Below are 55,591 nucleotides of genomic sequence, written 5' to 3'. Positions count from 1 at the left end.
TCCCTGGGACATCTCCTCTGAGCTGGAACTCAACTGCTGACTGCCTGCGGCTACGTTGTCTGCCGAGGATTTCACATCCCCCACAATGCCCTTCAATTTCTCCACCATCGCCTTCATCGCTGCAAGCAACTGACCCGTCTCGTCTTTACTCTTAACGTCAATGTCCACCCGTAAATCACCGGCGGCAAGGCTCTCCATAACTCCCACGCCCTCACTGAGCGGCCTTGTGATACCGCGGGTAAGGAATAATGCAGTAAAAATACCGAGCAGTATTGCTCCTGCACCAATTCCAAACATAGTATTTCTTGACATCTTATACGTAGCAACAGCTTCTTCATAGCGGATGTTGTTGCGCTCGTAATTATGTTTCAGTAATTCCTCTATCTCACTCAATACGTTACGCTCGGCAGGGCCTCCCTCTTTAGAGAGCAGTTGCGCAGCTTCCGTATCCTTATTTGCGATACCAAACTCGATGATCTTGTTGTTTATTTCCCGATAGCGCGTAATAGACTCTTTAAGCTTATTAATTAACTCCACAGCTTTCGTGTCCGTTTTGGTTGTCATCTCCTCAATTTTTTTGAAGGCATTGGTATATTCCTCCCGGAACTTGGTGACACGCCCACTGTATTCCTGCTTCTTTTCAGCGTTGTCACTAACAATAATATTCCTGACATTGATGCCAATATTCATGATATCTTTCTGCATATCACCAATCGCATCAATTCTGACCACGTTAACCTTCACAATCCGTTCCATATCATCTTCAATCGAAGACATACCCCTGATCCCGATCACAATCAGCACTAACATCAGAACTAACAGTAATCCAAACCCACCACCCAGCCGCATTCCGATCTTCATGTTTTTTAGCATCTTCATTTCTCCTTGAAAATATAGTATTGCGTTCTCCAGCCTAATCGGTTTTCTCTATAGCGTCATAACAGCTCTTCCGCCTCAGCCTTGTGAAAGAGCTTTGCAACATCGATGATTAATGCCACGGTTCCGTCACCCAGGATCGTTGCCCCGGATATCCCCTCTATGCCCTTATAGAATTTACCTAGCGATTTAAGGACAGTCTGGTGCTCACCGATAACCTGGTCCACCACAAACCCGACCCTGCCGGAGTCGGTTCCGGTTATCACGATCTGCTCGATATCAGGCCTCTTGCCCTTAATGCCGAACTCCTCTCTGAGCCGTATATACGGCACGATCTTGCCGCGGACATTGGCAATATGCCTGCCATGTGCAGCTTCCAGATCTTTTTGTGTAAGTTCAACGCATTCTTCGACAGATGAAAGGGTGATAACGTAAAACCCCTCGCCGATCCTCACAAGCAGTCCATCGATGATCGCAAGCGTAAGTGGCAGCTTAAGCGTAATGGTCGAGCCCTGACCCTGCCAGCTGGTAATATCTATCGTTCCCCTCAGTTCATCGATAGCACGCTTCACCACATCCATGCCGACTCCTCTTCCCGAGACATTTGTGACGGTCTTGGCTGTCGAAAAGCCGGGGGCAAGGATCAGCGCATAAAGCTCTTTTTCGGTCAGTTCAGCATCCGGAGATATCAATCCCTTCTCAATTGCCTTGGCCCGGATTGCCTCTGCATCGAGTCCTTTGCCGTCATCGGCGATTTCGATCAGAACCTGGGCACCGGAATGCATTGCCGACAGATGCACATTGCCGGCCCGCGGTTTGCCATTTTTTTCGCGATCAGCCGGCAGCTCTATGCCGTGGTCAATGCAATTTCTGATAAGATGCACCAGCGGATCGTTCAGTTTTTCGATGACCGTCTTGTCCAGTTCGGTCTCTGCGCCGGTCGTGGTCAACTCGATCTCCTTGCCAAGGTCTTTTGAGAGGTCCCTGACCAGCCGCTTGAATTTACTGAAGGTCGTGCCGATCGGCAGCATCCTGATGTTCATGGTCTGGTCGCGAAGCTCCCAGGTAAGCCGCTCCACTTCTTCGGATATGGCAAGCAGTTCAGCCTCATTCTTGCCCGAGGCGGTTTGGCTCAATCGTGCCTGGACCGTGACCAGTTCTCCCACCAGGTTTACAAGACTGTCGAGCTTATCTGAGGCAACACGAATGCTCGAGGTCTGCTCTGTCTTTTCACGCTTTTCGCGCATCTCCTTGATATGCTGCTGTTCGATGAGCGCAGCTTCGATCTGGGCATGGCCCACAACACCGGAATCCACCAGCATCTCGCCGATGCGCTTCTGCGTACCAAGCGCCTTTTTCAGGTCCTCGGCAGTAAGGTCACCTTTTTCTATCAATATTTCGCCAAGCTTCTTGTACCCGCCCTCCTCATCGAACTGGCCGCCGTCGTCAATCACATCGATCCTGATCTCAGCGTCATCCTCAACAAAGATAAAGACATCCTTGATCGCATCTCTCCCGCGGTCAGTGCTCAGGATGATATCCCAGGAGGTGTAACAGGCTTCAGGATCAAGCTCGTCCAGAGAGGGGATATCCGTGGTATGCGCCACAACCTTATGCTCGCCAAACTGCCTCAGTTCCTCAATGAGCGCTACGGGATCAGCACCTGTCCTGAAGATATTTGCGGACGGTTTAAAGCAGATACGATAGGTGATCATTGGGGAGCCATTTTCTGTTGCCTCCGCTATTGAGACCCTGGCCTCCTCCTTCTGAACCGGGGATGCACCCGGCATCATTGCTTTGAGTGAGGCAATAATCTGGCCTGATTTTATGACATCAGCAGGAGCTCCTCCACATGAGGCTTCAAGCATTGTACGGATCTGGTCCCGTGCAGCAAGGGTAAGATCAATCAGCTCCTTGGTCACGCTGATCTTGCTGTTTCTGACCTGATCGTAAACCGTCTCGACCTCGTGGGTAAACCTGGCTATTTCGTCAAATCCGAACATCGCGCCAGACCCTTTGATGGTATGCATGGCCCTGAAGATCCTGCCGATGAGGTCCATGTCATTGGGCGACTCCTCCAGGTCAAGCAGGGCGGTCTCGAGCTCTGAGAGGAGTTCGCTTGCCTCCTCGCGATAGGTCTCTTTGGCCTGATCGATGCTCATTACTGCACGCTCCGATTTTTTTCGACCCAAAGACAGGTGTCTGTCTTCCCCAGTTTGCAGCCCGTGTGTCTTACATAACCGGCAGCTTTAACCGATTTCATAAAGGCAGCAGAGCGGTTTTCATTAATACTCAGTTCCTTGTCAACACCTCCGGCAGTGCGGTGTGCTGAGCAGAGCGTCTGGAGGCAGGCAAGATCGACATCGTCTGCCTGAGAAAAATCAACCCTGACCTGCTGGGCATCATGTAACGCATCGGCAAGGACTTTTTTCATTTCAGGCATCTGTTCTATCGTAACGGCTCCGGAGAACGCTATGTCTGCCATGCCATTGTTTTGTTCAACCCTGTATTCCATATCTGCATCCCTCCTGATCTGTCAGTTATTTCACGAGCTTCTTAACAACACCGACAAGCTGCTCCGGCGTGAAGGGCTTTACGATCCAGCCGGTGGCCCCTGCAGCCTTGCCTTCCTGCTTCTTTGAGTCCTGAGACTCTGTGGTGAGCATGATCACCGGCGTAAACTTGTAGCCCGGCTTCATGCGAAGCTGCTTTATGAGTTCAATGCCGTCCATTTCCGGCATGTTGAGGTCCGTGATGACCATCTCATATTTCGTCTCGTTGTTTGTCTTATCAATCGCGTCCTTGCCGTGCACTGCCGCCGTGACTTCGTACCCGGCAGTCTTCAGTGCAAACGAGACCAACTGCCGCATCGAAGCAGAGTCATCTACAATCAGAATATTCTTCGCCATCTTCTCCCTCCATTGCCTGTCCCTCTATACATGACCCGTTTCTTCATTGCACCGGATCTTTTACGCTCATATCCCCTATATCAGAAAAGGGTTATATTATCGTCCTCTTCAGCACCTGAGGATTCCCCGCCATTGTTGCTGATATCCTGGGGAGTTCGTCCTGCAGCCATAATCGCATTATGCACTTCGCGTTCACTCTCCATGGTATATTGACGCTCAAGTTCCAGCAGTTCCGGCGGCAGCTCTGCTGATTCTTCCCTGATCGTTCCACCCGCCTCGCGGTCCAGGGCCTCTGCAATATCATTGAGTCCTGTTATAAAGCGGCCGATATCAGATCTCATTCTTTCGTTAAACTGTATTCCCTCAACAAGACTCTTTACATCGTCCTTAAGCGTATTGGTTACCGCCGAAATCTCAGCCATCGACGCGAGGAGCTCCTTATCTGCTTCCATGAGTTCACTGCCTGCCTTCAAGGACTCTTCGGTAATGGCCTGTGCAGCAGCAAGCTGATTATTCAGGACTCCCGACAGATTTGCCCTAAATTCAGAAGCCTTTCCGAGAATCGATTCGATTATGCCTGCGCCCCGTTCAATTTCATCTTTTGCATCCCTGGCAAGCAGCTGGATCCTGTCGGCGAGGACTTCAAGGGCACGCCCCTTTTCCCCAGTCCTGGCGACTTTTATGATGGCATTGATCGCAAGAAGACTGATATTTTCGCTGATCGTCTTAATATTCGTAATATGACCGGTCATAAGAGCGATGCGGTCGCTGGCATCAGTTACTGCATCGAGCATTTCCTGAGTCATTTTTTTACATCTGCCGGTAATAAAGGCAAGCTCTTCAAGTTCGTTCCTGATTTTTTCAATAACATCAGAGCCTGATGCTTCTTCATCCAAAATGCTGGAGCTGTCTTCTGCCTGTGCCTCTGCCAGGTCCGAAATTCGTGTCAGATGCACAGCAATACCGGTAGCTGCTGAACCTGCCTGGGATACGACATTATCGAGCTGTGACATCTGAATCCGGATCACATCCCAGAGCCATTTCCTCGCAGACTTCCTGATTGCGCTGTCAGGGCTCTGAGAGGCTTCTGCTGACCGTGCGGCTATCTCCCGCAGCGCATTGCAGACATGCTCCATCTGCTGTCTGCAGATATCATGATACTGCAGGGCCGCAATCACCTTTCCGATCTCCGGTATCATCTGGGCAGAGCGTCCTTCTATTCGTCTGCAGGCCCATGAAGCCCTGTTTTTCATCGACTCCATCTCATCAAGGATAGAATGCATCCTTGCTGTAGCCAGTTCGATATCCCGGGCAAATGCGGTACTGCAGAGCGTCATATCCCCGACAATGAGGGATATGCTCTTTTTTACGTCAGAGCCTGATATCGCAACCTCGGTAGTGCTCTTTGCGATCTGAAGCGCCAGGTCGTCAACAACAGCGGTCATGCTGCTGAAATCAGACCCTTCGAGGCGTGAGGTCTCTATTCTGCTCAGAATCCCTATCACATTGATCGATTTGGAAAGCCCCTCAAGAAACTCACTCAGACCATGAATTTCACCCAGCCGTTCGCCAAGATAACGCATGTCATCGATGCCGGTTGTGATCGCCCCACTGCATGACCCTGTATTTTCAAAGGCCTTGTTAAACAGTGCCTGCATAGCCCCTATTTTAAAACCTTCGCCTCCTTCGACCATCTGAATGATAGATGTGGCAAATCCCGAGTTTCTGGAACAGCCTTCCGAAAGATCATTCAATTTGCCGCCGATCAGAAGAAAGTCACTTTCCGTTGAGCGTGAAAGCAGCTCAAGTTCATCAGCAACTGCGATAAGTTTATCCTTACTTAAAAGGACTTCGGCGCACGACACGATTTCGGCCTCTGCCCCAATCTCCTCAGAGACAGAAGCGATTGCAGGCGCAAGCACTTCATCGCCTTTGGCAAATAAGAGTGATCTGAGGCTGCCGATCAGGGTCATTGGGTCAGATCTCGCCTGCCTTCACTTTTGTATAAAAATTGCATTCCTTGCAGCTGGCAATCTTTTGTGCATGGTCACCCTGTACAACACCGCCGCAGAGGGTGCCTGCAACAAGCCAGCATGACCTTCCGGCAGACTGGACAACGGCAGGGCAGGATTTGTCCCTGTCACGTCCGCATTTCATAAAATCCCAACATTGTGCCCTGGCCATAGAAGCCTCCTTCAGCATGCCTGCTTTATTGTTATTGCATCCCTGTAAAAGCGCTGACACGTATACGTTTTCAATCGTGCAGCACCTTATGAATCATCTTTACCATCTCTGTCGGCTCAAACGGCTTATGCAGCAGCGCGCTGTATCCCTTCTTCTCAAGATCAGAGACGATCGGCTCATCGGCATATCCTGATATGACAATAACCGGTGGCATATCGATTCCATGGGCCTTCACCTCGTCAATCAGTTCCAACCCGGTCATTTTCGGCATCTGGATATCGAGCAGAACGGCATCGAAGGGAGCAACACAACTCTCTTTGATACAGATCATCGAGAGTGCTTCACGCCCGTTCTGAGCTTCACTGGTAATATACCCGGCCTGACGCAATGCTATGCCGGCAGAAAATCGAAAAGCCGGCTCATCGTCTACAATCAAAATGTGTTTTGACATACATCTAATTGTTGCATGACTTATGCCAGATACCATATTTGCTTTTTTACTATATATATCAAACAGTTAATGCAAAAATAGAGAATCAACATAACAGAGCAATTTATTATGTTTCCTAAAGCTCTGGATTCACTATATGAGGCAACTTATTGCGATATAAGGGTTTCAGTGCACTGCAACATTTTTTGCGCTTGCAAAAAATGTCTTAGGGGATCAGGAAAGAGACAGGATTACGAAATGCGGTCTATGGCGAGACTGATGAATGCCGGGAACTGCCTGTTTTACTGCTTTTTTCTAATAAGCCTTTTGTTCAGGGCCTGGCGCGTAAGGCCGAGCATGGAGGCGGCAATACCCTGATTACCATCTGCACGTTTCATCGCCTCAGAAAGCAGATACTCATCAGCCTCCTGGAGTGTCGGGAGTCTGCCCTGAACCTCATACGGAAAGGTTCCCCAATCTCCTGCGCCATCTGACCTCTGAGGCGAAGAAAGGTTCTCCTGCCTGATGATCTCTCTGAAACTTGCAAGGGACAACTGACCATGGTCATGCTGCGACAAGGCGTCATGGACCATTGACTGGAGTTCCCGGATATTTCCGGGGAAATGATAGGAGGACAACAGCGGGATAAGTTCATCAGGAATGACCGGCTCTTTTTTTCCAAGACTCGCAGAGCACTCCTTCACAAAATGATACAGCAGCAGCGGGATATCCTCTGTTCTCTCCCTTAGAGGCGGTAAGGCAACATGATGCGAGCGCAGACGGTAATACAGGTCTTTTCTGAACAACTCTTTTGAGACCATATCATCAAGGTTCCGGTTTGTAGCAACAACAATCCGCGCATCGCTCTGCACAGAGACATCTGAACCCAGAGGAAAGTACGTATGCTCCTGCAGCAGCCTGAGCAGCTTGATCTGCAGGCTCTCTTTCAGATCACCGATCTCATCCAGAAACAGGGTGCCGCCTGCCGCCCTGGCAATAAGACCATCCCGGGCCGAATCAGCACCGGTATAGGCGCCCTTCCGGTGGCCAAAAAGCACATCCGAAAATACCGTTTCATCGATGCCTGCAACATTTAAACCGATAAACTGTCCATTCCTGCTGCTCAGATCATGAACCGCCCGCGCGACAAGCTCTTTGCCGACCCCTGTTTCACCGCTTATCAGCACTGGCTGAGACGATGGAGCAACAACCTCGATATATTGAAAAATAGCATGCATGGCCCTGCTCCTCGTTACGATGGAAGCAAATACCAGTTCATGATCCAACCGCCCCTCAAGAAGATGTCTCTTCAAGGCGGTCACTTCGGATTTCAGCGCAGACAGCTCAAGCGCTTTATGTACCGAAGCCATGAAACGCACCTTCTCTACCGGTTTTACCAGATAATCAAAGGCACCATGCCTCATGCAGTCAACCGCGGTATCAACTTCGTTCAGGCCGGTCATAATAATGACAGGGATATCTGGGTAATCACGGTTCATGCCCGACAGCAATTGCGATCCCGAAACATAAGGCATCGTAAGATCAATAACTGCACAGGAGAACGTCTGTTTTTTGAGAAGATCCACCACTTCCCGACTGTCCTTTATCATGATGACATCTTTGATCCCTGATGAGCGAAGCATAAGACTTGCGGCAAAAAGTGTCTCCTCTTCGTCATCAACCAGCAGAACAGGGGAAAGGGGAAAGGGGACGGGAGACAAACTCCGCTTCACGGTTTTGGTTCCGCCGGCAGCCTGACAATGGCAGTGGCACCGCCATTGGGCTCAGAGATAAACTCCAGAGTACCCCTGTGATCATCGATAATCGATTTGGAGATCGAAAGCCCGAGGCCCGTGCCGCCGGAATCAAGCCTCGTCGTAAAAAACGGTTCGGTAATCTTTTCCAGAACCTCCCGTGAGATACCACACCCTTCATCGCGAACTCTGACTTCTATCATATCGCCGATCACATCGGGATGTATCGCTATTTCAACCCGAGCGCTCCGGTCTCTCAGCGACTGCAGGGCATTCATGATAAGATTGATCATCACCTGCTCAAGCTGCTGATGGTTGCCCCTGACCGCCGGTATCCCTTCTCCAACCGTAATGTCGAAATAATCAGTATGCTTCTTTATCTGATTTTCGAGAATCATGACCGCATCCTGCACAACCTTGCTCATATCTACCGCGGCGTCCAGGGAACCTCTGTCGTTCCGTGCAAAATCCCTCAGTTTCTCCACGATCCCCTTTATACGCTGTGCTCCATCAGAAATGCCTGCAAAAAGCCTCGGAATCGCATCACTCATCTCGGCGTAGGGTAGCCCTGCAAGCCTGTAATCGCCGTGTTTTTGACGGTAATCATCAAGGATTACCTGAATATCTTTCCAGGCATCGGCAAGGATCGAACTGTTGAACATGATGAAATTATTGGGGTTGTTCACCTCATGCGCAACGCTCGAAACCAGCATGCCAAGGGAGTTCATCTTATCCGCATGAATAAGTCTGGACTGCATGATCTTTGCCTCCTGCTCTGCCCGCCTGCGGTCCGTTATGTCACGATGAAATCCGACAACAAGTTTTTCGTCGCCGACCGTAATAAGGCATGTCGCCACATCCAGCAGCACCGTATGGCCTCTTTTATGGTAGTGCTCGACTTCAAACTGCAGCACTTCACCGGCCGTAATGCGCTCCAGCCTTTCAGGGGCAAGCCGGGACGTCTCCGGAGTATCCAGATCCCTGAGGTTCATCTTCAGCATTTCATCACGCGTATAGCCATGCATCTTTGCAAACGAATTGTTCACTGCAGCAATAGAGCCATCAGAAGAGAGATAGAGTATTCCCTCGCTCGCATTTTCAAACAGCGTGCGGTAAAGATATTCACTTTCGCGCACTGCTGCTTCTACCTTCTTGCGATCTGAAATATCTCTGAAAACATGGACTGTCCCCCTTACCTTTCCGTCTGTACCGGGAAGCGGCGAGATCGTGAGCAGGAAGTGTCCTTTCAGGCGCTCGTCATAGATCTCCCCTTCGAAAGACTTGCCTTCATGCATAATGCGGTTATGGGGACAGAAAACGGGCGGATTCAGAGAACTATGCATATATTCGTAGCAATGCTTGCCGATTATGTTTTCAGGCTTCAGGTCCAGGCGCAGAAGCAGTGCCCTGTTTACATGCTGAATACGGTGGTTCTGGTCTACAATCATGATAAGGTCCGGCACTGCGTTAAAGGTCAGCTCCCATTCTTCTTTGGCAGTCTTTAACGCCTCAAAAGCCCGCTTCCGATCGGTAATATTACGCGCAGAGCCTTCAAAATAGAGCAGCGTTCCTTCATCGTTTCTTACCGACCGCATATTGAGAAGAACCGTGATTACGGCGCCTTCCTTCCTGATAAGCCTGCATTCAAAATTGTTGACTGCACCTTCCTTATCCATAAGCCTGACCAACTCGTCACGCCGGGCCGGTTCTGCATAGAGCTGTTTCCTGATACTGGTTATACTGGTGATCATCTCGACGGGTGAAGAAAAGCCCAGCATATGGGCCAGGGCAGGATTTGCCATAAGCACCTGTCCGTCACGAGTGGTCTGATAGATACCCTCTGAGACATTTTCGACTATCGAGCGATACCGTTTTTCAGCAAGCCAAAGAGCGCTTTCAGTATCCCTCCGCTTCCTTTCCTGCTCACGCGCATCGAGCGCGAAAGACAGATTTCTCGCGAGGGATTCAAGGATGCTGACCTCATCGCAGCCAAAGTATGCATGCTCACGGCTGAACAGCCAGATTGCACCAATCGTAAAATTATGGAGCACAATCGGAAAGGCAGCACAGGAATGGTAATGCGGGCGGACAGATCCGCTGCTGAGGGGAAAGGAGCAGGCTTTTGTTGCGCCTTCATTGCAGACAAAAGTTTTGCCTGCTGATAGGGCAGAATTGACGGGACAGCACAAATCATCCGTCCTGTCCTCAGCATGCGGCAGAGAACCCATAAGAATAGTATTAAACCCCTGATACGCCATGGGCGTCATGCGGCCTGATCCTGGCTCTTCCCTGCAGACACAGGCCATCGAAAGCTTTGCGTCTTCGATGGCAAACTGACAAAGCCGGGCATAGATCTTCTCAGGATCATCACTTCGGATAATCGACTCATTCACTTTATTGATAAAGGCATGGAGACGATTGGAGCGTTCGAGTTTAATTTCGCGCTCTTTGATTGTTGTTATCCCGGACCTGTCAGTGTCCATCGATGAAATTGTCTCCCTCATGGCTATAACCTATCGGCAACTATGCGCTATTTCTGTAATTTTAGCAGATAACAAAAGAAAAAAACGGGGCCTTTCGGCGCCTTTTTAAAAAGGGGGTTTGGGGAGGCAGAAACTTCTTCTTTGCTGTGCCATTGATTTCGGCCCGTACTGCTTCAGACCGGACGAGAAGAACCCAAAAGGTGAGCAGCGCAGCGCATACAGCTGCAGAGAGATCCAGAGGTCTGATTACGCCCGGTCCGATCCGTTCAATTAAGGGGTTGAATCTAACGCCTCCCTGATACTCGAAAGAAGCGTATGCGGATGAATCGGTTTTATTAACATTTTCGAGTCTATCTCTGATGTCCCTGCCTTTTCAAAAACATCAGCAGTATGGCCAGACATGAAGAGCACCTTTGAATCCGGGTTAATCTTCTTAACCTCATTGTGTACATACAGCCCGTTTCTATTTGGCATAATTACATCAGTGAGCACCAAACCGATCCGATGGTGCTGGTTTTTAAATATATCCACCGCTTCTCTGCCATCAGCCGCCTCTATCACCGTGTATCCATGGAGACTGAGACATTCCCGCAGGTAATTACGGACCATGGCATCGTCTTCTACCAGAAGAATCGTCTCTGTCCCGCATATTATCGAGGCTGCGGCCATTGCATCAGTCACGCAGACAGCAGATTCGGAATGCAGCAGAGGAATGGCAATCCGGAAGGTAGTCCCCTTCCCTGGCTCACTAACAATACTAATATGTCCCTGGTGCTGCATAACAATCCCGTGAACAAGCGAAAGACCAAGACCAGTTCCCTTTCCGGGTTCCTTGGTAGTAAAGAAAGGCTCGAATATCTTGTCCCGGATCTGCGGCTCAATCCCCGCACCTGTATCCGATACCGTAATGACCGCGTAAGGGGTCTCACTATTATGCCGACCATTACCTCCTGCAATTTTGTCTAATTTCTCGACACTTGTCATTATGGTAATATGTCCTCCCGTTGGCATGGCATCCCGGGCATTCGTAACCAGATTAATCAGCACCTGGCCAATCTGTCCGGAATCTGCCATAACAATAATATCGTGCTCGCTCTGCATCAGGAAAAGGCATATATCTTCGCTGATCAGCCGAGCCAGAAGCTTATGCACACTATCAATAACCTCTCTAAGCCTGATTGGTTTAGGATCAATCGTATCCTTTCTGGAAAATGAAAGAAGGCTTTTCGTGAGTGTTGCTGCACGTTCGCCGGCAAAAATGACCTGCTCAACGTTGTTTCTCAAGGGATGCTCGGGGCTCATTTTCATAAGCATCAGGTGAGAATATCCGCTGATTGCCGTCAGGATATTATTAAAGTCATGGGCAATGCCCCCGGCCATCTGCCCGACCGCTTCGAGCTTCTGTGCATGCATAAGTGCTGCTTCAAGTTTCCTTTTTTCGGTAATATCGATAATCAGGCTGTCATAACCGATGAGATGACCATGCTCATTGAACCGTGAAACAGCGGTATTCCTTACCCATCGAATACTGCCGTCTTTATGCCTGATCCTGTGTTCAAGCGGCTCTGTGAGCGCTCCGGAAAGAAGTTTATCTGTCTTTCTGATTACCAGGCCCCTGTCTGCGTCATAGACCATCTGAAACCATAACATTGAGTTGGCCTCGTACTCTTCAGCCGTATAGCCCGTAACAGCAACGCAGCCCGGCCCATGGACCGTCTTTACCACTCTGCCGTCTTCAACCGTCACCGTATAGATATAGTCTGTCACCGCTTCCAAAAGCCTCCTGTACCGGGCTTCGCTCTCCTGGAGATCTTTATCGATCTGCTTTCGATATGCAATTTCCTCTGTCAGTGCCCGGGTTCTTTCATCAACGAGATGCTCAAGGTTGAGGCTTACTCTACTGAGACTGTCGTGTGTTGCCTTAAGCTCGGTCACGTCTTCTGAAATACCTGCAAGACAGAGCGGCTCGCCATCCCTCCCGAAGATCGGGACTTTTGTTGTACGAAGCAGAATCCTGCCATGGCTGAAACTGTCCAGCACCTCTTCCGGAATATTCAGCACCCCTTTTAATCTGATGGCCTCCAGATCTTTCTGGCGGAAAAAGTCAGCCTGCTCCTTCGGGAAGAAGTCATAGTCTGATTTGCCGATCACGTCTTCACTTTTCAGCCCAAAGAGCTTCTCACTCTCTCTATTCCAGTAAATGAACTTTCCGTCGTCCAGCCGCTTGACAAAAACAGCTGCAGGCAGATCATTCAAAATTGTCTGAAAAGGCAGACTCTCCGGTTGAAGATCTTTCTTCTGCTCACCGTGAGCGTCAGGCAAATCAGCGAGCATGCTCTTCAGCGCAGTGTTGCCGGCAGTACCATTGCAGAAAATGCCTTTCCTTGCGTTACGCAGGTGGTGCTCCTTTTTGAATTTCTTTCCTGTCCTTCGCATATAATCCTTTTGTCACTCACCCAGTTTGCCGTCCGCCTGCCGTGCCGTACAACAATCCTCTTTCCTCCATTGACAACCACGCTCGGCCGTGTTTTTGTTTAACCGGTGCATGATTACCTCTCCTGAGTGGGGATAAAAGGCGACCTGCCTGGCATGTATGCCGCCGATATCAGTTGATGCCCTCCGAATTCCATTTTTCTGCAGAGTCCAGCGTGCAGCCACAAAGTTTCTGAATCCGACATTCACCCAAAGCCGTTCCGGTTTCTTCGCGTCAAACAGTTCAGCAGCACCGATGATCCTCACTTCCAGCTCATGAGCGGAAGCACCCCTGCCCTTAAACTGCCCGATCATATTTTCTATCGCACATTCCACATACGTCGCCTGTTCTGAGCAGCCTCCCTTGCAAAGCTGCCTGAAGTAGCATGCAGGCAAAAGCCCGTGACAGATAGCGCCCATTGACATCCGGCGGCTGAAAAGCATTACCGAAATGGAGGTTCCGACCACCGCCCTGACGACCGATGGGGTTTCTGCAAAATGCATTTCTCCGGGGTTGAGAAGGACCAAAGGCAATCCTGCAGGCTGAGTAGTCATACCAGCCTCCGGCAGACTGCAGAAACAACCGTCATATGACAAATCTTTCGACTGCGGCCTGCCGGTGCGTACCTTTTCGGGCATGTAATGCAGACCCTTGTCTGATGTCCGAATGCATGCACCGGCCTGCCGTTTCTCATGCCTCTACCTCTGCTGACTCCTGGACCATTGCGAGTTCTTCGGACGAGAATATTTTGTCGATATCAAGGATCATGATAAAGTGGTCGTCTTTCTTGCCCATCCCTTTTATGAACTCTGTCCTGAGCCTCGTCCCGATCCTCGGCGCAGGCTCTATCTGATCAGGCTCCAGGTCCATCACCTCCTGCACAGAGTCCGCCAGCGCTCCAAGCACCGTCGTCTCATTGTCCAGGTTCACTTCCACAATAATAATGCAGGTGTTGACCGTCTTTTCCGTCTCCGACATCCCGAATTTCAGTCGCATATCAACCACCGGCACCACACTGCCCCTCAGATTGATAACTCCCCGCATGAAATCAGGCGTCCTCGGCACTTTCGTTACCGATGTGAAATCAAGCACTTCCCGCACCTTCGATATATCTACCGCAAATACCTCTTCATCCAGCTTGAACGTCAGATATTGCGTCGTCTCAAGTATGGCTGTTACACTCATAAGCTTCCCCCCTAATAATTCTCGAACTGTTCGTCGAGATGGTCATGACCGTTGCCGCCCAAATCAATGCCAATTCCGGCCGCTACCATTTTTGCCTTTGGGCCGCGGGCAATAACTGTTGTCTGTGGTTTGGGTTTTGCGTGCATTATATGTTCAACCTTAGCCACAGGCTTATGTGCCTTTGCTTTTGGCTCCTGCCAAATACCGCTGGTTACCCCCTCAATCTTGAAAAATGTTACGGTGCTCTGGAGCTGCTCTGCCTGGGAAGCCAGTTCTTCGGAGGTGGATGCCATCTCTTCGGACGCTGCGGCATTCTGTTGGATAACCTGGTCCAACTGCTGGATCGCCTTGTTTATCTGTTCAGCTCCGGTGTTCTGTTCGTTGCTTGCTGCGCTGATCTCCTGCACCAGCTCGGCCGTCTTCTGGATGTCAGGCACCAGCTTTGTGAGCATCTCTCCGGCCTTCTCAGCCACCTGCACACTTGTAGTCGAAAGCTGACTGATCTCTCCGGCTGCATCCTGGCTTCGTTCTGCCAGCTTTCTGACTTCTGATGCAACTACGGCGAAGCCCTTGCCATGTTCTCCTGCCCTTGCCGCTTCTATGGCCGCATTCAGGGCCAGCAGATTTGTCTGACGTGCAATCTCCTCGATAATCGAGATCTTGCCGGCTATCTCTTTCATCGCCGAAACAGTCTCTGTTACAGCCCTGCCGCCGGCTTTAGCATCCTCCGCAGACTTGATGGCAATCTTTTCCGTCTGCTGGGCATTGTCAGCGTTCTGTCTGATATTGGAGGACATCTGCTCCATGGATGACGATACTTCCTCAACGGATGAGGCCTGCTCTGTTGCGCCCTGTGACATCTGCTGCGACCCGGAGCTCATCTGCTGGCTTCCGCTTGCAACCTGTTCTGACGCTGCCTGCACATCCGCCGCAAACATTGAGAGGTTTTCTATCATCAGGTTGAGGTTATTTTTGATGGTATTAAAGTCTCCGTTATAGCAGTCGGTGATCCTGGCCGGGATGTTGCCTTTGGAGATCTTGTCCACATAGTCAGCGGCAACGTTCAGGGGATTGATCACAGAGTCGAGTGTTTCATTGACACCGGCCACGATCTTTTGAAAATCGCCCTGATGTCTGGTGGCATCAGCGCGAGTGGCAAGGTTACCTGCCACTGCCGCCTTCGAGAGCATATTTGCGTCATCAGATAGTGCCTTTATGGCATGAATCGTTCTGTTCACTGCGCTGCCGATGGTCTCAAATGACTCACGGGTTCCGGCTGTGTCAGCGTCCCCGACTGCCGCCTCAATTGAGACATTCAGATCTCCCTGGGCAATCCGGGTCAGACCATCGGTAAGTTTTGTCACCTCGACTGTCTGGTAATCGGCGATTTTTTGCATCTTCCTGGCTGCCTGCTTGATCGCAGTCTGATCCACAACCACTTCAAAGGCGCCAATAATGTTCCCTGCAAGATCTTTCATCGGCCGGCCTGTGTAAGAGATGTCAAGATTCATGCCTGAAGGATGTGCGTCCGTCTCGCTGGACGCTTCCACACCCTTCCTTATTGCCTGGCCACACGCGCATCTGTCCGTGTTGCAGTCGGAGGTCTTGAAATTGTTATAGCATTTCTCCCCTATCAACTCCGTCTGGCTTTTGCCCAGAATCTTCGCGCCGATTCCGTTCATATACCGTATGCCAAAGTCCTTGTCAATGATCATGGCAGGCAGAGGCATGGTATCAATGTGTCCCACAAGGGTATCTATGGTCTTGTTCATCCCTTCGACGATCTTCCGGTAATCGCCATGGTGCTTCACTGCATCGGAACGCGCAGACAATCTGCCTTCAATTGCTGCATTTGAGAGCATATTAGCGTCGGAAACCAGTGCATTGACGGCATCTATGCACTGGTTAAGGTTGTTCCTGATCGCGTTGAAATCACCATGATAGCTGTCGCTGATCTTCGATGGTATATCTCCCCTGGCAATCCGATCCACGTACTCGGCTGCAACGTTCAACGGCCCGATAACAGCATCAAGCGTACCGTTTACCCCTGTCACGATCTTCTGGAAATCTCCCTGATGTTTGGTCGCATCAGCGCGGGTGGCCAGTTTTCCTTCGACTGCGGCATTCGAGAGCATGTTGGCGTCAGAAACCAGTGCCTTAATGGAACCGACCATTCTGCTCATGGCCGCCATGATACTCGCCTCACTCTTCCCTTTTGTATCAATCTCCATTGAGAGATCACCCGCAGCAACTCTGCCGGCGATCTCAGCTACCAGAGCAGGTTCACCGCCCAGTTGTGTTTTAATGCCTCTGGTAATAATCAGCCCAAGGCCTATTGCCATGATAAAACCGATGATTGTCATCATTGCCATCAGTTTCATTGACATACTCTCCTGGGCCTCGGCGTGCTTCTTTACATCGTGTGCAATCTGCACATTCAGATCAATGATCTTGCCGAGCAGCCCTTCAGCGAGTTTTGATGCGTCCCTTCCGGCGCCCATTGTCGCCTTTTTTGCCTCTTCCATTTTCCCCGCAGAAACAAGGAGCACTATCCTTTCATGCTCTTTTTTCCACGCCTCCCAGGCAGGCGTAAACTGTTTCCAGAGCGCCTCCTCTTCTTTTGTTTGCGGCAGAGGCTCATAAATCTTCCAGCCTTTTTCGGCATTCTCCCAGGACTCTTTCAATCGCTGTTTCTGTGCATCGGTGACTTCCCCTAGCATAATGCTGGTGCGTTCCGCACGGCCTACTGCGGTTTGCGCTTCATTTATCATCCCCAGGCCCAAAATACTCGGCAGCCTGTTATCCGTTACTTCATCGAATTCCCTGCCCATAGTACTCATACTCATATAGCCGATTAGGCCGATACTGGCTGCGATTACAGCAACCAGAATGAAACCGCCCAGCAGCTTTGTCCCGATCTTCAAATTGTTAACCCATTTCATTGTGCCCTCCTGTTAATAGTTGCAGTGCGTCTGACGCCGTGAGTTTTTCACCGCTCCTCTGCGCGGCAATTTCACGTTCCTTTCTGCCTTTGTCTCCATACTCGCAGTGCGTTTCTTGTCCCCTGAGCCATTCTCTTCATTTATCTCAAAGGCTTCATCAGCCATTGTCTTCTTCGTCTCAATGTGCATACTCCGTAACTATCAGTTCACCAACTCCTCTTCCATGCCGGTCAGAACATTATGCAGTGTCTCTTTCATCTGACTGGCATGTTCGATGGTGAGTATTCCTGAGAAGACCACCTGTGCCTGTCCGTCTATCTGCTCGATTTTTGCTTCCCTTGAATTCCCCGTTAGCTCTTCCTGCAGCACGCTCCTGATAACGTTCATCCTCCGCGGCGTCAGATGTTCACACGGGGTGAACACGCCGTCATTGAGGAATATCCTGGCCCCAGGGATCAGCATCTAGATGGTTGAGGGCAGCTTGCCGCATTTGGACAGCTGCCGTCTGTTTTCTGCAACAGGCTCTTCCCTTCATGGTGAATGCAGTCGCAGAAGTTGTCTGTGCAATTGCGCACAACTTCACGAATGCTTGGGATGTATGACAGTTCCGTTGCACCGCACCACCGTACCAGCCCCTCTCCGTAATATGGACAGTCCATGATTCCCTCCTCCTTTTTCTAAAAGAGTGTTATCGTATTCCGCTCATCCCGATACGTTGCACTGCCAGAAAAACCATTACGCCGGCACTGACCGCCGCCTGCAGTGGAGCCTGAAGCAGAATCACGGTAAGGAGCATCCTGCGGTCAAAGGCGCTCTTTGCCGCTTTCCTGACTGTTATTGGCATACCATCTCTTGGACCTTGCTGATCATCTGCTCAATTCTGAAGGGTTTCTTAAGCAGACTATAGGCATTGTCAGGCACAATTCTTTCAATCTCACTCTCATCAACAAAGGCTGCAACAAAAAGCACCGGGACATATACGCCCCGCTCCCGGAGAATGTCACAGACCTTGAGCCCGCTGAGGTAGGGCATATGAATATCCAGGATAATCAGATCGAAAGGGATATGTGTCCCGTTGCCCAATATTTTCACCAGGGCATCAGCGCCATCCTGCGCCTCGCTTGTCCGGTACCCTGCCCGGCGCAGAGCCAGCACAGCCGCAAACCTGAACGGAACTTCATCGTCTGCTATCAGAATGTGTTTTGCATGATCATTATTTGTCATTGTCTTCTCACACCACACGTGGAATAAATTCCAGATCTTACAATCTTTATTGCATAGAATATGCCAGACATTGCGATAGCGCATATGCCTTGTTTAAACAGTAAAATCAGGAAAAAAGGCCTGGACGGGTTATGTAAATAAAGTTTACAACTTTCAATAACTATCGGGAGTCAAACACTAATTTTGAAATGGGGTGTAAATAAAGTTGCAGGGGTACAACAAAAATGCAGGTATTACAAAATTGGTCAGGCTTCCGAACGCTTCGTATGTTTGTTCAGCTTTTTATGAATGGCCTGCCGTGTTATCCCAAGAAGAGACGCAGCCATACTGACATTGCCCATGGAGAGTTCAAGCGCCTTCTGCATAAAAAAATCATCGATCTCTTTCTTGGTCGGAAAATGCGAAAAAGAGCAGGTGACGGCGGGCTGTGCGCCAAAACATGACATCACGGTAAGATCGAGAGATGGCGCATTGTGCTGTATGACCTCTCTGAAACTTTCCATTGAAAGCACACCAGACTTATGACGTGCCACGGCATCATAGCACATCCCCTGCAACTCCCGGACATTCCCCGGGAAATGGTACAGGCCAAGCAGGGGGAGAAGACCAGGCGTTGTTGCCGGCTTTTTCCTGTTCATGGATGCTGCGGCCTCTGCCAAGAAATAATCCGTCAGCAATGGAATGTCCTCAGGCCTCTCTCTGAGAGGGGGCATATGGACATGGTGCGTGTTGAGCCGGTAGTACAGGTCTTTTCGAAAAACGCCTTCATGCATGCAGCTATGGAGGTCCTTGTTGGTAGCCACAACAATCCGTGCATCACTCTTTTTTGGCATGTCTGAGCCCAGCGGGTAATAAATATTCTCCTGCAGCAGCCTGAGGAGTTTGACCTGTGATGCCTCCTGCATGTCGCCGACTTCATCAAGAAAAAGCGTTCCTCCGGCAGCCTGCTGTATAAGTCCTCCGCGTTGTTTTTCAGCGCTGGTGAAGGCGCCCCTCTCGTGGCCGAACAGGGCATCGGAAAACATACTGTCGTCGAGCCCAGCGACATTAACGGCAACAAGCTCACCTTTGCGGCCACAAATACGATGGATCGCCTGCGCCATGAGTTCTTTTCCAACGCCTGTCTCCCCGGTGATCAGGACAGGCTGCTTCGACATGCCGATCGCTTCAATATATCGAAAGACGCTCTGCATCTTCTCGCTTCCGGTCACTATGGACGAAAACGCCTCCGGATGCCTCAAGTCCCTGCAGATCAGAGAATGTCTGAGAGCAGACGCCTCAAGGCTCAGTTCTTTCATATCGAGCGTTCTTTTAATAACGGCGACAAACCGACTCTTCTCTACCGGCTTGGTAAGGTAGTCTGAAGCGCCATATTTCATACAATTGATGGCGGTTTCGACATCATTTGATGATGTCATCATGATAACCGGTATATACGGGTAGTCCTTTTTAAGGGTCAGGAGAAGTTCAGGGCCGGAGAGATGGGGCATTAATACATCGAGCACAATAGCAGCTGCGCCAAATTCGGCAAGGAACGGCAGGACATCCCGGCTGTCCTGACAGGTTCTTGCCTGGTCAATGCCAGCAGCACGAAGGATAAGGCTGTAGGTATCGAGAATGGCCTGCTCATCATCAACGAGCAGCACGCATGAATTATGTTCGCTTCCGTTATACATACAGGTCTGTCACCTATTCGGCAGATGATGAATATGAGCACGGCAGACTCACCATAACCGTAGTCCCCGCACCGGCTTCCGACTCAAATACGATAGATCCATTATGATTGGTGACAATGGATGACGCTATGGCCAACCCCAGTCCGACACCACTCCTGTCGCGTTTTGTCGTAAAAAAAGGGTTCGATGCGCGGCGTAAAATTTCCTGAGTCATCCCAACACCCTCATCGGTGACCTCGATTATAACAACATTAGGCCCCCTCTCATAGCGGGAATAAACAGAAACGCCTTTTGTCCTGTCTGTGAGCGCCTGCAGCGCATTGGTGATAAGGTTCGTCACAACCTGCTCAAGCGCCTGTCTGTTGCCCCTCACATGCGGAACCTCTTCATCAGGAATCCAGCGGAAGTTATCAGTGGCTGTCTTGATCTGGCTGTCAAGGATCTCAAGGGAAGACCGGACGACTTCATTCAGATCAACGTTTTCAGATACATAGTCACCCAAAGGAGAGGTATAGGCCTTCAGGCTGGTTACAATGTTATTGATGCGGTCAGAACCTTCAAGCAGGTATCGAATCGCTTTCTGCACATCCTCTTTCATTGCGGGGAAGGAAAGTCCGCCAAGGGAGAAATCGCCGACCTGTCTCCACTGCTGAAGTAAAACCTGCTCCGCATCGCGCCAGATATCCTGAAGCAACTGCGCATTCGACATGATAAAGGCATTTGGGTTATTGATTTCATGCGTAATGCCGGCCGAAAGCTGCCCCAGCACGGCAAGCTGATCGTTTATCCTCGCACGCTCCTCAAGTTTTATCTTATCCGTGATGTCCATGATCATCGCCTGCTTTGAAAACGACCCGTCGACATGCCGGATCGGCGTATTGACAACATAATACCAGCGTCCATCCTTTGGACTCTGCAGCTCCCACCGCACAATCTCTCCTCTGAAGACGCGGTCATTGACGCACCATGGACAGATCGAGTCGCGATCATGCAGGGTCGAATAGCAGACTTCACCCACTGCGTTCCTTCCGGTGCGCTCGATGAGCTTCTCATTCATGAACTCAATGCGGTAATCCTGCGAACAGATATAGATGAGACCGTCAAAGCTTTCGATCATGGCGCGCAACTTGCCCTCTTTCTCCCGCAATTCCCTTTCTGCATTTTTGCGCTCTGATATGTCCCGGTGAAAGCATATGAAATATTTCTCGCCGCTCAACTCGGTAAAGCTCACCGACACTTCAAACTCAATCGTATGTCCCGCCTTGTGACGATGCGCCACCTCAAAGATAAGGCCTCCGTCTGCAACGATCTTCTTTTTTCTTTCAGCATCAACCCGGGGGTCTAATCCTATATCGAGGTCTGCCAGTTTCATATGCAGCATCTCTTCGATACTATATCCGTGCATCGCAGCAAACGACTCGTTCATCGAGTAAATGTCGCCGTTTACTGTCAACAGAAGGATACCTTCCCCCGCTTTTTGAAAGAGATCGCGGTATCGCTTTTCACTCTCCTGCAGAGCTCTTTTCGCTTCCATCTCAGCAGTCTCAACCCGTTTAAACTCGGTAATATCGCGGATAATTCCCCGATAGGCAGTTATCGCGCCCTTGTCGCCCTGCACTGCAGTTAATGAACAGCGAGCCACTATTGTTTCGCCTCTCTTTCTCCTGATGCTAACCTCATATTCAGCCGTCCCCAGATCATTGACCATTGATAGAATCCGTCTTCTGTCAGGCGGACAGGCGTATATGTCCCGCTCCAGATCGAGGCTCATGACTTCCTCTTTTGTGTCATACCCAAGGATCTGGATTCCCTTCTTATTTATGTCGAGGATGTTACCCTCAGGGGAACTGATAAAGAGCCCGTCAAAAGACTCTTCAAAGAGCGTCCGATATTTCTCTTCGCTCCGGCGCAGTATTTCCTCAGCCCGCTTGCGTTCGGTGATATCACGAACCAAAGTCAGGCAGTAATCGCGGCCATCGAAATCAAAATGATTTGCCTTGATCTCTACCGGAAAAGCATAGCCATCCTTTGTCCGGTGTCGTCCTTCGAAGACCACCGAACGCTGCGTTTTGAGATCATTCCAATGATCGGGCCAGCGTTCCGCTGGAAAGTCAGGGTCAATATCCGGCACACCAAGGCCGAGCAGTTCAGCGCGGGTATATCCCAGAACACGACAGGATTCTTCGTTTACGTAATTAAAACGTGCATTTTCATCGGTCAGAAAAACTGCCTCATGGCTATTGTTCAGTGCAAAATTCATAAGAGCAAGGTGCTGCTCAGCCCGCTTGCGCTCGGTAATGTCTTTCAGATACTGAATAACCCCTTTTATTTCTCCCTCTTCCCCAAGGAAGGGAAAGACGTATACCTCAAGCCAGCCCTCTCCGGAACCAGCGCAGTTGAAGGGGATGGTCTCAACCTGGGATACCCGACCTTCAATAGCCCTGATCGTGGCACAGTCTTCGCATCGCTCTGTCGCATTACGGTACACTTCAAAACACTTTTTTATTTTGAACCCGACGGGGCTATGATTCGGAAAGAGCTTCTCGACAGCCCGGTTCGCCATGATTATGTTCTGATCACGGTCTACAACCGCTATGCCGTCCTGAATACTGTTGAATACGCCACTGAGAAGCAGACGGTTTCTTTCGAGTGCCGCTTCCACCTCTTTTCTGCGGTCGATCTCGTTCGTCAGAGATGATATAGCTTCCTCAAGATTCTTAGTACGCTCTTCCACCATTTTCTCAAGATGCAGTTGATAGGTATCAAGCTTTTGTTCTATCTTTTTGCGCTCGGTGATGTCGCGGCCTACAGCCTGGCATTCGATAAGAATACCGTTCTCTGTAAATATTCCACGGTGGGTCCAGTGCTGCCAGCGGATCGTGCCGTCGGTCATGATCACCCGGTGCGTAAGCTGCATGATCGGTTCATCGAATGAGATTTTCCTGACTTTATCGAGAACAATGGAAAGATCGGGCTCAGGGATATGCGGTATGTAGTTCCGGTCCAGGAGTTCCCCGGGCTGCTTTCCATAATAGCGGGCATAGGCACCATTGACAAAGGATATGCGTCCGTCGTGCCGATAGCGGCAGATCAGTTCCGTCTGGTCCTCAAGTATGGAGAGATACCGGGCCTCGCTCACTTTCAGCGCCTCTTCCGCCTGCTTGCGCCCGGTAATGTCATTGCCAATACTAATGATTTCTGTCAAGCTTCCGGCACTATCCAAAACAGCGGTATTTCTCCAATGCATCCAGAGGCGTTTACCGTCTTTGGTAACATTCTCATTTTCGTTATCGCGATATTTCTCAGGTTGCGTGACTATCTCTTTGATTATCGTTCGCAGGTTCCGGCCCGTGCTCTCTGTTTCATCAACAATCGTCCCCATTATGTTTCTTCCCACAAGTTCCTTCTTCTGATACCCAAACAGCTCTGCACCGTATTCATTAATAAATGTCACCGTACCGCTGATGTCCCATCGAAGAACCACGCTCATTGCAAGTTCAACAAGCTCCAGGTAGCTCCTCTCAGTCCCGTTTCGCATTGAGTTCCTTTTCTCCCTAATGGGTAAGAGTTTATCCTACGTCTGACATGAATGAGCGGCACAAATACGATATCCCAGCAATATTAGCAGATATCAAAAAAAAAACAAGGGGCTCGATAAAGCCCCTTGTTTTAAAAAATGCCTTTTACCGCAGATACTGCTATTATTTCTTCTTTGTCTTGCCCTTGATCGCGGCCTGTGCTGCTGCAAACCGTGCGATAGGAACCCTGAAGGGTGAGCAGCTCACATAATTGAGTCCGATATTGTGGCAGAACTCGACAGACTTCGGCTCGCCGCCATGTTCACCACAGATGCCAAGCTTCAGGTCTTTCTTCACTTTTCTGCCCATCTCGGCAGCAACCTTCATAAGTGCACCGACACCGGTCTGGTCGATAGTGATGAAGGGGTCTTCCTTGAGAATGCCGTTTTCGACATAGAAAGGGAGGAACCTGCCGGCATCGTCACGGGAAAGTCCATAAACAGTCTGGGTAAGGTCATTCGTGCCGAAAGAATAGAAGTCAGCCACTTCAGCAATCTGGTCAGAGGTGACGCATGCCCTCGGCAGCTCGATCATGGTGCCGACCGTGTAAGCGACCTTAACCTTCTTTTCTTTCTTCACTCTTTCAGCAGTATCAACAACTACCTTTTTCATCGCAATCAGCTCGTTGACATGACCGACAAGCGGGATCATGATCTCAGGCGCAACCTTCACCTTCTGTTTTGCAAGCTCGCATGCAGCCTCCATAATCGCCTGTGCCTGCATCTCGTAGATCTCAGGGAAGGTTACTCCAAGCCGGCAGCCGCGATGACCTAACATGGGGTTAAACTCATGGAGTGATTTGTTCTTTGCATTGAGCTTGTCAAAGGAAACACCCATATCATCAGCAAGGTCATGAAGCTCTTTGTCCGTATGCGGCAGGAACTCATGAAGCGGCGGGTCAAGGAGCCTGATCGTGACCGGCAGTCCTGCCATAGCCTTGAATATCCCAATGAAGTCGCTCTTCTGAAATGGCAGGAGCTTGGCAAGCGCCTTCTTCCTTCCCTCAACCGTGTCAGAGAGGATCATCTCACGCACAGCCTTGATCCTTTCTGCGCCGAAGAACATATGTTCTGTCCTGCAGAGGCCGATACCCTCTGCGCCGAAGTTCCGGGCAGTGGTCGAATCTTCAGGAGTATCAGCATTTGTCCTGACCTTAAGCGTCCTGTACAGATCAGCCCATTTCATCAGCTGCTTATACCATGGGTTATTGTCAGGATCAGCAGGCAGAAGATCAAGCTTGCCCTCATACACACGGCCTTTTGTACCGTTCAGGGTGATCCAGTCGCCTTCTTTCAGGACCCTGCCGTTGACATGGACCTCTTTCTTTGAAACATTGATATCAAGGGCTGAACAGCCTACAATACAGCATTTGCCCCAGCCTCTGGCAACAAGTGCAGCATGGCTGGTCATACCACCTTTGGCGGTCAGAATTGCCTCTGCTGCGTGCATGCCGTGGACATCCTCCGGAGAGGTTTCCGTCCTGACGAGGATGACTGTCTCGCCTTTCTTTGCCCATGCAGCAGCATCATCAGCCGTAAGAACGATCCTGCCGATCGCACCGCCGGGTCCGGCAGGAAGTCCCTTAGCAAGCTCAGTTGCCTTCTTCTCGGCAACCGGCGCAACGCTGGGATGAAGCAGTTCATCAAGCTGTTCAGGCTTTACCCGCATGATCGCGGTCTCTTTTGATATCTGCTTTTCATTTGCCATCTCAACAGCCATGCGGATAGCGGCCTGACCATTACGTTTGCCAACGCGGGTCTGCAGCATCCAGAGCCTGCCGTCTTCGATCGTAAACTCAATATCCTGCATGTCGCTGTAATGTTTCTCAAGTCTTCTCTGTATGGCATACAGCTCCTTGTAGAGCTTTGGCATGCTTTCTTCAAGAGAAAAAAGATGTTTTGTATCTGCGGTCTTGCCGGCCTTGTTCACCGGGTTGGGAGTCCTGATACCTGCAACAACATCCTCGCCCTGTGCATTGGGCAGCCATTCACCAAAAAACATATTCTCGCCGGTTGCCGGGTTACGGGTAAAGGCCACGCCAGTAGCTGAAGTGTCGCCGGTATTGCCAAAAACCATGGACTGTACATTTACGGCAGTTCCCCAGTCCTCAGGTATCTTCTCGATCCTTCTGTAGGATATTGCCCTCTTTCCCATCCATGACTGAAATACCGCGCCAATGCCGCCCCAGAGCTGGGCCTTCGGGTCGTCCGGAAATGATTTTTTCAGCGTATGTTTTATGATTACCTTGAACTCTTCGCACAGAAGCTTCAGGTCGTCAACCGAAAGATCCGTATCGCTTTTGTATCCTTTTGATTTCTTCACCGCCTCCAGAGCAGTCTCCAGTTTATGACGGATACCATGGCCATCCTCAGGCTCGATGCCTGCGGCTTTTTCCATGACAACATCGGAATACATCATCATCAGTCTGCGGTATGCGTCGTAAACAAAGCGGGGATTGTTCGTCTTCTTGATAAGACCGGGGATGGTCTTTGTGGTGAGTCCGACGTTCAGGACCGTCTCCATCATGCCCGGCATTGAACTCCTTGCGCCGGAGCGGACCGACAGGAGAAGGGGGTTAACCGGATCGCCGAACTTCTTGCCCATGATCTTCTCGACCTTTGCAACTGCGGCATTAGCCTGACCTTCCAGCTCCTTCGGATATTTGCGGTTATTCTTGTAATACAATGTGCAGACCTCGGTCGTGATCGTGAAGCCTGCAGGGACCGGAATACCGAGGTTCACCATCTCCGCAAGGTTAGCACCCTTACCTCCGAGGAGATTTTTCATCTCAGCCTTTCCATCGGCCTTGCCTGCACCGAAAAAATAGACATACTTTTTTGCCGATTTGCTTGCCATGAATACCCTCCAGAGTAATGATTTTAATAGGCTTTATAGACTACATCAGTGCCTCGTGAAATTTCAAGATTCATAAAGGCCATGAACACCTTCATGATTTCCCTTGAGACGTGGGGGGAAACATGGTATATAGTAATGAAGGAGACAATCATGAAAAGGTTACTTCTTTTTTGCTTACTGCTTACAACACTTTCTTCCTGCGCCCATATCATCTCGGCTGAAAACCGTGAAAATGCGCTCAGCACTGTTTCGCTTGGCGAAGTCCGTGCCCATGCTGACCAGTATGCAGGAAAGACGTTTATTTTTGGCGGTGTTATCGCTCATACAGCAGCCACGGAAATGGGGTCCGAGCTTGAAGTTATCCAGATGCCCCTGGACGAATGGGGATATGTGGCCGCGCATGATCAATCAGAGGGCAGGTTCATTGTTACTGCCAGGAGCCACCTTGACCCGCTTATCTTCAGGAAAGGCAGGGAGGTAACCATCTCCGGAGTTCTTATGGGAACAAGGACAGAAAAACTCGGAGAAAATGACTACCATTTCCCGTTATTCAAGGCAAAGGAGATACATCTGTTGCCCCGGAAGGTATATTACCCTGCTTCTTATTACGGCTACGAACCGCTTTATTACCCTTATTATTGGGGCGGTCCCTTCTTTCTGCAGCCCTCTCTGTATTTTCATATGCACTGAGCCTCATCACAACTTACTTTTCGCCAATACGTGATGAAGCAGAAGTCGGGCGAGTAGTCCGACTCCCCCGTTTGATTCGACAGGGTCTCATCACCCCTTATCGTTCATTGAACTCAAATTATATCATCTATTAACTGCAGTTTTAGCTTATGACGATTGGCGACAAAGAATAATATAATAATAGTATTTCTAATCAATATGTTATCCAGATAACCAATGCTTTGTCGGTGGTTAACAAATATTTTTTTAGAATTTATTGATTGCTATTGACAGGATATATGATATTTATTATTATACATCATTATTAGTTTTACTTATTAACATATAAGAACATCTGCCGGTAACCCGTCAGGTGAAGACAGAGAAAGGAGACAGTGAGGTTATGGGAAAATTCAGACGCAGAGGAGCAGAAACCGTAGAGGCAGGGACATACTGGAACTTCGAGTCCGGGAACAAAGTAAATCTAAAGCAGGGGGGACTACTGCCTGGCGATCCTTCGCAGTCGTATTACAAGGCACCACCGCTTCTGATCCTCGCATTGGCGGCAGCGGCAGCGCATCTCTTCATGTACGTTCTGCCTAAGTATCTGGTCCAGCTCTATGCAGCATATGTCGATAATCTTATCAGGGCTTACGTAATATTCGATTTTGTCTTGCTTGGGGCTGCAGTGACAGGACTTTTGGTAATGAGCTTCCGCGATCTGTCCAGCGGAGCAGTGAGGCTGCCGTCCCTCAGATCCGAAACTCTTGCACCGATCAAAGTCAGGAATGACGATACCCCTCAGGACTAATAACCGCGAAAAGAACACCCTGACGCAAAAGCCATAAAAAAAGGCAGGGTTTGAGCCCTGCCTTTTTTTATCTGCAACAAAGACGGCCGACCTAGCCCTGCTTTGCCTTCTCCAGAGACTGAAACTCAATAATCTTGCCGGAGTCCTCATGGTGCATCCGGGACCTGCCGTCAAAAACACCGCCCTCTGCAATAACAAGCTTACCCGTGAATATCTCGCCGAAGAGCTGGCCCTTATTTTTGATCTCAACGATCTCCTTTGCCTTGACGTTTCCGTCAACTCTGCCGCCGACAACAATGCCCCGGGCCGTGATATCGCCCTTAACATGTGACTTGTCTCCAAGCACAACCCAGTCAGCAACAATATTTCCATCAACCCTGCCATCAACCCTGAGCGTGCCCTTGGTCTCAATATCGCCCTTGAAGGTTGAATTGGCTCCGATAAACGATTCAAGCTTCTCAACATTCTTGTTAAACATTATGAGGTCCTCCTCTCAAGATAGTTCGATGGATTCATCGGCTTACCTTCCCGCCAGACTTCGTAATGGACATGAGGACCGGTTGAATTACCCGTTGAGCCGATATATCCGATGATATCTCCTCTTTTCACCTTCTGGCCAATCTTAACGTTCAGCATCTTGTTATGCGCATAATACGTAGAAAACCCAAAGCCATGCTCCAGAGCCACAAGGTTTCCGCTTCCGCCTGACCAGTCAGCAAAGCTTACGATACCGTCGGCGGTTGCCCGCACAGGCCTGCCAGGGTCAGCGGCAATGTCAATGCCCGTATGAAACTGAGGCTCACCGCTTCGGGGATGTTCACGACTGCCAAACCCGGATGTCAGGCGTCCCTCAACAGGCCATCCCTTTGGGGTCGAAACATATAGGTCGCGCTGCTGACTCATATAGTCCTTTATTTCACCTACCGTCGACATAGTTATCTTAATCTGCTGCTTTAACTGTTCCATATCAATTGAGCCGGTATCTGAAGTATCAATATGCTCAAGCACCTTCTCTCTGGATTTAAGTGAAAAGAGCTTTTGAAAATCGCCTTCCGCCTTTTTCAGGCCGGCCATGGTCGTCTTAATTTCCATAAACTGGGATGAGTAATAGTTCAACTTTTCCTTCATTCTTTTATATTCAAACGCATCAATTGCCACAGAAAACACATAAACCGTACCGATAAACCAAAGGATAATCGAAGCAAGAACACCGACAGAAGGAACCTTGATGCTGAGTGATTTTCTGTCCGTATGCGGAATAAGCATGATCGTGATCGGCGTAAATGCCCTTTTGAGCAATCTCCTGACCTTATACATAGCGTACCCCCTCTGCTGCCTTTTCCATTGTGCCGATGCGATAAGCTTTATACCCTGCCTTCTTCAGAAGGGCAATGGTCTTATCGGCTTCCCCCTTGTCAACAATCATGGCAAATCCAATCCCCATATTAAATGTGCGCTTCATATCCACATCAGGGACATTGCCAAGCCGCTGCATTACCGTAAAAACAGGCGGCACAGGCCAGGACTGTTCTTCGACAATTGCCCCGAATCCTGCAGGAAATACCCTCGGCAGATTGCCCGGGATACCGCCGCCGGTGATATGCGCCATACCTTTCACCTTCACCGCAGCCTTAACTGCAGCGTACGCCTTCACATAGATCGTGGTAGGACTGAGCAGTTCTTCTCCCAGCGTCTTGCCAAATTCAGGGATAAATTTTTTGACGCTCATCTTTTTATGATCAAAGAAAATCTTTCGAACCAGAGAATATCCGTTGCTGTGAATACCGCTCGATGCAAGCCCGATTATGGCATCACCTTTCCTGATTTTCGAACCGTTAATGATCTTGTCCTGATCAACAACCCCAACCGCAAAACCTGAAAGATCATACTCGCCCTTATCATAGAAACCGGGCATTTCTGCTGTCTCGCCGCCGACAAGTGCACACCCTGACTGCATGCAGCCGGCAGTTATGCCCCTGATCACATCTGCAGCCTTTTCAGGCTTTAATCTGCCTGTAGCAAAGTAGTCTAAAAAAAACAGGGGCTCAGCGCCGCTCGTAAGAATGTCATTTACACACATGGCAACAAGGTCAATGCCGACCGTATCGTGCCTGTCAGTCATGAACGCGATTTTGAGCTTCGTGCCTACACCGTCGGTACCGCTCACCAGCACCGGCTTTTTGAATTTCTTTGTGTCGACCCTGACAAGGGCCCCGAAAAGGCCGATGCCGCTCAGAACCTCAGGGCGGAGGGTCTTCTTCACCAGAGGACCGATGAGATCGACAAATCTGTCTCCCTCGTCGATATCGACGCCAGCCTTTTTATAGGTAATTGTCTGTTTCTTTTTCATAATGAGCTGTTTCAGCCGGAAGGAAAATATATCGTTGCTTATTGGTAAATATTTTGCACAAAGGCAGTTCAAAGGGCAAGCAATTTTTTATTTTTATACAGTTTTGTATATCATTTCTCATCTGGGCAAAACTAAAAATTACGTCTACCAATTCTCAGAATACTCAGGCACATACTATCCGGATTGACATCCCCCTGCTGCTATGTAACCATGTATGCATGTGGGACTATACAGACAAGGTCAAAGAGGCCTTTCTCAGGCCGAAGAATGTCGGAGAAATTGAAAACGCCGATGCCGTTGGTGAAGTGGGAAGCATCGTATGCGGCGATGCGCTCAAGCTCTACCTCAGGATAGATAAGGCAACGGAAAAGATCCTTGATGCCCGCTTTCAGACCTTTGGCTGTGCAAGCGCCATAGCAAGCTCATCAGCCCTCACCGAGCTGATCAGGGGAAAGACCCTCGATGAAGCACTTGCCGTTACCAATCAGGATATTGCAGACTTTCTCGGCGGCCTGCCTGCCCAGAAGATGCACTGCTCGGTCATGGGAAGGGAAGCGCTTGAGGCGGCCATCGCAAACTATCGCGGAGCGCCCATACGAAAAACAGACGCTGAGCGGGTTGTCTGCAAATGCTTTGATGTGACCGAAGAAAAGATCCGGCGCGTAGCCATGGATAACCATCTTACAACCGTTGACGAGGTCACGAACTTCACCAAGGCAGGAGGAGGATGCGGCGAATGCAAACCGGAAATAGAGAATATCCTCGCCGCAATCTGGTCTGCCCAGCCGCCTTTAAAGCCTCTCAAGCCGAAGGGAATGACCAATCTTCAGAAGATCGCACTCATTCAGGAAGTTATCGAGCGCGACATCAGGCCTCTTCTTCAGGCAGATAACGGGGATGTGGAGATCGTCGATATTGACGGAAACAGGGTCGTGGTAGCGCTCAGAGGGATCTGCAGCGGCTGCTCCATGTCAGAGGTGACCCTAAAGAGTATTCAGGATAAACTGCGGGAACTGGTAAGCGACGATATTGTCATTCAGGAAAGCAGATGAGCACCATATATCTCGACAATAATGCGACGACCAGAACGGCCCCTGAAGTCCTCGATGCCATGATGCCCTATCTGACAGAGTTCTATGGCAACCCCTCGAGCATGCATACCTTCGGCGGCCAGGTCCACAAAAAGATTGAAGAAGCCAGGGAACAGGTCGCAGCACTAATCAATGCAGAACCTGAAGAGATCGTATTCACCAGCTGCGGCACAGAAAGCGACAATACTGCCCTCATGAGCGCGGTTGAAACACTGCCCGCAAAAAAACATCTTATTACCACGCGCGTTGAGCATCCTGCCGTGCTTAACCTCTGCCATCATCTCGGGAGGAAAGGATTCCGGACTACGTATCTGCCTGTCGACATGCTGGGACGGCTCGACCCTGCTGCGCTTGATAAAGCGCTTGATGATGATACGGCAATCGTCTCGATTATGTTTGCAAACAATGAAACCGGGGTCATCTTCCCTGTCGAGGAGATCGCATTGCGCCTTCATGAGCAAGGCGTCCTTTTTCATACCGATGCCGTGCAGGCTGCAGGCAAGATACCCCTTGATGTCAAGAAAACGCCGCTGCATATGCTGACCATCTCAGGTCATAAGCTCCACGCCCCAAAAGGGATCGGAGCCCTCTTTGTGAGAAAAGGAACCCGCTTTCATCCCTACATTATCGGCGGTCATCAGGAACGCAGCAGACGGGCAGGCACCGAGAATGTTGCATCCATTATCGGCCTTGGAAAGGCTGCCGAGCTTGCCCGGACAAATCTTGAGGAAGAAATATCATATCTTGGCAGACTCCGGGACCGCCTTGAGCGGGGACTGCTGAATTCCTGCCCCCACGCAAGGGTAAACGGCGATATTGCCAGCAGACTTCCCAACACGGCAAATATCAGCTTTGAATACATCGAAGGTGAGGCTATCCTGCTCAGACTGAATGAATTTGGTATCTGCGCCTCTTCAGGATCTGCCTGCACCTCAGGCTCACTTGAACCCTCGCACGTCCTGAGGGCAATGGGCGTCCCATATACCGCAGTACATGGCTCGATCCGCTTCTCCCTGAGCAGATACAATACAGACAGGGATATTGATACGGTCCTCGAAGTTATGCCGGGGATAGTGAATGAGCTGCGGGAACTCTCACCCTTTGGCAGGAGTATACCTGAAGGCAGTGGTGGTCAGACTAAAGAATATACCTGATTTTTCCCTGATCGTTTTGATACGTACAACGCCGTATCGATGCGGCTGAGCAGCGCTCCTGCGTCGCTCTCTGTCCCATCGTAATATGCAACGCCGATGCTCATGGTAGTTCCTGCGCTCCTGCCGCCCGGCATGTCGAACTTCGTCTCCTGCACCGAAAACCGGATCCGCTCAGCGAGCTCCTGCGCGCCTTTTAATGAGGTCTGGGGCAGGAGTATGAGAAACTCATCGCCGCCATATCTGCCGATAACATCGTTCGCCCTGACAGCCATCCTCAGGATATCGGCAATAGTCCTGAGCACCTCATCGCCTGCCTGGTGTCCGTAATTATCATTGATCTCCTTAAAAGAATCGAGGTCACAGAATATGAGCGACAACCCAGACTTATATCTCCTGACCCGCTCGATCTCATGCCGGAGCCGCTCAAAGATCATCCTCCGGTTCTGAAGTCCGGTAAGGCTGTCCTCCGAAGACAGTGTCTCGAGTTCCTTAATGAATCGATGACTCTCTTCTTCCGCCCTCTTGCGGTCAGTAATATTTCTCACGTATTCAATGACGTGCGTAACAACGCCTTCCTGATTCAGGATAGGATAGGTATATATTTCGAGCCATTCATGCATGCCAGAATCCGTCAGCACCTTCTTCTCCTTTGCAGCCGGGTCCCCTGACCTGAAGGTCTTTGCAACAATGCATTCATTACATACCGCCTCACGCTGCCGCGTCACGGCATAACACTTTTCATTGATAAGGTCATCCAGCATGATGCCCTTGAGATCGGAGTATGCCTGATTTGCCTTGATGATCTTATAGTCGCTGTCCAGGATCATAAAAGGGTCCCTGATGCTGTCAAAAATGGTGTTCAAAAACCGCGCGGTCTGTTCGATCTGTAATTTTGTCTTCTTCTCCTCAGATATGTCATGCACAATACAGGTATGCCCCTGATAGCTGCCGGCTTCATCCCAGAATGACTTTGCACGGATCTCGATCGGCAGAGTGCTGCCGTCTTTGCGCTGTGCGACAGTCTCCCCGTTAAATATCCCGCTAAGCGGGTTGCGGAGTATCGTGTTCAGAATATACCGGGACTGCTGCACCATATCAGGAGGAATGAGGTCAAGACAGGTCTTGCCCATAAGCTCCTGAGGAGAGTACCCGTGGAGCTCTGCGTAAGCATTATTTACAAATACGTATCTGTCAGCCTCATCAGTAAGCGCAATGCCATTATTGGAGTTGGCAACCGCCATGATAAAGTTCTCCTTTTCATCTTCGACCCTCTTCAGCCTGCTGATCAGGCGGGACGCAAGGAGCCCCAGAACAATGAACGAGATTGAAAAAAAGATCCGGGTATAGAGTTCATGAGGAGATATATCTTCAAAGAATACTTCCTGAAACGAATGCCCCGGGGTATAGACAAGATCGAGGACTGAATCGGCAAACCAAAGCAGGATTGCGGCGATAATGGACAAAAGTATTACCTTCTGCTGAACCTTGATCTTCACTGCACATATTCTACTTGAAATGATAAGGTTTTTATAGGAAATTTTAAATAAACTACTGCGAGGAAGATTTTGTCGCTTCGACAGGAGATACTGGCGGCGCTCCTTTTTCCTCCGAAACTTCAGGGCTCTTCTGCTCAACTTCATCCAGTTCCGGCACGACAATGCCGCGTCTGACCATAATGTTATAGATCAAAGCGGAACGGTTCACAACATATCGTGAAGACCCCAGCGGATTGAACTTCCGCGGGTTCGGCAGCACAGCCGCAAGCCTGCTCGCCTCTTCAGGTCCCAGAGCAGAAGCTGACTTGCCATAGTAGTGGCGCGAGGCTGCCTCAATGCCGAATATGCCGGCATCGCCCCACTCTGCAACATTGAGATAAAGCTCAAGGAGTCGCTTCTTTGGCAGGGCCCGTTCCATGCGCCAGGTTATGATCGCCTCTCTGATCTTTCTGACCGGATTCTTGGAGGGAGACAGAAACAGGTTCTTGGCCAACTGCTGGCTGATCGTGCTTCCGCCCAGCTTGAACTTCTTTGCCTTTATGTCTTTCTCAATGGCCTTCTGCATCGCCTCATAATCAAAGCCTTCATGCTGCCAGAACTTGTCGTCCTCTCCGATCAGCACTGCCTTGATAAGATAGGGAGAGATAGCGCCATAGGGCACCCAAATCTGCCTTATCCTGTATTTCTTTCCTTCCCTCGCCCATTCAGCCTCACGGTATTCCATGAAAGCGCTCTTCTTCGGATTCTCTTTCTTCAGTCTGGAAACGTCCGGATAGATGAAATGAAATGCGACAAAGACAACAGTGCAGAACAAGAAGAGATGGATCAGTTTTTTCAGCAGTGATTTCTTCTTTGCCATCGGTCTGCGCCGCTGCCCGCTACTGCTCGTCAGCGTCCCCGAGAAGGTTCTGCGTATCTGTCACCGTCAGGACCTGGACATTCTTCAGTTTCTTTTCTATGGTGCGTGATTTCTTTGCCGCATCTTCAATCGTATTGCTGGCCTCCTGCAGCTTTTTCTGCGTCTTCTCAAGGATATCGCCAAACTTGCCGAATTCCGTCTTCACTGCGCTTAAAAGCGTCCAGACCTCGCTTGAACGTTTTTCGATCGCAAGGGTCCGGAATCCCATCTGAAGACTGTTGAGGATCGCGGCAAGCGTTGTCGGGCCGGTAATGATGACTTTGTATTCCCGCTGGAGAATTTCGATAAGTCCGGTCCTTTTCACCACCTCGGCATACAATCCTTCAAACGGAAGGAACATGATGCCGAAGTCAGTAGTGCCGGGAGGGTCAAGATACTTGTCCCTGATAGCCTTTGCACACTTTTTGATCGTTGCTTCAAGCTGTTTGGATGCCTCCTCCAGCGCAGCATGGTCGCCATGCTCATAGGCCTCCAGGAGTGTATGATAATTTTCTACCGGGAACTTTGAATCCAGGGGGAGATAGACAACAGCGCCGTTGTCATCCTTGCCCGGTAGTATGATCGCAAATTCGACATTCTCCCTGCTTCCTTTTTTTGTCGCCACATTTTTTGCATACTGCTCTGGGGCAAGGATCTGCTCCAGGATACTGCCAAGCTGGAATTCTCCGAGGATCCCGCGTGTCTTCACATTGGAAAGGACCTTCTTGAGATCGCCGACGCCAATGGCAAGGCTCTGCATCTCGCCAAGCCCCTTATGCACAAGTTCGAGCCGTTCACTCACCAGCTTGAAGGATTCGCCAAGCCTCTTTTCGAGCGTTGCGTGGAGCTTCTCGTCAACCGTCTCGCGCATCTTTTCAAGCTTCTGGGAATTGTCTTCCTGGAGCGATTTCAGCTTCTCCTCCACGGTCAGACGCATCTTCTCAAGGCGCTGCTCATTTGACTGTGTCAGGGTATTGAGCTGCTGGGTAAAGGTGCCGAACTGTTCATTCTGGAGGCTGGATATCTTCTGCATCTGGTTCAGGAGCGAATCATTAAAACTCTTGAGGGAGTTCATCATCTCCTCCCTCAGGCTGCGCGAAGAATTGCCTGCCTCTTCCCTGTTGCGGCTGATCTCTTCCTTGAGCGTCCGTTCAAGCCTCTCCTGATTCCGTTCAAGGCCGTCGATCTTTATCTTTGCCTGGTCCCAAAGCGGTGCTGCGTCGCGCTTCAAAAGCTGAAGGCTCATGACTGCAAGCGCAATGATCCCCATGATCGCAACGACGAGAAGGATCTCGATCATTCGCTGACCAGTTCTGTGCGGACCAGCGCAAGGACTGAGGAGTGCGGGACGATTACGTATTTCTTGCCTTCGAACTCGATGTCCACGGCAGACTCCCTCAGGAAAATGGCATAATCGCCTTCTGTCGCCTGAAGAGGGATATATTTGAGGTCCTGACGTTTCTTTGCTATCCAGGGTTCATCAGAGGTATTGGGGTCATGGACCGGATATCCGGGCCCCACTTTTACCACGTACCCGCCATGCACCTTCTCTTTTTCCTTTACCGTTGCAGGAAGATAAAGTCCTGATGATGTCCTGTCTGCCTTGTCATCGAGATCTATCAGGACCCTGTCCCCGACAATAACGATATTCTTTTTCGTCTTCATCATCGCTGATTCAGCCCTTGCCGTCATTACGCACCGAGGATTTCCGTGCCGATACCCTCTTTGGTGAAGATCTCAAGCAGGAGACAGTGGGGGATTCTCCCATCAACAATGTGGGTCTTGCCTGCACCTCCATTCAGTGCCTGGGTACAGGCCTGCACCTTTGGCAGCATGCCGCCGCTTATCGTTCCATCTTTTATAAGTCCCGGGATCTTACTCTTGTTCAGGGTTGAGATGACCTTCCCTTTCTTATCGAGCAGTCCCGCCACATCGGTCAGCAGGATCAATTTCTCGGCCTTAAGCGCCCCGGCAACAGCAGAGGCCACATAATCGGCATTGATATTCAGCGTTTCTCCCCGTGGCCCCACGCCAATGGGAGCGATGACAGGAATGAAACCGCTCTTTTCAAGTCCATCGAGGATCGATGGGTCAATCCCGGTGACCTCACCCACAAGACCGAGGTCCACGATCTCGCTCACACCGGTCTCCGGAGTCACTTTCTTGATGATCTTTTTCTGTGCCGTGATCAGGCCGCCGTCCTTGCCGCTTAAGCCCACCGCCCTGCCGCCATGCCTGTTTATGAGGGAGACGATCTCCTTGTTCACCAGTCCGCCAAGGACCATTTCGACAATGTCCATGGTCTCCTGATCAGTGACCCGCTGCCCCTGAACAAAGGCAGGTTTTTTGCCCATCTTCTCCATGGTCGCAGATATCTTCGGCCCCCCGCCGTGAACGATCACGATCCTGATGCCGATAAAATTGAGCATCGCAACGTCCTTCGAAAAAGACTCCTTCAGTTCGTCTTTTGTCTGCGCTGCACCGCCGTATTTGATAACAAATGTCTTGCCATAGAAATTCCTGATGTAGGGCAGCGCATCGATCAGCACTTCAGCCTTCTTTATAATCTCTTTCATCTCTTCTTTCCTTTCTGTTCGAAACAGGGAATGCAGAGCCTAAGGTCGTCCAGAGATTGCGCTTTTGGTTCAGCCACCTTTTCCTTGCAGACCCCGCACCGGATACTTTCGAAGATCTCTGCCTCAGGCGGCAGCACACTCTTCCCCTTACTTATTATAAATAGCTCTTCATCGCCGGCCTCAAGAATCTGCTGTGTTCGCACCGCCTTTCGTGAATGCACGAACTCAAGCACCTTTTTTGACCTGTCGCCTTTTGCATAGGCATCCCAATATTTCTTTTCCTCTTTTGTCTCAGCAGGTTTTTCCCATATAATCGATATCCTGATGCTCTTGCCTGAGGGCCGCCTGAGAAAAGTATAAACGTGTTTGCCATAGTCCCTGAATATGAGGTTGCCTTTTCCAAAGGTACATCCTGTCATTACCTGGACAGCATCAACAGCACAGGAATTATTCTCAACTATAGCGACGAGCTCCTCGTCTTCCGAGCGATTTTTGAACTCTTTGAGCGCCCTCTGGGATACCCGGTACCCGAGGGCAAGGCCGGGGCAGGAATGTCCGTGAAAATCAACAACATCGTCATAACGTTTCATGAAAGGATTTTACACAAAAGAGGGATTGTTTGAACAGGGTTTCATTGGGTGCTGCAAATGACGCGTTAGGAGAGCAGGCAGGGATTGCATCGATAATCTCCATATTCTTGGGTATAATACCGCATACTGCAAAATAGAGGAGCGTATCTATGAATAATACCAAGAGCCGTGGCAGGATAATGATAATCGGGGCCGGAGGAGTGGCAACCGTTGCAGCACACAAGTGCGCACAGCTTCCCGAAGTATTCAAAGAAATAATGGTCGCAAGCAGGACACTTTCGAAGTGTGAAGCAATTCGAAAAGATATCAAACAGAGATATGGCAGAGAGATTCAGACAGCACAGGTCGATGCGGACAACGTACCGGAACTGGCTGCGTTGATTAAGAGCTATCAGCCTGATCTTGTCCTTAATCTTGCACTGCCCTATCAGGACCTACATATCATGGATGCCTGCCTTGAAACCGGAGTCCACTATATAGACACCGCCAATTATGAACCGCTGGATGTGGCCCACTTTGAATACAGCTGGCAATGGGCATATCAGGAGAAGTTCAGGCAGTGCGGGCTGATGGCAGTTCCCGGTTCCGGGTTCGACCCTGGCGTTACGAATGTCTTTACCGCGTATGCGCAGAAGCACCTCTTTGACGAGATCCATTATCTGGACATACTGGACTGCAATGCCGGAAGCCACGGCCATGCATTTGCGACAAACTTCAACCCTGAGATCAATATCCGGGAAGTGACCCAGATCGTCAGGCACTGGGAAAACGGGAAATGGGTCGAGACACCTGCAATAATCGAAAAAGAGAGTGTGCATTTCAGCTTTGACTATCCGATCGCCGGTCCGCAGGAAAGTTATCTTCTATACCATGAAGAACTTGAATCGCTTGCGCAGAACATAAAGGGGCTGAAAAGGGCCAGATTCTGGATGACCTTTTCGGAGAATTATCTCAACCACCTCAGGGTGCTCCAGAACGTCGGCATGACAAGAATAGACGAGGTCGATTATGACGGCAAAAAGATCGTGCCGATAAAATTTCTTAAGGCTCTGCTTCCTGAACCATCCTCTCTTGGAACTAAATATACCGGAAAGACCGTCATCGGCAACATCATGACCGGGATAAAAGATGGGAAGACCCTTACCCGCTATATCTATAATGTCTGTGACCACGAAGAGGCCTTCAAGGAGACCGGAACACAGGCTATTGCCTATACGACCGGCGTCCCTGCAATGATCGGTGCGATGATGATGCTCACCGGCAGATGGAAAGGAGCCGGTGTATACAACATCGAGCAACTGAACCCTGACGCGTTCATGGAGGCATTAAATAGCCATGGCCTTCCCTGGCAGGTAGTAGAACACGCTGCGATGCCCGATACACTGTAACGCAGATGGACACAAAGGATGCTAAAAGATTTCTCAGGATCATAAAAGGGGCAATTGAAACACCGGTATACCTGTTAGACGAGACGCTCATCGAAAAAAATATGAAGGTCCTCCAATACGTGAAGGAGCGCACAGACTGCAAGGTCTTTCACGCATTGAAGGCATTTGCCTCTTTTGCTACCTTCCCCTTGATGTCCAGGTATCTTGACGGCGTCTGTGCAAGCGGCCTGAACGAAGCGAGGCTCGGCCGTGAAGAATTCAAAAAGGAAGTGCATACGTTCAGCGCGGCATATCGGGAAACAGAGTTCAAGGCAATCCTGAAGTATTCGGACTCGGTCATATTCAATTCATTCTATCAACTCCGAAAATACGGTGAGGCTGCGAAGAAAAGCGGCGTCGAGATCGGTATGAGGGTGAATCCGGGATACTCTGAAGTTGAAACGGAAATATACAATCCCTGCGCCTCATATTCGAGGCTGGGGATAGTTCACAGCGTATTCCGTAAAGAATACCCGAAATACAAAGAGTTGGTAGACGGCTTACACTTTCATGCAATGTGCCAGCAGAATTCAGATGTGCTCGAAAGGATTTTAAAATCGTTTGAAAAACTCTATGGTAAATACATCTCGGGTCTGAGATGGGTGAACTTCGGAGGCGGCCATCATATAACGCGGGATGATTACGACAGAGATCTTCTGATCAGTCTCATAAACACATTTAAGAAGAAATATGGAGTCCAGGTGCACCTTGAACCCGGGGAAGCAAGTGTTTACGATGCAGGGGTGCTCATATCAACGGTTCTGGATATTGTGGAAAACAGGAAGAAGATCGCGATCATGGACACCTCGGCAGAAACGCATATGCCGGATGTGATGCTTATGCCTTACCGGCCGCACATCATAGGCTCAGGCAAGAAGAATGAAAAGGACTATCGGTACAGGCTTGCAGGGCCGAGCTGTCTTGCCGGGGATGTCATCGGCGATTATTCCTTTGACCGGCCCCTGAAAAGGGGAGACAAACTTATCTTTACGGATATGGCCCTTTATAGCATCGTAAAGAACACCACGTTTAACGGTATAAACCTGCCTGATATAGCGGTCTTAAGGGCTGGGGGCAAGGTTGAAGTTGTCAGAAGATTTGGATACAAGGATTACCGCAACAGACAGTCATAATCGCATCCCCGCAAATAAGGCTTGAGACCGGCTGTAAGGGGCCTTATCTGCGACGAGTTGAGCCCCGCGCCGTGGAGCGCGGGACTAGAACGAGGTGTCAGGCACTTTTTTGGTGATGAGATGTGTACCAATCTACAAGTTGCCGAATCATTTTTTGATACGATGTGTGATTCTTTTTGGCTTCTTTTTTAAAGAATTCAATGCTTGATTTCTTCAGGGCGAGCGTCACCTTGACATTGTCCTCCTTGAGGACCAGTTGATCCGAAGGTGGCAGAAAGTCACTCACGACTTTCAGCTTTCCCATCGGTTCATCTGTGTACTTAATTTTGCTCTTCATATAGTTTCCTTCCTTTCCTCCAATAGCCTGCTCCGAATATTCGGATAGTATGTCCTCTAAACGTGAAACGAACGGTCATGATCCCTTCTCCGACACGACCTATGGTCAGATGCGCTTGAAGGCGGCATTTGCGTCGACCTGTTTGTATTCAATGAACTCGACAGAGCCAGACAATTGGGATAGAGAATGCCAGCGAACTTCTTTACGGCGGCAGATTCTCCGTGAATCCGGTTTCCCTCGGAATCCCGCCAGACAAAAATGTGTACAAAGCGAGTTGGATGTTCGGCGTCCTGCCCCTCGTAGCGAAGAGAGCCTGTATCATTCTCGCGGATGTAGGCTACAAACTCATGTATCGCAGCGAGGCACTGATCGAGGGATTCTGGTCGAACCTCGTAACGGGCAAGCTCGTGAATCTTGTTTGGGTTGCCTTGGATGCACGTCATGTTAGCCTCCTGAGGCTGGTCGCAACTCGACCAAATGCGCCACGATGTAAGCCGCCGCGCAGAAGGTCGATCTTGAACGCCAGGTTAGCTCGAGACTTACAGATTACTCTTTCCAAGATTACACTTTGAGCAAAGAGTTTGGAGATTTGACAAGACGGTTTCACCGCCTTTACTCCAAGCGATTATATGATCTACATGCAACTCTACCCCCAACATTTTTGCAGGACTCGCCCCGCAATGTCGGCAAGTAAATCTATCCATAGAAAGGACTTTGAACCTAAGCCTTAATGAGGGATCACGCCCAGTTGTGCGCGAACCAGTTTTCTCTTCTGCTCTATCTGGAGCCGAAACGTCAGCCGAGTTGCCATACTCAACGAAGTGTTCAAGTGCGATGACCCAAGATTTAAACCTGCGATAGTATGCACTTTGTGAAATTGTCGAAGGGGGTTGGGATAATTCAGCGCGGCGCGGCTGACGCCCATAGTGTTGCCAGAGCAGCAGTATGTTCTCGAACAAAGCCTCATCGGGAATTTGCACTGGTTAGATAATGATAGGCCAGCAGCTTCCAATGCTTTGTTCCATGTGCCAAATCGGCGACCAACATTTGAGTAATCGTAATGGCCGTGCTCTCCGTAAAGTTTCTGCGTAACCTTGGATGAATACAGCATGCCGGAAACCCGCCTCAGATCACTGAGGATTTCCTCGTCGCTCACGGGCGCGTTCTTTGCCCTTTCTAATTTAAACTTCAAATTTTCCATATCATGTTTTGAGAGAGCTAACCAGTTATTATGCAGCAACAAAAAGCATCCAATATTAGATGCTTTTGCATTATTTAACTGTCTGAAATTGCATGAAGAAGAAGGCAGAGAAATAAGAGTGTGGATGGATTATGCTCTTGAAAATTTTGGTTGTCTCCCCATTCATTTCTGCCCCCTCCCAAGTAAACTTGCGCATACTATATCAAGCAGAAAATTTATCTGTCAATTTTAATGCTGATGGCTCGATGACAATCTGCTGCCAAGTGCAGAAAGTGAAGTTCAGACAGATTGTGCCATCACTTTTCAATAGCTTTAAAATGGTATAAGTTATTATTGTTATCTACTAAGGATGAAATCGATCCTTTCTGATTAATCATTTCCGAAGGAGGAATTTATGATTCAGTTTAGTATCAATGAAGATCTCTGTACCCAGTGCGGCGAGTGCGCGTCCGATTGTCCGGCCGGCATTATCGCCATGGAAGGTTACCCCAGGATTACTGACGAGGAGCGGTGTTACCGCTGCCAGCACTGCCTTGCTGTCTGTCCGACCGGGGCGGTCTCGGTCCTCGGCAAGGACCCGGTGGCCAGCACTCAGATATCCGGCAATATGGTAGACCCAGCTCAGCTGGAAATCCTGATCAAGGGGCGGCGGGCAGTCCGCCGATATACCGGCAAAGACCTGTCGCAATCCCTGATTGATGAACTCCTGGCCATCGCCTGCTATGCTCCCACCGGGGTTAACAGCCAGTCGGTGCTGTTCACCGTTGTCAGGGAGGCCAGGGTCATGGCTAACCTGCGGGAAGAGGTGATGAGCGGACTTGCCAAACTGCAGGAAGCAGGCGGACTGCCGGAAGGCTTTGTCGGTCAATATATGGGCATGGCACTCAAGGGCTGGCAGGAGGAGGGTAAAGACATCATCTTCCGCGGCGCCCCCCATCTGCTGCTGACAAGTGCTCCCAGGAACTCGCCCTGCCCGGTCCAGGATACCCATATCGCCCTGGCCACCTTCCAGCTTATGGCCCACGCTCGCGGGGTTGGCACGGTCTGGGACGGGCTGTTTATGATGGTTCTTTCGCTACTGCCAAACCTGTCCGGGCGGCTCGGTATTCCCGATGACCATATGCCCGGTTATGCCATGGCCTTCGGAGAGCCGGCAGTAGATTATCATCGCACTGTCCAGCGCGGTCCGGCCCAGGTAAACGTGGTCAAATAAGGCAAGAAAGAAGGGCATCTGCGCTGCGATCAGCGAAGCGGGGAGAATACTCGCGGAACACTTTCCGATCACGCCTGATGCTACAGAGGAAATTTATGTCTTATCTGATCTATCTCCGTAAATATAGCTCAGGAGCGTATAGATCAGTTTGGCAGCCAGAAAATCAGGGGCCTTGTCCCTTGAGGGACAGAGCTCAACGATATCGAACCCCACGATCCGTTTTGTCTTCGCGACAGCAGCGAGGAGCTTCAGAACCTGATACCACCCTAACCCGCCCGGCTCAGGCGTGCCTGTTGAGGGCATGATACCCGGATCGAATACATCAAGATCTATGGTGATATAGACACTGCCGCTCAGCTGCCTCACCGCCTTAGCTATCCATTTGTCTGAATCGTGAATATCATGGGCAAAGAACACCTTCTTCCTGTCCATGCCAGGCAACTCAGAGCCATCTATGCTGCGAATACCTGCAGAAACTACGTTTTTGGTATATTCCCTGGCCCGTGCGATAACGCAGGCATGATTATAGGGGCTTCCTTCATAGAATTCGCGTGAATCGCCATGTGCATCCAGATGCAGGACACTCAGATCCTTAAAGTGATTGGCATAAGCCTTGATCACGCCGATAGAGACCGAATGATCGCCGCCGAGCGACACAACAAGTTTATTGTCCTTAAGATAGCGTGATACTGCCGCATCAGCTTTTTTGATCAACTGTTGGGAGGAAACTGCATTGATAGGCCGGGCAGTGAAAATGCCCTTTTTGTATACCTCGCTGTCGGTCTCAATATCGTAGAGTTCAAGATATCCTGAAGCCTCAATGATAGCGGCAGGGCCTTTATCAGCACCTTTTTGCCATGTACTGGTTTTGTCAAAAGGAACCGGAAGAATTACGGTTGAGGCATCAGAATAAGCTTTGGCATACTCCGGCCCGCAAAAACAGGAAACAGACTTCGGCATTTATTCCATAATAAAAACTGCTGTAGCTAATACCGTGGTCCAGAGACCATCTTTATTCCCCTCTGCAGACTGGCAGATATTCTGGGTCTTGAAGATATGTCCGCTTGCCGTATACACCTGTTTGCGCTCATTCCAGGCCTGATCAGCATCAAAGGGAATATCGAGTGTTGTGGCAAGCATCGTCGCTGCGAGGTCTTCTGCATATTCACCGGAAACAACCGCTTTTTCACCGCAGGCATGATGTTCAGAGAGATACCCGTAGTTGGCAAAGTCCGTAGGCATGGCAAAACCGACTGCAGCAGAAATAAGACGGTTCGGTTCATTCGTCTCATTGCGGGACATTACGCAGTACGTAATTTGCCCAGGATCGAGCTGTTTTACACCTGCAGCCTTTGTCAGAATCTTGCACGCAGGCGGAAATATGCTGGACACATAAACAAGATTACACTTCTCAATGCCTGCATTTCTTAATGCAACCTCGAAGGATGATAATTTGTCTTTATGTACGCCCACCCCTTTCGTAAAGAAAACTTTTTTTGGGGTCATTCTTTCATCCTCCTGTTTCAGAAATAATTTATACGACAAGGCAGATTTAATTGCTTATCCTAAATGATAAAATGCATCCTATAACAATGTCAATGTCAGGCCTTACTAAGTGTCAGAAAGCAGGCAGACTCGTATGTTGCAACGCGGCAGACAGAAATACCTGACAGATCCGCAGGGAGGTTTTTTGGATTTAATCGTACGCAATTTAAAAATACCGTTTGAAAGAGACGTGACAGATGAATATGTTTCGGCTGCGGCACAAAAGCTGAACATTTCAGAAAAAGACATACAATTCATTACCATACTCAGCAAGTCTCTGGATATCAGCAATAAGGACCAGTTCTATTACCGTATGTCAATAGCAGTACGAACTCCTGAGAGCTTTGACAATAGCGAAAACCTTCCTGTGTACACGAAACACCTATCATTGCCGAAAACATCAATAAAGCTTACTGAGAGCCCTATCATTATAGGTTTCGGTCCTGCAGGCATGTTCGCAGCCCTTGAGCTTATCGAATATGGGATAAAACCCCGGATATTTGAACGGGGCAAAAAAATAGAAGAGCGCTCCATTGATGTTCAAAGGTTTATGAAACTACGGACGCTGGACCCTGAATCCAACATCCAATTCGGTGAAGGTGGTGCCGGCTCATACTCTGACGGAAAGCTGTTTGCCAGGACAAAGAATTCGTATTATGCAGACAGGGTGCTGGATACGTTTATAAAATTTGGCGCGCCTGAAGAAATCCGGTATGTCGGCAAGCCCCATTTGGGGACGGACCTGCTCTGCAAGATAGTCCGCAATATCAGAAACTATATTCTCGAAAGAGGCGGAGAAATACAGTACAGTTCCAGGATGACTGATATACTTCTGTCAAACGGCATGGCCTCAGGCGTAGTTATCAATGGAACTGCAGAATATCGTTCATCCATCATCTATCTTGCGCTGGGGCATTCTGCGCGGGATACCTTTGAGATGATGTTCCGTAGCGGTGTCCTCCTTGAACAAAAGCCCATTTCTGTCGGCCTGAGAGTAGAGCATCCGACAGAACTGATTAATCGTATTCGGTACGGCGAGAAATATATGGACAATCCTGCACTTGGGAATGCAACGTATTCTTTTACCTATACCGATCGAAAAATACGACGAGGTGTCTATACCTTCTGCATGTGCCCAGGAGGTGAAGTCATAAATGCTTCATCTGAACAGGGCATGATGGTTGTAAACGGCATGAGCTACTCTCAACGGTCATCACCATTTTCAAATTCCGCGCTTGTGGTGACCTGTCATACTGATGACTATGGATCGCCCCATCCCCTGGCAGGGATTGAATTTCAAAAAGATATAGAGCGGAGGGCCTTTGAGGCAGGAGGAAATTGGAAAGCACCAGCACAGAATCTGATCGATTTCTTATATAAAAAGGTATCCGACAGCCTAAACAGCAATTCTTTCAAGATGGGAGCGACCGCGGTTAATATGCATGGCATTCTCCCAAAATTTATAAACGAGACGCTGTTGGCAGCGTTCAATACATGGAAAACGGATTATCCCTTATTTGTTTCGGAGCAGGCGATTCTGCTGGGGACAGAAACCAGAACTTCCTCCCCAGTCAGAATACCGCGCGGGGAGAATTATGAGTCAGTGGCGGTCAGGAACCTCTATCCCATTGGTGAAGGCTCAGGTTATGCAGGCGGGATAACGAGTTCGGCTATTGATGCAATAAAGGCAGTCGAGGCCAGCCTGTCGGCTTTGGACGATATCAGTTAGGGGACCTGCTCCAGGGGCATTATTGATAGAGAGTGTCTATAACAAAGAGGCAAGCTTTTCTTCCAGATCGGTAAACTTATAGGGTTTTTTCAGATACCCTTGAAAACCGTGTTCCTTGAATTTTGATACAGTGGAATCATCAGAATATCCGCTCGAAATTATGGTTTTCACATGAGGGTCAATCTCATGAAGTCTCTTATTTGTCTCAGCACCTCCCATCCCGCCACGGATTGTCAAATCAAGAATTACCAGGGCAAAAGGGTCTCCATCTCGCATAGCTTCACTATATCTGGCGATTGCTTCATCTCCATCTTTTGCAAGCTCTACTTCATGCCCCAATGTCTGCAGCATACTGCAGGAAATCCTCTGCACCATTTCATCATCATCCATAACAAGGATTTTCCCTTTCACCTTGCTTTCCTTTTTTTCGGCAGTCAATTCATTCGGGACTCTGTCATCCGCCGTTGCAGGCAAATATACGTAAAACGAAGTGCCTTTTCCAAGGACGGATTCAACTTCTATCATGCCTCCATGATTTCTCACAATTGAATATGTCGTCGAAAGCCCAAGCCCAGTTCCCTTCTTCTTAGTGGTAAAATAGGGATCAAATATCTTCTTCAGATCGTCTTCAGAGATGCCGCATCCGCAATCTTCTATGCTTATTTTCACAAACTTCGTCTGCGGTGAATTGGGCATACTGTGCATCACATTCCGTGCTGAAATGGTAATCGTCCCGCCCTGCTGCATAGAATCATCTGCATTGATAACAAGGTTTTGAATCACCTGTCCAATCTGGCCTTCATCAGCCTCTATATGCCAGAGATAATCGTCAAACACCATGGTGTAATCAGACTGCGATCCGCTAAGACCCAAGTCAGCTGCATTTTTTACTATCGCTTCAATCGCAAGGACTTTTTTAACAGGCTTTCCTCCCTTTGCAAATGTCAGCAACTGATTTGTAAGATTTGTTGCGATGCCGAGGGATGATTCAGCCTGATCGAGAAAATCATGGGCCTTTCCATTTTTGTCCACGTTGAACTTTGCCATGGCAATAAAACCGAAGATACCCTGCAGCAGATTGTTGAAATCATGTGCAATACCTCCTGCCAACGTGCCGATAGCCTCCAGTTTCTGGTTCTTCAGAACGTACTCTTCTATCTGCTGTCTTTGTGTAATGTCCATGCCGAGTGAGGTGATGCCTATACTATGACCGGCCTCATCGAGCAACCTCGAATTTGTCCATGATATGAGCAGTTTGCTGCCCTGCCTTGTCACAATTTCGTTTACACACTCACCAACTATTTCCCCTGAGGTATTTTGATGATGAAGCTGCAGCATGGCTGTTCTTGTGTTCTCGGGGATGAATAGATCAAACCAGTTATGCCCGGTAATATCATCGAGATTCCAGTTCGTAAGATTTGCAAGGTAGTCATTTGCAAAAATAATCCTGCCCTCCATATCCAGCTGGAGAGCTATGAGATTTGCGCCTTCAAGCGTCACCCTGAAACGCCGCTCTGACTCCCTCAGTGCTACTTCAGCCTGTCTGCGCTGTATGATCTCCTTTTCCAGTTTTTCATTTATTGACCTGAGGTCTTTTGTCCTTTCATCTACTTTTTGTTCCAGACTTCTTTGCGTCGCTTCAATCTCCTTTTTAGCCTGCCTGAGTCCCGTGTTCAAATGAGACACATAAATAGTTACGCCCGTTGCAGCAAAGATAAACACAATAACAATTACTACCACATACCAGTACTGACTTAGTGCCTGTTTGAAGGTTATCTTTCCATAATTACTATAAGGGGCAAGCCGAAGTTCCTTAAGGAGTTCATGCACGGTTACATAATCAAGAGGAATGGTCCAGCCGGTTATTTCTGAAACTCGTGCCGCCTCGCTCTGAGCAGGAAGAGTCATCAGTGCGACAGCCACTTGCTGCGAGAGCTCGGTTGATGTATGCCTGACCTTGGCAAAGGGCCATTCAGGATAAAGACGCGTACTTAAGGCAAATGGAAATCTGTCATTCTTCTGCCTGTTAAGTATCCGAAATTCTTTAATCTCAATACGCTTACTCTGCTGTAAAGACTCAAGCACATCAGTCCTGACTGTTCCGACATCCGCCTTCTTGTCCTTTACCGCAAATACTGCAGCATCATGTGTACCCATAAAAGACAGTGAGGCCAGATTACGATAGGGATCAATTCCCTGTTCTTTTAACTCCCGCCAGGCCACGCGCCATCCTCCAAGCGATGTCTCATCAACGGCTACGAATGATTTTCCCTTTAGATCTTTTAATGATTGGATATCTTTTCTGTCAGCCCTTGTAAAGATGACTCCGCCGAAAGATGTCGTATATCCTTCGTCAGTATCGGCCTTTTTCTTCATTGTAGCTATCCTGCTGATGCCATACAGGGTTTCCAGCTCAACATAGATAGAAGAGTTTGCAAGAATAAAATCTACTTCCCCCCTGCTGACTGCTGAATTAATTTTGTGAAAATCAAGAGGTACAATAGAAAACACATGGCCAGGGATTCTGGAAGAAAGATATTCTGCGGTGGGCTTCCATATGTGTATGGCATGCTCCTCGCCTCTGAAGGCCAGAACACCTATCTTTATGTGATTATGCTTTTCGGCTGAAAATACCCAGGCAGGATAAAAGGCAAAAAAAACTAAAACACAACAAACCATACATATAAGCCATCTTGGTTTGAATACCATGAATAATTATATCATTTCTTTACCCGCCTTTTCATTGGCATTGATTTTGGCAAGACTGATTGACAATAATCGAGAGTGAAGCGGACTACTGAACATTACATCTTCAGATCAGCCTTGACAATAAGCGCGGGATAGCCTTCCTGTCCCAGTTGTTCGGCAGTTTCCATTGCCTGGCTGAACTGATCAAAGTTCCCGACCCTTACGCGGTAGTAGGTTACACCCTTGACCTCAGTTTCCTGGATATAGGCATTAACCTCTTTGAGCCTGAGTCCAACCTTGAGCCTGACTGCATTGATACTGTCCGTAAATGATCCGACCTGTATGGCAAAAGGGCTGCCCTTCCTGTCGGACGACTGTACCCGCACCGGCTTAATATATGATGCGTCTCTGCCCTGTATTTCGAGCAGCACCAGCGCAATGCCCGGGCCTACAAGATCGATCTGCTTTGCCGCCGCATAGGACAGATCCAAGTCGCGTCCTTTTACGAACGGACCGCGATCATTCACAACGCATTCAACCGATTTATTGTTTGTTTTGTGCGTGACCTTGAGCTTTGTGCCAAAGGGATACTGTTTGTGCGCGCAGGTATGCAGATGCATGTCGAATATCTGGCCGGAAGAGGTCGGTTTGCCGTGAAAGTCAGAACCATACCACGAGGCAACGACCTCGACCGGACCGCCAGGCAAATCCTGAAGAACAGGTTCCTGCCGCGCTGAATGACGGGGCGATGAACAGGAAGTGAAAAAGACAAGAAGCAGACTGCAGAGTGCAAAGCACAGGACACGGTTTTTCCATAACTCCCCCTCGCCCCCGGCTCCGTCCAGCCTACTGTTGGCTCTTAAATTAAGAGGGGGTTGGGGGGAGTTACTCATAATTATTATTCTCCATCTTGTGTGTGTACTATCTCAAAGGATATACCTGCTCAAATCCTCATCCTTCACAATATCGCCAAGTTTATCCTTCACATATGCCCTGTCGATCAGGACAGTCGACCCCTTCTTCTCCGGCGCATCAAAGGAGACATCTTCAAGGAGCTTCTCAAGTATCGTATGGAGTCTTCTCGCCCCGATATTTTCTGTCTTGTCGTTGACCAGAGCGGCGATCTCCGCTATTTCTTCGATCGCATCTTTTGCAAAATCAATCGACACTTCCTCTGTAGCAAGGAGTGCGATATACTGCTTTACCAGCGCGTTATTCGGCTCGGTCAAGATCCGGACAAAATCGTCCTTGCCGAGCGCCTCAAGCTCAACGCGGATAGGGAACCTTCCCTGAAGCTCGGGTATCAGATCAGAAGGCTTTGCAATATGAAATGCGCCGGCGGCCACAAAAAGGATATGCTCTGTCTTTACCGGACCGTAGTTGGTCGTCACTGTCGAACCTTCCACGATCGGCAGCAGGTCCCGCTGTACGCCCTCGCGCGATACGTCAGGCCCATGACCGCTGCCCTTGCTTGCGATCTTGTCGATCTCATCGACAAAAACAATACCCGACTGCTCAACGCGCTCCACCGCCTCCTGGGTAATCTTGTCCATATCGATCAGCCGGTTGGACTCCTCCTGCTCAAGCAGCACAAAGGCCTCAGGCACCTTCACCTTCTTCCGCTTTGCCTTTTCAGGCAGGAGATTCCCGAGCATGGACTTGAGGTTCATCTCGAGGTCTTCAAGCCCGACATTCGAGATTACGCCAAACGGCATGGACCGCTCCTTTACCTCAACATCAACGGACCTGGAATCGAGCTTGCCGCTGCGCAGCTGCTCCCTCAGCCGCTCCCGCGTCTCTTTCTGCTTTTCCCTGTCCTCCTCTTCCTGCTCAGGCAGGCGAAGCGAGCGCGGAGCAGGAAGCAGCAGGTCGAGCAGCCTCTCCTCGGCAAACTGCCGCGCCTTTTCACGTATTTTCTCGAGGTGTTCGTTCTTTACCATGCTCACCGATATCTCGGTCAGATCCCTGATCATGGACTCAACATCCCGACCCACGTACCCGACCTCGGTAAACTTGGATGCCTTGACCTTGATAAAAGGCGCGGCAGCGAGGCGTGATATGCGGCGGGCAATCTCGGTCTTTCCGACTCCGGTAGGCCCGATCATCAGAATGTTCTTCGGAAGCACTTCATCCTTGAGTTCCGGCGAAAGTCTCTGCCTCCTCCACCGGTTCCTGAGGGCTATAGCAACAGCCTTCTTGGCCTTATTCTGCCCTATGATATATTTGTCGAGTTCTGAAACGGTATGTTTGGGTGTCAGGCTGTCCATATCAGGCAAGCTCCTCTATTGTTATATTGTCGTTTGTATAGATGCAGATGTCTGAGGCGATCTTCATTGCTTTCTGAATGATCTGTTCCGCATTCAGTTCTGTATTGTCGATCAGTGCCCGCGCCGCTGCCTGTGCAAAGGCCCCGCCTGAACCGATTGCGGCAATGCCGTCTTCCGGTTCGATAACGTCTCCCGTGCCTGAAATGATAAAGGTATGCTCCCGGTCAGCGATCACCAGCAGGGCCTCGAGCCGTCTCAGCATCCGGTCTGTCCTCCAGTCCTTAGCCAGTTCAACTGCTGCCCGCGTGATATTGCCTCGATAGGACTCAAGCTTGCCCTCGAACTTTTCAAAGAGCGTGAACGCATCTGCAGTGGCGCCGGCAAAACCAGCGATTACGTTATCGTTGTACATCCTCCGGATTTTCTTTGCATTTTGCTTCAGGACCGTGTTGCCGAGCGTTACCTGTCCGTCGCCGCCTATGGCAACTTTTCCATTCTTTCTCACACAGAGTATGGTTGTTGCATGGAACATGATTACTCCTTATTTTTCCTGATATTTCTAATGAGAGAATTATATACCAAAACTTCATTACTGTTCAGGGGCCCTTCCCTGCGCGATACGGGTCGGCGAGCGTCAGGCATTATCTTCCGATGAGAGAGGATGGGCCTTGTCATAGATATCCATGAGATGCGCAATATCTGTATGGGTATATTTCTGCGTCGTTGAGAGCGACGAGTGGCCAAGCAGTTCCTGTATGACGCGAAGATCAGCGCCCGCCTGCAGAAGATGCGATGCAAACGTATGACGCATGGTATGCGGCCCGACCTGGCCGGCTACGCCAATAAGGCGGGCATACTTCACGACGATCCGCCGAATACCGCGATCCGAAAGCGGGGTGCCGCTCCTGTTCAGAAACAGGGCCTTGTTCTTCTTCTTTAGCAATATTTTTTCGACCATATAGGTCTTGATCGCCTCTACGGCCTTTGACCCAAGCGGTACAATGCGCTCTTTCTTCCCTTTGCCTCTCACTTTTACCAGCCCCTCTTTCGTATTGACATCTTCCAGGTTCAGACCTGCTGCCTCTGCAACACGAAGCCCGCTCGAATAGAGCAGTTCCAGAATTGCCCTGTCGCGGGAATTGATAAAACCCATGGTATCAGGCTTTTCGATCATCATGAAGACATCATCAACCGAAAGAAACCGGGGGAGATGCTGTTCTGCCTTTGGCGTTGTGACGAGCTTTGCAGGGTTAGACTTCAGATACCCTTCCCTGGTCAGGAATTTGAGAAATGACCGGACAGCGGCCAGCCTCCTGCCGGCAGTCGTCTTTGAAAGACCGTTTTTGATCTGAAGAGCGACAAACCCACGGACATCAATCATCTCAACATCAGCGGCCTCTTTATCAGCATACCCCTGAAATTCTTCGAGGTCCTTTTTATAGGCCCTGAGTGTATGCGGCGAAACTCCCCTCTCAAGCTCAAGGTGCCTGAGGAATTGATCGATCAGCTTCTTCATTCCGCATTCAGCTGCGAGACATATTTCTTCCAGATCTCAAGCGCCTGTTCAGCTGTTTTAGCCCTTTTGAGTTTCTTGTCCCGCATCCTTGCCAGCCCTTCCGTTGGCGGGAAAAGACCGAAATTAATGTTGCTCGGCTGAAAATGTCTGCTCTCTGATTCTGTAATATGCCGTATCAGGGCACCGTGCGCCGAGAAATGCGGCACCTCAGGAGCAGTGTTGCCCTGCAGTTTGAGCGCAGCATTGATCCCGGCAATAAGACCCATGGCAGTTGATTCGATATATCCCTCAACGCCGGTAATCTGTCCGGCAAGAAAAAGATGAGGCCGCTGCCTGAACGACAGGTCCTTGTTAAGGAGCGCAGGGGCATTGATAAACGTGTTTCTGTGGATGCTGCCGTATCTTAGAAAATCAGCATGCTCAAGTCCTGGTATCATGCTGAAGACCCTCTTCTGCTCAGGCCATGTCAGACGTGTCTGAAATCCGACCATATTATAGGCTGTCATCTCCCTGTTTTCGGTCCTCAACTGCACAACAGCATAGGCGTCCTTTCCGGTTTTGGGGTCAGGCAGGCCAACAGGCTTCATCGGCCCATATCGCATGGTATCGACGCCCCGCGAGGCCATCACTTCGATCGGCATACATCCTTCGAAGACCATCTTTTCTTCAAAGCCCTTCGGATTCACCTTCTCCGCAGCAAGGATCTCCTGATAGAACGTTTTATACTCTTCACTGCTCATTGGGCAGTTGAGATAGTCGTCACCACCCTTGCCATACCTCGACATGGCATAGACCTTATTGCGGTCTATGGAATCGGCATCGATGATCGGAGCAATGGCATCATAAAAGTAGAGATACTCTTGCCCTGTCAGCCCGGCCAAGGCATCGGTCATGGATTGGGAGGTCAGCGGGCCCGTTGCGATAACGGCGATTGAGTCAGGGAGCGTTTTGACTTCTTCCCTGATGATCGTGATATGCGGGTCATCTGAAAGTTTTCTGGTGATGTATTGGGCAAAAAGGGTCCGGTCAACCGCCAGGGCTGAACCTGCCGGAACGGTTGTCGCCTCTGCTGCCTCCATGATAAGAGATCCTGCGATGGAGAGTTCTTTTTTCAGGAGACCGGGTCCGCTATGGGGATCGTTAGAGCGCAGGGAATTGGAGCAGACGAGTTCGCCAAGGCTCGATGTGGAATGCGCCTCGGTCATCTTCTGCGGCCGCATCTCATACAGGCGCACCTTTACACCCCTCTTGGCTGCCTGCCACGCAGCCTCTGAGCCTGCGAGCCCACCACCTATTATTATTAATTCCTCTGACATGATTGATTTTACCTGAAAGAAACCGGAAATAAGAAACAGGACATGCAAGACACCGTAAGGTAATCCTTGCCTTACACGTCAATTCTTACTTGTTCTTTTCGAAACTTCCTTCCCTTCCAGATCAGAAAGATGGCAGGATAGATCGTAAGTTCAAGTATCTCTGAAGTAATAACACCGCCGACCATAGGTGCTGCAATGCGCTTCATGATGTCAGAGCCAGCACCGTGGCTGAACAGGATTGGAATAAGGCCTGCAAGGATGACGCCGACGGTCATGAGCTTTGGTCTGATCCTCTTGACTGCGCCGAACATTATGGCATCCCTGAGGTCCTGCTCAGTGTTCAGTTTTCCATCCTTCTTCCATTTGTCATAGGCAAGGTCAAGGTACAGAAGCATCACAACTCCAGTCTCGGCATCAAGTCCTGCCAGGGCGATCATACCGACCCATACAGCAATACTCATATTATATCCGAGGAAATAGAGCAGCCAGAACGACCCGACAAGGGAAAACGGCACGGCAAGCAGGATGATCGTGGTCTTTACGGTTGACTTCGTATTCAGAAAGATGAGCACAAAAATGATGAATAGCGTAAGCGGGATGACAGTCTTGAGCCGCTCCTGCGTCTTCAGGAGGTATTCATACTCACCGCTCCACTGAAGACTGTACCCCACAGGGAGTTTCACCTGCTTTTCGACATTCTTCTTTGCCTCTTCAACGTACCCGCCTACATCGCGGCCGGAAAAGTCGATGTACACATAGTTGGCAAGCTGCCCCTCTTCACTCTTGATCGATGTCGGTCCCTGCACAATTGCAATATCCGCAATCTCGCCAAGAGGTATATGGGCGATAGAGGCAGGGGTTGAGGATTGGGGATTAGACATAGATGCAGATGAGCGGGATGAAATGGGGACGAATATCCGTTTGAGCTTTTCAATATCATTTTGAAGTTCCCGCGCATAACGTACATGCACAGGATACCGCTCCCTGCCCTCGACCGTAACGGTCAGGTTCATG

General features: G+C 49.7%; 49 protein-coding genes (1 of these 49 cut by a window edge). 8 read left to right on the top strand and 41 right to left on the bottom strand.

Translation table 11 applies throughout. The annotated features are described in order from the left end of the window. The 20 genes from HZB31_05845 to HZB31_05750 all read right to left on the bottom strand — a co-directional run. On the bottom strand, positions 1 to 879 hold an 879-nt coding region (locus HZB31_05845; GenBank protein MBI5847463.1), incomplete at its 3' end, for a methyl-accepting chemotaxis protein. A gap of 56 nt (positions 880 to 935) precedes the next feature. Continuing rightward, positions 936 to 3,038, bottom strand: a complete 2,103-nt coding sequence (locus HZB31_05840) for a chemotaxis protein CheA (GenBank protein ID MBI5847462.1) — start codon at positions 3,036 to 3,038, stop codon at positions 936 to 938. Further along, the gene (locus tag HZB31_05835; GenBank protein ID MBI5847461.1) at positions 3,038 to 3,391 is read right to left on the bottom strand and encodes an STAS domain-containing protein; all 354 of its coding nucleotides are present in this window, start codon (positions 3,389 to 3,391) and stop codon (positions 3,038 to 3,040) included. The genes HZB31_05840 and HZB31_05835 overlap by 1 nt, the downstream gene beginning before the upstream one ends. 25 nt (positions 3,392 to 3,416) lie before the next feature. After that, on the bottom strand, positions 3,417 to 3,785 hold the full coding sequence (locus tag HZB31_05830; protein ID MBI5847460.1) for a response regulator: 369 nt from the start codon (positions 3,783 to 3,785) through the stop codon (positions 3,417 to 3,419). 80 nt (positions 3,786 to 3,865) lie between these two features. Next, on the bottom strand, positions 3,866 to 5,758 hold the full coding sequence (locus HZB31_05825; protein MBI5847459.1) for a methyl-accepting chemotaxis protein: 1,893 nt from the start codon (positions 5,756 to 5,758) through the stop codon (positions 3,866 to 3,868). Between the two features lie 4 nt (positions 5,759 to 5,762). Continuing rightward, positions 5,763 to 5,969, bottom strand: coding sequence for a hypothetical protein (locus HZB31_05820; protein MBI5847458.1), 207 nt, complete (start codon positions 5,967 to 5,969; stop codon positions 5,763 to 5,765). A gap of 70 nt (positions 5,970 to 6,039) precedes the next feature. Then, the gene (locus tag HZB31_05815) at positions 6,040 to 6,420 is read right to left on the bottom strand and encodes a response regulator (GenBank protein ID MBI5847457.1); all 381 of its coding nucleotides are present in this window, start codon (positions 6,418 to 6,420) and stop codon (positions 6,040 to 6,042) included. A gap of 281 nt (positions 6,421 to 6,701) precedes the next feature. Next, positions 6,702 to 8,120, bottom strand: a complete 1,419-nt coding sequence (locus tag HZB31_05810) for a sigma-54-dependent Fis family transcriptional regulator (protein ID MBI5847456.1) — start codon at positions 8,118 to 8,120, stop codon at positions 6,702 to 6,704. 8 nt (positions 8,121 to 8,128) lie between these two features. After that, positions 8,129 to 10,636 (bottom strand): PAS domain S-box protein, encoded by a 2,508-nt coding sequence (locus tag HZB31_05805; protein MBI5847455.1) that lies wholly within the window; start codon positions 10,634 to 10,636, stop codon positions 8,129 to 8,131. 270 nt (positions 10,637 to 10,906) lie between these two features. Beyond that, on the bottom strand, positions 10,907 to 13,072 hold the full coding sequence (locus HZB31_05800) for a PAS domain S-box protein (protein MBI5847454.1): 2,166 nt from the start codon (positions 13,070 to 13,072) through the stop codon (positions 10,907 to 10,909). Between the two features lie 12 nt (positions 13,073 to 13,084). After that, positions 13,085 to 13,663: a chemotaxis protein CheD gene (locus HZB31_05795; GenBank protein ID MBI5847453.1), complete on the bottom strand. Its 579-nt coding sequence runs from the start codon at positions 13,661 to 13,663 to the stop codon at positions 13,085 to 13,087. A 136-nt stretch (positions 13,664 to 13,799) separates the two neighbouring features. After that, the gene (locus tag HZB31_05790) at positions 13,800 to 14,294 is read right to left on the bottom strand and encodes a chemotaxis protein CheW (GenBank protein ID MBI5847452.1); all 495 of its coding nucleotides are present in this window, start codon (positions 14,292 to 14,294) and stop codon (positions 13,800 to 13,802) included. A gap of 11 nt (positions 14,295 to 14,305) precedes the next feature. Continuing rightward, the gene (locus tag HZB31_05785; GenBank protein ID MBI5847451.1) at positions 14,306 to 16,795 is read right to left on the bottom strand and encodes a PAS domain-containing protein; all 2,490 of its coding nucleotides are present in this window, start codon (positions 16,793 to 16,795) and stop codon (positions 14,306 to 14,308) included. A gap of 453 nt (positions 16,796 to 17,248) precedes the next feature. Beyond that, the gene (locus tag HZB31_05780) at positions 17,249 to 17,401 is read right to left on the bottom strand and encodes a hypothetical protein (GenBank protein MBI5847450.1); all 153 of its coding nucleotides are present in this window, start codon (positions 17,399 to 17,401) and stop codon (positions 17,249 to 17,251) included. 36 nt (positions 17,402 to 17,437) lie between these two features. Continuing rightward, entirely contained in the window at positions 17,438 to 17,623 is a 186-nt protein-coding gene (locus tag HZB31_05775) for a hypothetical protein (protein ID MBI5847449.1), read from the bottom strand. Positions 17,624 to 17,924: 301 nt separating this feature from the next. Further along, positions 17,925 to 18,080: a hypothetical protein gene (locus tag HZB31_05770; protein ID MBI5847448.1), complete on the bottom strand. Its 156-nt coding sequence runs from the start codon at positions 18,078 to 18,080 to the stop codon at positions 17,925 to 17,927. Next, on the bottom strand, positions 18,071 to 18,460 hold the full coding sequence (locus HZB31_05765; protein MBI5847447.1) for a response regulator: 390 nt from the start codon (positions 18,458 to 18,460) through the stop codon (positions 18,071 to 18,073). The genes HZB31_05770 and HZB31_05765 overlap by 10 nt, the downstream gene beginning before the upstream one ends. Before the next feature lie 245 nt (positions 18,461 to 18,705). After that, complete coding sequence (locus HZB31_05760) at positions 18,706 to 20,136, bottom strand: sigma-54-dependent Fis family transcriptional regulator (GenBank protein ID MBI5847446.1); 1,431 nt, start codon at positions 20,134 to 20,136, stop codon at positions 18,706 to 18,708. 13 nt (positions 20,137 to 20,149) lie between these two features. After that, positions 20,150 to 23,674, bottom strand: a complete 3,525-nt coding sequence (locus HZB31_05755) for a PAS domain S-box protein (GenBank protein MBI5847445.1) — start codon at positions 23,672 to 23,674, stop codon at positions 20,150 to 20,152. 163 nt (positions 23,675 to 23,837) lie between these two features. Further along, positions 23,838 to 26,570, bottom strand: coding sequence for a pyruvate, phosphate dikinase (locus tag HZB31_05750; protein MBI5847444.1), 2,733 nt, complete (start codon positions 26,568 to 26,570; stop codon positions 23,838 to 23,840). A gap of 150 nt (positions 26,571 to 26,720) precedes the next feature. On the opposite strand from HZB31_05750, the gene HZB31_05745 reads away from it, so the two are divergent. Next, positions 26,721 to 27,260, top strand: coding sequence for a Slp family lipoprotein (locus HZB31_05745; protein ID MBI5847443.1), 540 nt, complete (start codon positions 26,721 to 26,723; stop codon positions 27,258 to 27,260). Between the two features lie 382 nt (positions 27,261 to 27,642). Next, positions 27,643 to 28,050 carry a hypothetical protein gene (locus HZB31_05740; protein MBI5847442.1) on the top strand — a complete coding sequence of 136 codons (408 nt, stop codon included), beginning with the start codon at positions 27,643 to 27,645 and terminating at the stop codon, positions 28,048 to 28,050. A 91-nt stretch (positions 28,051 to 28,141) separates the two neighbouring features. On the opposite strand, the gene HZB31_05735 is transcribed toward HZB31_05740, so the two are convergent. Genes HZB31_05735 through HZB31_05725 form a run of 3 tightly spaced genes read right to left on the bottom strand, consistent with a single transcriptional unit; the run spans position 28,142 to position 30,400 of the window. Then, on the bottom strand, positions 28,142 to 28,528 hold the full coding sequence (locus HZB31_05735; GenBank protein MBI5847441.1) for a polymer-forming cytoskeletal protein: 387 nt from the start codon (positions 28,526 to 28,528) through the stop codon (positions 28,142 to 28,144). After that, complete coding sequence (locus tag HZB31_05730) at positions 28,528 to 29,367, bottom strand: M23 family metallopeptidase (GenBank protein ID MBI5847440.1); 840 nt, start codon at positions 29,365 to 29,367, stop codon at positions 28,528 to 28,530. The genes HZB31_05735 and HZB31_05730 overlap by 1 nt, the downstream gene beginning before the upstream one ends. Then, the gene (locus tag HZB31_05725; GenBank protein ID MBI5847439.1) at positions 29,360 to 30,400 is read right to left on the bottom strand and encodes a phosphoribosylformylglycinamidine cyclo-ligase; all 1,041 of its coding nucleotides are present in this window, start codon (positions 30,398 to 30,400) and stop codon (positions 29,360 to 29,362) included. Before HZB31_05725 ends, HZB31_05730 begins: the two co-directional genes overlap by 8 nt. A 218-nt stretch (positions 30,401 to 30,618) precedes the next feature. Here HZB31_05725 and nifU point away from each other — a divergent pair, with 218 nt between their 5' ends. Both nifU and nifS read left to right on the top strand, forming a co-directional pair. After that, complete coding sequence (gene nifU / locus HZB31_05720; GenBank protein MBI5847438.1) at positions 30,619 to 31,452, top strand: Fe-S cluster assembly protein NifU; 834 nt, start codon at positions 30,619 to 30,621, stop codon at positions 31,450 to 31,452. After that, positions 31,449 to 32,645 (top strand): cysteine desulfurase NifS, encoded by a 1,197-nt coding sequence (gene nifS, locus HZB31_05715; protein ID MBI5847437.1) that lies wholly within the window; start codon positions 31,449 to 31,451, stop codon positions 32,643 to 32,645. The genes nifU and nifS overlap by 4 nt, the downstream gene beginning before the upstream one ends. On the opposite strand, the gene HZB31_05710 is transcribed toward nifS, so the two are convergent. The 6 genes from HZB31_05710 to HZB31_05685 are packed head-to-tail and all read right to left on the bottom strand — an operon-like array spanning position 32,624 to position 38,205. After that, positions 32,624 to 34,141: a diguanylate cyclase gene (locus HZB31_05710; protein MBI5847436.1), complete on the bottom strand. Its 1,518-nt coding sequence runs from the start codon at positions 34,139 to 34,141 to the stop codon at positions 32,624 to 32,626. The genes nifS and HZB31_05710 overlap by 22 nt on opposite strands. Positions 34,142 to 34,193: 52 nt before the next feature. Continuing rightward, positions 34,194 to 35,000: a monofunctional biosynthetic peptidoglycan transglycosylase gene (gene mtgA, locus HZB31_05705; GenBank protein ID MBI5847435.1), complete on the bottom strand. Its 807-nt coding sequence runs from the start codon at positions 34,998 to 35,000 to the stop codon at positions 34,194 to 34,196. Positions 35,001 to 35,019: 19 nt separating this feature from the next. After that, positions 35,020 to 36,339: a DNA recombination protein RmuC gene (rmuC, locus tag HZB31_05700; GenBank protein MBI5847434.1), complete on the bottom strand. Its 1,320-nt coding sequence runs from the start codon at positions 36,337 to 36,339 to the stop codon at positions 35,020 to 35,022. Further along, the gene (locus tag HZB31_05695) at positions 36,336 to 36,704 is read right to left on the bottom strand and encodes a co-chaperone GroES (protein ID MBI5847433.1); all 369 of its coding nucleotides are present in this window, start codon (positions 36,702 to 36,704) and stop codon (positions 36,336 to 36,338) included. Before HZB31_05695 ends, rmuC begins: the two co-directional genes overlap by 4 nt. 26 nt (positions 36,705 to 36,730) lie before the next feature. Next, the gene (gene argB / locus HZB31_05690) at positions 36,731 to 37,615 is read right to left on the bottom strand and encodes an acetylglutamate kinase (GenBank protein MBI5847432.1); all 885 of its coding nucleotides are present in this window, start codon (positions 37,613 to 37,615) and stop codon (positions 36,731 to 36,733) included. Continuing rightward, positions 37,612 to 38,205 carry a formylmethanofuran dehydrogenase gene (locus tag HZB31_05685; GenBank protein ID MBI5847431.1) on the bottom strand — a complete coding sequence of 198 codons (594 nt, stop codon included), beginning with the start codon at positions 38,203 to 38,205 and terminating at the stop codon, positions 37,612 to 37,614. The genes argB and HZB31_05685 overlap by 4 nt, the downstream gene beginning before the upstream one ends. 149 nt (positions 38,206 to 38,354) lie before the next feature. Between HZB31_05685 and HZB31_05680 the strand changes: the two genes are divergently transcribed. Beyond that, positions 38,355 to 39,593: a saccharopine dehydrogenase family protein gene (locus HZB31_05680; protein MBI5847430.1), complete on the top strand. Its 1,239-nt coding sequence runs from the start codon at positions 38,355 to 38,357 to the stop codon at positions 39,591 to 39,593. Between the two features lie 5 nt (positions 39,594 to 39,598). Then, positions 39,599 to 40,765, top strand: a complete 1,167-nt coding sequence (gene nspC, locus HZB31_05675; protein ID MBI5847429.1) for a carboxynorspermidine decarboxylase — start codon at positions 39,599 to 39,601, stop codon at positions 40,763 to 40,765. A 97-nt stretch (positions 40,766 to 40,862) separates the two neighbouring features. Here nspC and HZB31_05670 read toward each other — a convergent pair whose 3' ends face one another. The 3 genes from HZB31_05670 to HZB31_05660 all read right to left on the bottom strand — a co-directional run bounded on the left by HZB31_05670 (position 40,863) and on the right by HZB31_05660 (position 41,806). After that, on the bottom strand, positions 40,863 to 41,102 hold the full coding sequence (locus HZB31_05670) for a CopG family transcriptional regulator (GenBank protein ID MBI5847428.1): 240 nt from the start codon (positions 41,100 to 41,102) through the stop codon (positions 40,863 to 40,865). A 56-nt stretch (positions 41,103 to 41,158) separates the two neighbouring features. After that, entirely contained in the window at positions 41,159 to 41,545 is a 387-nt protein-coding gene (locus tag HZB31_05665) for an antibiotic biosynthesis monooxygenase (protein MBI5847427.1), read from the bottom strand. Between the two features lie 96 nt (positions 41,546 to 41,641). Beyond that, on the bottom strand, positions 41,642 to 41,806 hold the full coding sequence (locus HZB31_05660) for an HNH endonuclease (protein MBI5847426.1): 165 nt from the start codon (positions 41,804 to 41,806) through the stop codon (positions 41,642 to 41,644). Positions 41,807 to 42,697: 891 nt separating this feature from the next. Between HZB31_05660 and HZB31_05655 the strand changes: the two genes are divergently transcribed. Then, positions 42,698 to 43,516, top strand: a complete 819-nt coding sequence (locus HZB31_05655) for a nitroreductase family protein (protein ID MBI5847425.1) — start codon at positions 42,698 to 42,700, stop codon at positions 43,514 to 43,516. 93 nt (positions 43,517 to 43,609) lie between these two features. Here the strand turns inward: HZB31_05655 and speB are convergent, their stop codons facing one another. Both speB and HZB31_05645 read right to left on the bottom strand, forming a co-directional pair. After that, positions 43,610 to 44,476 carry an agmatinase gene (speB, locus tag HZB31_05650; GenBank protein MBI5847424.1) on the bottom strand — a complete coding sequence of 289 codons (867 nt, stop codon included), beginning with the start codon at positions 44,474 to 44,476 and terminating at the stop codon, positions 43,610 to 43,612. Next, positions 44,477 to 45,022, bottom strand: coding sequence for an arginine decarboxylase, pyruvoyl-dependent (locus HZB31_05645; GenBank protein MBI5847423.1), 546 nt, complete (start codon positions 45,020 to 45,022; stop codon positions 44,477 to 44,479). A 184-nt stretch (positions 45,023 to 45,206) separates the two neighbouring features. On the opposite strand from HZB31_05645, the gene HZB31_05640 reads away from it, so the two are divergent. Then, complete coding sequence (locus HZB31_05640; protein ID MBI5847422.1) at positions 45,207 to 46,790, top strand: dehydrogenase; 1,584 nt, start codon at positions 45,207 to 45,209, stop codon at positions 46,788 to 46,790. 36 nt (positions 46,791 to 46,826) lie between these two features. Here HZB31_05640 and HZB31_05635 read toward each other — a convergent pair whose 3' ends face one another. The 7 genes from HZB31_05635 to HZB31_05605 all read right to left on the bottom strand — a co-directional run. After that, on the bottom strand, positions 46,827 to 49,469 hold the full coding sequence (locus tag HZB31_05635) for a PhnD/SsuA/transferrin family substrate-binding protein (GenBank protein MBI5847421.1): 2,643 nt from the start codon (positions 49,467 to 49,469) through the stop codon (positions 46,827 to 46,829). Positions 49,470 to 49,594: 125 nt separating this feature from the next. Further along, positions 49,595 to 50,185 carry a septal ring lytic transglycosylase RlpA family protein gene (locus tag HZB31_05630; protein ID MBI5847420.1) on the bottom strand — a complete coding sequence of 197 codons (591 nt, stop codon included), beginning with the start codon at positions 50,183 to 50,185 and terminating at the stop codon, positions 49,595 to 49,597. A gap of 219 nt (positions 50,186 to 50,404) precedes the next feature. Then, positions 50,405 to 51,745 (bottom strand): ATP-dependent protease ATPase subunit HslU, encoded by a 1,341-nt coding sequence (gene hslU, locus HZB31_05625; protein MBI5847419.1) that lies wholly within the window; start codon positions 51,743 to 51,745, stop codon positions 50,405 to 50,407. A gap of 1 nt (position 51,746) precedes the next feature. Then, positions 51,747 to 52,277 carry an ATP-dependent protease subunit HslV gene (hslV, locus tag HZB31_05620; GenBank protein ID MBI5847418.1) on the bottom strand — a complete coding sequence of 177 codons (531 nt, stop codon included), beginning with the start codon at positions 52,275 to 52,277 and terminating at the stop codon, positions 51,747 to 51,749. Between the two features lie 102 nt (positions 52,278 to 52,379). After that, positions 52,380 to 53,261 carry a tyrosine recombinase XerC gene (gene xerC / locus HZB31_05615; protein ID MBI5847417.1) on the bottom strand — a complete coding sequence of 294 codons (882 nt, stop codon included), beginning with the start codon at positions 53,259 to 53,261 and terminating at the stop codon, positions 52,380 to 52,382. Beyond that, positions 53,258 to 54,577 (bottom strand): methylenetetrahydrofolate--tRNA-(uracil(54)-C(5))-methyltransferase (FADH(2)-oxidizing) TrmFO, encoded by a 1,320-nt coding sequence (trmFO, locus tag HZB31_05610; GenBank protein MBI5847416.1) that lies wholly within the window; start codon positions 54,575 to 54,577, stop codon positions 53,258 to 53,260. The genes xerC and trmFO overlap by 4 nt, the downstream gene beginning before the upstream one ends. 71 nt (positions 54,578 to 54,648) lie before the next feature. Next, on the bottom strand, positions 54,649 to 55,591 hold the 3' end of the coding sequence (locus HZB31_05605) for an efflux RND transporter permease subunit (protein MBI5847415.1). The gene runs 2,246 nt beyond the window's last position; 943 of the gene's 3,189 nt are visible here — the last part of the coding sequence; its start codon lies off the right edge, out of view — the gene reads right to left on this strand; its stop codon occupies positions 54,649 to 54,651.

Source organism: Nitrospirota bacterium, from assembly GCA_016235245.1.
Taxonomy (GTDB): Bacteria; Nitrospirota; Thermodesulfovibrionia; order Thermodesulfovibrionales; family UBA6898; genus UBA6898.
Note: the sequence above shows the minus strand (reverse complement) of the source record. Positions and strands in the feature narration are given on the sequence as shown.

Bases quoted from the DNA above. Each gene is read 5' to 3' on its own strand.
- HZB31_05840 (MBI5847462.1), bottom strand. From the start codon at position 3,038: ATGAGCATCGATCAGGCCAAAGAGACCTATCGCGAGGAGGCAAGCGAA.
- HZB31_05835 (MBI5847461.1), bottom strand. From the start codon at position 3,391: ATGGAATACAGGGTTGAACAAAACAATGGCATGGCAGACATAGCGTTC.
- HZB31_05830 (MBI5847460.1), bottom strand. From the start codon at position 3,785: ATGGCGAAGAATATTCTGATTGTAGATGACTCTGCTTCGATGCGGCAG.
- HZB31_05825 (MBI5847459.1), bottom strand. From the start codon at position 5,758: ATGACCCTGATCGGCAGCCTCAGATCACTCTTATTTGCCAAAGGCGAT.
- HZB31_05820 (MBI5847458.1), bottom strand. From the start codon at position 5,969: ATGGCCAGGGCACAATGTTGGGATTTTATGAAATGCGGACGTGACAGG.
- HZB31_05815 (MBI5847457.1), bottom strand. From the start codon at position 6,420: ATGTCAAAACACATTTTGATTGTAGACGATGAGCCGGCTTTTCGATTT.
- HZB31_05805 (MBI5847455.1), bottom strand. From the start codon at position 10,636: ATGGACACTGACAGGTCCGGGATAACAACAATCAAAGAGCGCGAAATT.
- HZB31_05800 (MBI5847454.1), bottom strand. From the start codon at position 13,072: ATGCGAAGGACAGGAAAGAAATTCAAAAAGGAGCACCACCTGCGTAAC.
- HZB31_05795 (MBI5847453.1), bottom strand. From the start codon at position 13,663: ATGACTACTCAGCCTGCAGGATTGCCTTTGGTCCTTCTCAACCCCGGA.
- HZB31_05790 (MBI5847452.1), bottom strand. From the start codon at position 14,294: ATGAGTGTAACAGCCATACTTGAGACGACGCAATATCTGACGTTCAAG.
- HZB31_05785 (MBI5847451.1), bottom strand. From the start codon at position 16,795: ATGGGCGCCGGAAGGGACGCATCAAAACTCGCTGAAGGGCTGCTCGGC.
- HZB31_05780 (MBI5847450.1), bottom strand. From the start codon at position 17,401: ATGGCTGATGAAGCCTTTGAGATAAATGAAGAGAATGGCTCAGGGGAC.
- HZB31_05775 (MBI5847449.1), bottom strand. From the start codon at position 17,623: ATGAACGTTATCAGGAGCGTGCTGCAGGAAGAGCTAACGGGGAATTCA.
- HZB31_05770 (MBI5847448.1), bottom strand. From the start codon at position 18,080: ATGCCAATAACAGTCAGGAAAGCGGCAAAGAGCGCCTTTGACCGCAGG.
- HZB31_05765 (MBI5847447.1), bottom strand. From the start codon at position 18,460: ATGACAAATAATGATCATGCAAAACACATTCTGATAGCAGACGATGAA.
- HZB31_05760 (MBI5847446.1), bottom strand. From the start codon at position 20,136: ATGTATAACGGAAGCGAACATAATTCATGCGTGCTGCTCGTTGATGAT.
- HZB31_05755 (MBI5847445.1), bottom strand. From the start codon at position 23,674: ATGCGAAACGGGACTGAGAGGAGCTACCTGGAGCTTGTTGAACTTGCA.
- HZB31_05750 (MBI5847444.1), bottom strand. From the start codon at position 26,570: ATGGCAAGCAAATCGGCAAAAAAGTATGTCTATTTTTTCGGTGCAGGC.
- HZB31_05745 (MBI5847443.1), top strand. From the start codon at position 26,721: ATGAAAAGGTTACTTCTTTTTTGCTTACTGCTTACAACACTTTCTTCC.
- HZB31_05740 (MBI5847442.1), top strand. From the start codon at position 27,643: ATGGGAAAATTCAGACGCAGAGGAGCAGAAACCGTAGAGGCAGGGACA.
- HZB31_05735 (MBI5847441.1), bottom strand. From the start codon at position 28,528: ATGTTTAACAAGAATGTTGAGAAGCTTGAATCGTTTATCGGAGCCAAT.
- HZB31_05730 (MBI5847440.1), bottom strand. From the start codon at position 29,367: ATGTATAAGGTCAGGAGATTGCTCAAAAGGGCATTTACGCCGATCACG.
- HZB31_05725 (MBI5847439.1), bottom strand. From the start codon at position 30,400: ATGAAAAAGAAACAGACAATTACCTATAAAAAGGCTGGCGTCGATATC.
- nifU (MBI5847438.1), top strand. From the start codon at position 30,619: ATGTGGGACTATACAGACAAGGTCAAAGAGGCCTTTCTCAGGCCGAAG.
- nifS (MBI5847437.1), top strand. From the start codon at position 31,449: ATGAGCACCATATATCTCGACAATAATGCGACGACCAGAACGGCCCCT.
- mtgA (MBI5847435.1), bottom strand. From the start codon at position 35,000: ATGGCAAAGAAGAAATCACTGCTGAAAAAACTGATCCATCTCTTCTTG.
- rmuC (MBI5847434.1), bottom strand. From the start codon at position 36,339: ATGATCGAGATCCTTCTCGTCGTTGCGATCATGGGGATCATTGCGCTT.
- HZB31_05695 (MBI5847433.1), bottom strand. From the start codon at position 36,704: ATGAAGACGAAAAAGAATATCGTTATTGTCGGGGACAGGGTCCTGATA.
- argB (MBI5847432.1), bottom strand. From the start codon at position 37,615: ATGAAAGAGATTATAAAGAAGGCTGAAGTGCTGATCGATGCGCTGCCC.
- HZB31_05685 (MBI5847431.1), bottom strand. From the start codon at position 38,205: ATGAAACGTTATGACGATGTTGTTGATTTTCACGGACATTCCTGCCCC.
- HZB31_05680 (MBI5847430.1), top strand. From the start codon at position 38,355: ATGAATAATACCAAGAGCCGTGGCAGGATAATGATAATCGGGGCCGGA.
- nspC (MBI5847429.1), top strand. From the start codon at position 39,599: ATGGACACAAAGGATGCTAAAAGATTTCTCAGGATCATAAAAGGGGCA.
- HZB31_05670 (MBI5847428.1), bottom strand. From the start codon at position 41,102: ATGAAGAGCAAAATTAAGTACACAGATGAACCGATGGGAAAGCTGAAA.
- HZB31_05665 (MBI5847427.1), bottom strand. From the start codon at position 41,545: ATGACGTGCATCCAAGGCAACCCAAACAAGATTCACGAGCTTGCCCGT.
- HZB31_05660 (MBI5847426.1), bottom strand. From the start codon at position 41,806: ATGGATAGATTTACTTGCCGACATTGCGGGGCGAGTCCTGCAAAAATG.
- HZB31_05655 (MBI5847425.1), top strand. From the start codon at position 42,698: ATGATTCAGTTTAGTATCAATGAAGATCTCTGTACCCAGTGCGGCGAG.
- speB (MBI5847424.1), bottom strand. From the start codon at position 44,476: ATGCCGAAGTCTGTTTCCTGTTTTTGCGGGCCGGAGTATGCCAAAGCT.
- HZB31_05645 (MBI5847423.1), bottom strand. From the start codon at position 45,022: ATGACCCCAAAAAAAGTTTTCTTTACGAAAGGGGTGGGCGTACATAAA.
- HZB31_05635 (MBI5847421.1), bottom strand. From the start codon at position 49,469: ATGGTTTGTTGTGTTTTAGTTTTTTTTGCCTTTTATCCTGCCTGGGTA.
- hslU (MBI5847419.1), bottom strand. From the start codon at position 51,745: ATGGACAGCCTGACACCCAAACATACCGTTTCAGAACTCGACAAATAT.
- hslV (MBI5847418.1), bottom strand. From the start codon at position 52,277: ATGTTCCATGCAACAACCATACTCTGTGTGAGAAAGAATGGAAAAGTT.
- xerC (MBI5847417.1), bottom strand. From the start codon at position 53,261: ATGAAGAAGCTGATCGATCAATTCCTCAGGCACCTTGAGCTTGAGAGG.
- trmFO (MBI5847416.1), bottom strand. From the start codon at position 54,577: ATGTCAGAGGAATTAATAATAATAGGTGGTGGGCTCGCAGGCTCAGAG.